This window comes from Caulobacter sp. (assembly GCF_039596335.1).
Taxonomy (GTDB): domain Bacteria; phylum Pseudomonadota; class Alphaproteobacteria; order Caulobacterales; family Caulobacteraceae; genus Caulobacter.
Genome location: NZ_JBCNJZ010000012.1, coordinates 57672 through 111393 on the forward strand (window position 1 = coordinate 57672; position 53722 = coordinate 111393).

59 protein-coding genes, 1 tRNA gene and 1 pseudogene (1 of these 61 running past the window's edge) are annotated in these 53722 nt (G+C 67.6%); 23 read left to right on the forward strand and 38 right to left on the reverse strand.

Annotated elements, in window-relative coordinates; all coding sequences use genetic code 11:
• Positions 1 to 90 precede the first annotated feature (90 nt).
• The gene (locus tag ABDW31_RS22415) at positions 91 to 687 is read right to left on the reverse strand and encodes a TetR/AcrR family transcriptional regulator (protein ID WP_184717459.1); all 597 of its coding nucleotides are present in this window, start codon (positions 685 to 687) and stop codon (positions 91 to 93) included.
• A 373-nt stretch (positions 688 to 1060) separates the two neighbouring features.
• Complete coding sequence (locus ABDW31_RS22420) at positions 1061 to 1594, reverse strand: gamma carbonic anhydrase family protein (protein ID WP_184717457.1); 534 nt, start codon at positions 1592 to 1594, stop codon at positions 1061 to 1063.
• A 291-nt stretch (positions 1595 to 1885) separates the two neighbouring features.
• Between ABDW31_RS22420 and ABDW31_RS22425 the strand changes: the two genes are divergently transcribed.
• From ABDW31_RS22425 to ABDW31_RS22435, 3 genes are all read left to right on the forward strand, one after another.
• Positions 1886 to 2689, forward strand: coding sequence for a PhoH family protein (locus ABDW31_RS22425; RefSeq protein WP_184717455.1), 804 nt, complete (start codon positions 1886 to 1888; stop codon positions 2687 to 2689).
• Between the two features lie 269 nt (positions 2690 to 2958).
• The gene (locus ABDW31_RS22430) at positions 2959 to 3174 is read left to right on the forward strand and encodes a hypothetical protein (protein ID WP_184717453.1); all 216 of its coding nucleotides are present in this window, start codon (positions 2959 to 2961) and stop codon (positions 3172 to 3174) included.
• Between the two features lie 104 nt (positions 3175 to 3278).
• The gene (locus ABDW31_RS22435) at positions 3279 to 5261 is read left to right on the forward strand and encodes an oligopeptide transporter, OPT family (RefSeq protein WP_184717451.1); all 1983 of its coding nucleotides are present in this window, start codon (positions 3279 to 3281) and stop codon (positions 5259 to 5261) included.
• A 169-nt stretch (positions 5262 to 5430) separates the two neighbouring features.
• Here the strand turns inward: ABDW31_RS22435 and ABDW31_RS22440 are convergent, their stop codons facing one another.
• A complete protein-coding gene (locus ABDW31_RS22440; protein ID WP_184717449.1) occupies positions 5431 to 6114 on the reverse strand; it encodes a GNAT family N-acetyltransferase in 684 nt (227 codons plus the stop codon).
• Complete coding sequence (locus tag ABDW31_RS22445) at positions 6111 to 6725, reverse strand: TetR/AcrR family transcriptional regulator (RefSeq protein WP_184717447.1); 615 nt, start codon at positions 6723 to 6725, stop codon at positions 6111 to 6113. Before ABDW31_RS22445 ends, ABDW31_RS22440 begins: the two co-directional genes overlap by 4 nt.
• 76 nt (positions 6726 to 6801) lie before the next feature.
• Here ABDW31_RS22445 and ABDW31_RS22450 point away from each other — a divergent pair, with 76 nt between their 5' ends.
• The gene (locus ABDW31_RS22450) at positions 6802 to 8076 is read left to right on the forward strand and encodes an MFS transporter (RefSeq protein WP_184717445.1); all 1275 of its coding nucleotides are present in this window, start codon (positions 6802 to 6804) and stop codon (positions 8074 to 8076) included.
• Between the two features lie 22 nt (positions 8077 to 8098).
• Here ABDW31_RS22450 and ABDW31_RS22455 read toward each other — a convergent pair whose 3' ends face one another.
• Complete coding sequence (locus ABDW31_RS22455; protein WP_184717443.1) at positions 8099 to 8305, reverse strand: DUF3126 family protein; 207 nt, start codon at positions 8303 to 8305, stop codon at positions 8099 to 8101.
• Between the two features lie 50 nt (positions 8306 to 8355).
• A complete protein-coding gene (locus tag ABDW31_RS22460; protein ID WP_184717441.1) occupies positions 8356 to 9288 on the reverse strand; it encodes a LysR substrate-binding domain-containing protein in 933 nt (310 codons plus the stop codon).
• A gap of 73 nt (positions 9289 to 9361) precedes the next feature.
• Here ABDW31_RS22460 and ABDW31_RS22465 point away from each other — a divergent pair, with 73 nt between their 5' ends.
• A complete protein-coding gene (locus ABDW31_RS22465) occupies positions 9362 to 9517 on the forward strand; it encodes a hypothetical protein (RefSeq protein WP_184717439.1) in 156 nt (51 codons plus the stop codon).
• 124 nt (positions 9518 to 9641) lie between these two features.
• Here the strand turns inward: ABDW31_RS22465 and ABDW31_RS22470 are convergent, their stop codons facing one another.
• The 4 genes from ABDW31_RS22470 to ABDW31_RS22485 form a co-directional block, all read right to left on the reverse strand.
• Entirely contained in the window at positions 9642 to 10397 is a 756-nt protein-coding gene (locus tag ABDW31_RS22470; RefSeq protein WP_343699571.1) for a glutaminyl-peptide cyclotransferase, read from the reverse strand.
• A gap of 30 nt (positions 10398 to 10427) precedes the next feature.
• On the reverse strand, positions 10428 to 11261 hold the full coding sequence (gene cysE / locus ABDW31_RS22475) for a serine O-acetyltransferase (RefSeq protein WP_184717437.1): 834 nt from the start codon (positions 11259 to 11261) through the stop codon (positions 10428 to 10430).
• Positions 11262 to 11351: 90 nt separating this feature from the next.
• The gene (locus ABDW31_RS22480; RefSeq protein WP_184717435.1) at positions 11352 to 12149 is read right to left on the reverse strand and encodes a hypothetical protein; all 798 of its coding nucleotides are present in this window, start codon (positions 12147 to 12149) and stop codon (positions 11352 to 11354) included.
• A gap of 75 nt (positions 12150 to 12224) precedes the next feature.
• Positions 12225 to 12899, reverse strand: a complete 675-nt coding sequence (locus tag ABDW31_RS22485; RefSeq protein ID WP_343699572.1) for an NUDIX hydrolase — start codon at positions 12897 to 12899, stop codon at positions 12225 to 12227.
• A gap of 4 nt (positions 12900 to 12903) precedes the next feature.
• Between ABDW31_RS22485 and ABDW31_RS22490 the strand changes: the two genes are divergently transcribed.
• Both ABDW31_RS22490 and ABDW31_RS22495 read left to right on the forward strand, forming a co-directional pair.
• Complete coding sequence (locus ABDW31_RS22490; RefSeq protein WP_184717433.1) at positions 12904 to 13521, forward strand: nitroreductase; 618 nt, start codon at positions 12904 to 12906, stop codon at positions 13519 to 13521.
• Between the two features lie 35 nt (positions 13522 to 13556).
• A complete protein-coding gene (locus tag ABDW31_RS22495; protein ID WP_184717431.1) occupies positions 13557 to 13847 on the forward strand; it encodes a hypothetical protein in 291 nt (96 codons plus the stop codon).
• Positions 13848 to 13849: 2 nt separating this feature from the next.
• Here ABDW31_RS22495 and queF read toward each other — a convergent pair whose 3' ends face one another.
• Positions 13850 to 14305, reverse strand: a complete 456-nt coding sequence (gene queF / locus ABDW31_RS22500) for a preQ(1) synthase (protein ID WP_172272006.1) — start codon at positions 14303 to 14305, stop codon at positions 13850 to 13852.
• A gap of 87 nt (positions 14306 to 14392) precedes the next feature.
• On the opposite strand from queF, the gene ABDW31_RS22505 reads away from it, so the two are divergent.
• A complete protein-coding gene (locus tag ABDW31_RS22505; RefSeq protein ID WP_184717429.1) occupies positions 14393 to 15187 on the forward strand; it encodes an SDR family NAD(P)-dependent oxidoreductase in 795 nt (264 codons plus the stop codon).
• A gap of 273 nt (positions 15188 to 15460) precedes the next feature.
• On the forward strand, positions 15461 to 16174 hold the full coding sequence (locus ABDW31_RS22510) for a TorF family putative porin (protein WP_184717427.1): 714 nt from the start codon (positions 15461 to 15463) through the stop codon (positions 16172 to 16174).
• 55 nt (positions 16175 to 16229) lie between these two features.
• On the opposite strand, the gene ABDW31_RS22515 is transcribed toward ABDW31_RS22510, so the two are convergent.
• From ABDW31_RS22515 to ABDW31_RS22535, 5 genes are all read right to left on the reverse strand, one after another.
• Positions 16230 to 17543 carry an MFS transporter gene (locus ABDW31_RS22515; RefSeq protein WP_184717425.1) on the reverse strand — a complete coding sequence of 438 codons (1314 nt, stop codon included), beginning with the start codon at positions 17541 to 17543 and terminating at the stop codon, positions 16230 to 16232.
• Complete coding sequence (locus tag ABDW31_RS22520) at positions 17513 to 19894, reverse strand: TonB-dependent receptor (protein WP_184717423.1); 2382 nt, start codon at positions 19892 to 19894, stop codon at positions 17513 to 17515. Before ABDW31_RS22520 ends, ABDW31_RS22515 begins: the two co-directional genes overlap by 31 nt.
• A gap of 153 nt (positions 19895 to 20047) precedes the next feature.
• Entirely contained in the window at positions 20048 to 20746 is a 699-nt protein-coding gene (locus ABDW31_RS22525) for a GntR family transcriptional regulator (protein ID WP_184717421.1), read from the reverse strand.
• 59 nt (positions 20747 to 20805) lie between these two features.
• On the reverse strand, positions 20806 to 21621 hold the full coding sequence (locus ABDW31_RS22530; protein ID WP_184717419.1) for a MetQ/NlpA family ABC transporter substrate-binding protein: 816 nt from the start codon (positions 21619 to 21621) through the stop codon (positions 20806 to 20808).
• 79 nt (positions 21622 to 21700) lie between these two features.
• Positions 21701 to 22585 carry an NAD(P)H-binding protein gene (locus ABDW31_RS22535; RefSeq protein ID WP_184717417.1) on the reverse strand — a complete coding sequence of 295 codons (885 nt, stop codon included), beginning with the start codon at positions 22583 to 22585 and terminating at the stop codon, positions 21701 to 21703.
• A 107-nt stretch (positions 22586 to 22692) separates the two neighbouring features.
• On the opposite strand from ABDW31_RS22535, the gene ABDW31_RS22540 reads away from it, so the two are divergent.
• Positions 22693 to 23094 carry a helix-turn-helix domain-containing protein gene (locus ABDW31_RS22540; RefSeq protein WP_184717415.1) on the forward strand — a complete coding sequence of 134 codons (402 nt, stop codon included), beginning with the start codon at positions 22693 to 22695 and terminating at the stop codon, positions 23092 to 23094.
• On the opposite strand, the gene ABDW31_RS22545 is transcribed toward ABDW31_RS22540, so the two are convergent.
• From ABDW31_RS22545 to ABDW31_RS22560, 4 genes are all read right to left on the reverse strand, one after another.
• Positions 23091 to 23438, reverse strand: coding sequence for a hypothetical protein (locus ABDW31_RS22545; RefSeq protein WP_184717413.1), 348 nt, complete (start codon positions 23436 to 23438; stop codon positions 23091 to 23093). The genes ABDW31_RS22540 and ABDW31_RS22545 overlap by 4 nt on opposite strands.
• Complete coding sequence (locus ABDW31_RS22550; RefSeq protein ID WP_184717411.1) at positions 23435 to 24088, reverse strand: methionine ABC transporter permease; 654 nt, start codon at positions 24086 to 24088, stop codon at positions 23435 to 23437. Before ABDW31_RS22550 ends, ABDW31_RS22545 begins: the two co-directional genes overlap by 4 nt.
• On the reverse strand, positions 24088 to 25083 hold the full coding sequence (locus ABDW31_RS22555) for a methionine ABC transporter ATP-binding protein (RefSeq protein ID WP_184717409.1): 996 nt from the start codon (positions 25081 to 25083) through the stop codon (positions 24088 to 24090). The genes ABDW31_RS22550 and ABDW31_RS22555 overlap by 1 nt, the downstream gene beginning before the upstream one ends.
• 103 nt (positions 25084 to 25186) lie before the next feature.
• The gene (locus ABDW31_RS22560) at positions 25187 to 25462 is read right to left on the reverse strand and encodes a hypothetical protein (RefSeq protein ID WP_184717407.1); all 276 of its coding nucleotides are present in this window, start codon (positions 25460 to 25462) and stop codon (positions 25187 to 25189) included.
• 258 nt (positions 25463 to 25720) lie between these two features.
• On the opposite strand from ABDW31_RS22560, the gene ABDW31_RS22565 reads away from it, so the two are divergent.
• The 6 genes from ABDW31_RS22565 (at position 25721) to ABDW31_RS22590 (ending at position 28574) form a co-directional block, all read left to right on the forward strand.
• The gene (locus tag ABDW31_RS22565) at positions 25721 to 26254 is read left to right on the forward strand and encodes a hypothetical protein (RefSeq protein WP_184717405.1); all 534 of its coding nucleotides are present in this window, start codon (positions 25721 to 25723) and stop codon (positions 26252 to 26254) included.
• A gap of 59 nt (positions 26255 to 26313) precedes the next feature.
• Positions 26314 to 26398 (forward strand) — tRNA-Leu (locus tag ABDW31_RS22570).
• A gap of 327 nt (positions 26399 to 26725) precedes the next feature.
• Complete coding sequence (locus ABDW31_RS22575; protein WP_343699565.1) at positions 26726 to 27226, forward strand: hypothetical protein; 501 nt, start codon at positions 26726 to 26728, stop codon at positions 27224 to 27226.
• A 66-nt stretch (positions 27227 to 27292) separates the two neighbouring features.
• Positions 27293 to 27628: a hypothetical protein gene (locus tag ABDW31_RS22580; protein WP_184717401.1), complete on the forward strand. Its 336-nt coding sequence runs from the start codon at positions 27293 to 27295 to the stop codon at positions 27626 to 27628.
• An 81-nt stretch (positions 27629 to 27709) separates the two neighbouring features.
• A complete protein-coding gene (locus tag ABDW31_RS22585) occupies positions 27710 to 28132 on the forward strand; it encodes a hypothetical protein (protein WP_343699566.1) in 423 nt (140 codons plus the stop codon).
• A gap of 43 nt (positions 28133 to 28175) precedes the next feature.
• The gene (locus ABDW31_RS22590) at positions 28176 to 28574 is read left to right on the forward strand and encodes a helix-turn-helix domain-containing protein (RefSeq protein ID WP_184717398.1); all 399 of its coding nucleotides are present in this window, start codon (positions 28176 to 28178) and stop codon (positions 28572 to 28574) included.
• A gap of 13 nt (positions 28575 to 28587) precedes the next feature.
• Here the strand turns inward: ABDW31_RS22590 and ABDW31_RS22595 are convergent, their stop codons facing one another.
• Positions 28588 to 29352 (reverse strand): competence/damage-inducible protein A, encoded by a 765-nt coding sequence (locus ABDW31_RS22595; RefSeq protein WP_184717396.1) that lies wholly within the window; start codon positions 29350 to 29352, stop codon positions 28588 to 28590.
• Between the two features lie 50 nt (positions 29353 to 29402).
• On the opposite strand from ABDW31_RS22595, the gene sfsA reads away from it, so the two are divergent.
• The 5 genes from sfsA to ABDW31_RS22620 all read left to right on the forward strand — a co-directional run bounded on the left by sfsA (position 29403) and on the right by ABDW31_RS22620 (position 33668).
• Complete coding sequence (gene sfsA, locus ABDW31_RS22600; protein ID WP_184717394.1) at positions 29403 to 30122, forward strand: DNA/RNA nuclease SfsA; 720 nt, start codon at positions 29403 to 29405, stop codon at positions 30120 to 30122.
• 66 nt (positions 30123 to 30188) lie between these two features.
• Positions 30189 to 30575, forward strand: coding sequence for a hypothetical protein (locus ABDW31_RS22605; RefSeq protein ID WP_184717392.1), 387 nt, complete (start codon positions 30189 to 30191; stop codon positions 30573 to 30575).
• 115 nt (positions 30576 to 30690) lie between these two features.
• The gene (gene map, locus ABDW31_RS22610) at positions 30691 to 31521 is read left to right on the forward strand and encodes a type I methionyl aminopeptidase (RefSeq protein WP_184717390.1); all 831 of its coding nucleotides are present in this window, start codon (positions 30691 to 30693) and stop codon (positions 31519 to 31521) included.
• Positions 31522 to 31626: 105 nt separating this feature from the next.
• Positions 31627 to 32280, forward strand: a complete 654-nt coding sequence (gene radC / locus ABDW31_RS22615; protein ID WP_184717388.1) for a DNA repair protein RadC — start codon at positions 31627 to 31629, stop codon at positions 32278 to 32280.
• 146 nt (positions 32281 to 32426) lie between these two features.
• On the forward strand, positions 32427 to 33668 hold the full coding sequence (locus ABDW31_RS22620; RefSeq protein WP_184717386.1) for a site-specific integrase: 1242 nt from the start codon (positions 32427 to 32429) through the stop codon (positions 33666 to 33668).
• On the opposite strand, the gene ABDW31_RS22625 is transcribed toward ABDW31_RS22620, so the two are convergent.
• The 13 genes from ABDW31_RS22625 to ABDW31_RS22685 form a co-directional block, all read right to left on the reverse strand.
• Positions 33651 to 34031 carry a DUF736 family protein gene (locus ABDW31_RS22625; protein ID WP_184717384.1) on the reverse strand — a complete coding sequence of 127 codons (381 nt, stop codon included), beginning with the start codon at positions 34029 to 34031 and terminating at the stop codon, positions 33651 to 33653. The genes ABDW31_RS22620 and ABDW31_RS22625 overlap by 18 nt on opposite strands.
• Positions 34028 to 34306, reverse strand: a complete 279-nt coding sequence (locus tag ABDW31_RS22630) for a DUF2274 domain-containing protein (RefSeq protein WP_184717382.1) — start codon at positions 34304 to 34306, stop codon at positions 34028 to 34030. Before ABDW31_RS22630 ends, ABDW31_RS22625 begins: the two co-directional genes overlap by 4 nt.
• A gap of 11 nt (positions 34307 to 34317) precedes the next feature.
• On the reverse strand, positions 34318 to 35082 hold the full coding sequence (locus tag ABDW31_RS22635; protein ID WP_343699567.1) for a TrbI/VirB10 family protein: 765 nt from the start codon (positions 35080 to 35082) through the stop codon (positions 34318 to 34320).
• Positions 35083 to 35570: 488 nt separating this feature from the next.
• Positions 35571 to 36554, reverse strand: coding sequence for a P-type conjugative transfer protein TrbG (gene trbG / locus ABDW31_RS22640; protein ID WP_184717378.1), 984 nt, complete (start codon positions 36552 to 36554; stop codon positions 35571 to 35573).
• The gene (trbF, locus tag ABDW31_RS22645; RefSeq protein ID WP_184717376.1) at positions 36551 to 37324 is read right to left on the reverse strand and encodes a conjugal transfer protein TrbF; all 774 of its coding nucleotides are present in this window, start codon (positions 37322 to 37324) and stop codon (positions 36551 to 36553) included. The genes trbG and trbF overlap by 4 nt, the downstream gene beginning before the upstream one ends.
• A gap of 3 nt (positions 37325 to 37327) precedes the next feature.
• Positions 37328 to 38665 carry a P-type conjugative transfer protein TrbL gene (gene trbL, locus ABDW31_RS22650; RefSeq protein WP_343699573.1) on the reverse strand — a complete coding sequence of 446 codons (1338 nt, stop codon included), beginning with the start codon at positions 38663 to 38665 and terminating at the stop codon, positions 37328 to 37330.
• 58 nt (positions 38666 to 38723) lie between these two features.
• A complete protein-coding gene (gene trbJ / locus ABDW31_RS22655; RefSeq protein WP_184717371.1) occupies positions 38724 to 39494 on the reverse strand; it encodes a P-type conjugative transfer protein TrbJ in 771 nt (256 codons plus the stop codon).
• Positions 39491 to 41932 (reverse strand): conjugal transfer protein TrbE, encoded by a 2442-nt coding sequence (gene trbE, locus ABDW31_RS22660; RefSeq protein ID WP_343699568.1) that lies wholly within the window; start codon positions 41930 to 41932, stop codon positions 39491 to 39493. The genes trbJ and trbE overlap by 4 nt, the downstream gene beginning before the upstream one ends.
• Complete coding sequence (locus ABDW31_RS22665) at positions 41926 to 42210, reverse strand: VirB3 family type IV secretion system protein (RefSeq protein ID WP_184717367.1); 285 nt, start codon at positions 42208 to 42210, stop codon at positions 41926 to 41928. Before ABDW31_RS22665 ends, trbE begins: the two co-directional genes overlap by 7 nt.
• Positions 42207 to 42554 carry a TrbC/VirB2 family protein gene (locus tag ABDW31_RS22670; RefSeq protein WP_062093391.1) on the reverse strand — a complete coding sequence of 116 codons (348 nt, stop codon included), beginning with the start codon at positions 42552 to 42554 and terminating at the stop codon, positions 42207 to 42209. Before ABDW31_RS22670 ends, ABDW31_RS22665 begins: the two co-directional genes overlap by 4 nt.
• Positions 42554 to 43558: a P-type conjugative transfer ATPase TrbB gene (trbB, locus tag ABDW31_RS22675; protein WP_184717366.1), complete on the reverse strand. Its 1005-nt coding sequence runs from the start codon at positions 43556 to 43558 to the stop codon at positions 42554 to 42556. The genes ABDW31_RS22670 and trbB overlap by 1 nt, the downstream gene beginning before the upstream one ends.
• The gene (locus tag ABDW31_RS22680) at positions 43555 to 43953 is read right to left on the reverse strand and encodes a ribbon-helix-helix protein, CopG family (RefSeq protein WP_184717364.1); all 399 of its coding nucleotides are present in this window, start codon (positions 43951 to 43953) and stop codon (positions 43555 to 43557) included. The genes trbB and ABDW31_RS22680 overlap by 4 nt, the downstream gene beginning before the upstream one ends.
• A 10-nt stretch (positions 43954 to 43963) precedes the next feature.
• On the reverse strand, positions 43964 to 46003 hold the full coding sequence (locus ABDW31_RS22685) for a conjugal transfer protein TraG (protein WP_184717361.1): 2040 nt from the start codon (positions 46001 to 46003) through the stop codon (positions 43964 to 43966).
• A gap of 189 nt (positions 46004 to 46192) precedes the next feature.
• Here ABDW31_RS22685 and ABDW31_RS22690 point away from each other — a divergent pair, with 189 nt between their 5' ends.
• Together ABDW31_RS22690 and ABDW31_RS22695 are read left to right on the forward strand one after the other, a co-directional pair.
• On the forward strand, positions 46193 to 46789 hold the full coding sequence (locus tag ABDW31_RS22690) for a DUF6088 family protein (RefSeq protein ID WP_184717359.1): 597 nt from the start codon (positions 46193 to 46195) through the stop codon (positions 46787 to 46789).
• Positions 46782 to 47816, forward strand: coding sequence for a nucleotidyl transferase AbiEii/AbiGii toxin family protein (locus ABDW31_RS22695; RefSeq protein WP_184717357.1), 1035 nt, complete (start codon positions 46782 to 46784; stop codon positions 47814 to 47816). The genes ABDW31_RS22690 and ABDW31_RS22695 overlap by 8 nt, the downstream gene beginning before the upstream one ends.
• Here ABDW31_RS22695 and ABDW31_RS22700 read toward each other — a convergent pair.
• The 4 genes and pseudogenes from ABDW31_RS22700 to rlxS form a co-directional block, all read right to left on the reverse strand.
• Positions 47813 to 50107 (reverse strand): hypothetical protein, encoded by a 2295-nt coding sequence (locus ABDW31_RS22700; protein ID WP_184717355.1) that lies wholly within the window; start codon positions 50105 to 50107, stop codon positions 47813 to 47815. The two genes, ABDW31_RS22695 and ABDW31_RS22700, sit on opposite strands and share 4 nt — an antisense overlap.
• A 122-nt stretch (positions 50108 to 50229) precedes the next feature.
• Positions 50230 to 50367 (reverse strand): annotated as a pseudogene (locus tag ABDW31_RS22705) (DUF3363 domain-containing protein); the annotation flags it as partial.
• Positions 50368 to 50417: 50 nt separating this feature from the next.
• Positions 50418 to 52100 (reverse strand): recombinase family protein, encoded by a 1683-nt coding sequence (locus ABDW31_RS22710; RefSeq protein ID WP_343699569.1) that lies wholly within the window; start codon positions 52098 to 52100, stop codon positions 50418 to 50420.
• A gap of 121 nt (positions 52101 to 52221) precedes the next feature.
• Positions 52222 to 53722, reverse strand: partial view of a relaxase/mobilization nuclease RlxS gene (gene rlxS / locus ABDW31_RS22715; protein ID WP_343699570.1) — the 3' portion only. Its footprint extends 491 nt past the window's final position; the window shows 1501 of its 1992 coding nt (coding positions 492-1992); its start codon lies off the right edge, out of view; its stop codon occupies positions 52222 to 52224.

Sequence of the window (53722 nt, forward strand, 5' to 3'; positions counted from 1 at the left end):
CGCCTCCCCAAGCGGGGTCTCGACGCCCCGTCAATTAAGTAACGCTATCGTCACTTAAAGCGCAGCGCAACCACCCTCTTGGGAGGCGCGTCAGGCCGTCTTGGCGGGGCGGGGCTCGCCGTACTTTTTGGCCAGGGCCTTGGCGCCGGCGACCACGGCCAGGGTGATCGCATCAATCATCGCCTCGTCGTCGCCATCGCGCGCGTCCAAAGCGCCGGCCGTGCCCGCCACCATGAACCACGCATACTGCCTGGCCTGGCGCGGCGGCAGGCCGAACGCCTTCTGCAGACCCAGCGCCCAGCCGTCCGCGTCAGCCTTGCGATTGGCCCGCGCCCGCTCAGCCAGGGGGCCGCAGTCGCGCACCAGGCGCATGAAGAGCTCGCCGCGCTCGTCGGCCCGGCGGCACCAGTACTTCAGGGCCCCCCGCACCCAGTCCTCGAAGCTAGAGGCCGGTCCGACCTCGGTGGCCAGCCGCTCGACATAGATCTGGGTTTCGCGGTCGAACAAGGCGGTCAGCAGGTCGTCGCGGTCGGTGAAGTAGCGATAGCCCAGCGCCTTGGTGACGCCGGTCAGGTGCGCCACGCCATCCATGGTGACGGCCGCGACGCCCTGCTCGATGACGATCTGCGCGGCCGCGTCGAGAAACCGCTCGCGTCGCTCGGCGCCCTTCAGTCGTGTCTGAGTCATCCCTGGCCCCGCAACTGCGAACCTCTCTTTTGGCGCGACGGCGCTCGAAGTGGCAAGGTTTGTGACAGCCGCATGCAGAGAAGCGGGCTCTCGCCTCAAGAGGACAGCGCAAGCCTGCGCCGAAAGCAGCAGTCACCGAACATCAGTCGCCCACGCGAAAGAATGGGCATTCACACCTAACCAAAACCGGTTCATACTACCTATGGTCGAAACGACGTGCTCAAATCGTCGCGCCAGGCGAGGTCTCCCCCGCGCCACGGTTCACGTCTGCTCGCCCCTTCCGGCCCCTCTCGATCGGGACGTCGGAAGCGGGAGCGTCGTCGCCATCCCCCCAAAAAGGCCGGCGGCGCTCCCAACATCCACCCGCCGGGGATCAGCCTTCCACAGCCTTCAGGTCGCGGGCGTAGCGCTTCCAGTTCTCGACATAATGCAGGGCCGAGGCCTGCAGGATCATCGCCTGATGCTCATTGACCTCGCGGATGATCTTGCCCGGCGCGCCGACGACCATCGAGTTGTCCGGGATCTCCTTGCCCTCGGTGATCAGGGCGCCGGCGCCGATCAGGCAGTTCTTCCCGATCTTGGCGCCGTTCAGCACGATGGAGCCGATGCCGATCAGGCTGCCGTCGCCGATCGTGCATCCGTGTAGCATCACCATGTGCCCGATGGTGACGTTCGCGCCGATGTTCAGGGGAACGCCAGCATCCGTATGAAGCACCGAACCGTCCTGGACATTGCTGTTCTCGCCGATGGTGATGGGATCGTTGTCGCCCCGCGCCACCGCGCCCCACCAGATACTGGCGTTCTTCTTGAGAATCACGTTGCCCATCACGCTGGCCGTCGGCGCGATCCAGTATTCACCGTGGGGCGGAAGCGTCGGCGTGGTGGCGCCCAGCGAATAGACAGTCATCCGTATGCCTCGTTTCTTGTGAGCGATTTTCGAGTTAACGCCCCATAAACCATGATTTGCCATTGTAGGCGGGCGGATCGAGAGGGAACATTCCTTAAGCGGGAATCACTTTCTTCCTCCCCGCTGACGAAGACGAGGGTGGCTCTTGGCGTTTCGGCGTATAGCACCGCGTATTGCGAGCTCTCCGGAGCCGCCCGGTCGCGCCCGCGACTTCGTTTCTGTCCAGCTCATCGACAACCAGCTCACAAGTAAGGACGACGCCTTTTGGCCTCGTCCTTTTTTCATGCCCGAATGGAGGCTTTGATGACCAAGCGAGCCCTGAAGCGGATGGCGCGCGAAGGCGCGTATGAGACCGGCCAGTATGGTGATGACGCCAAGGTGCGCCGCCTGCCGATCGATGTTCGCGACCGTGGCAACAGCTGGAACCCACTTGGGCATGACGGCGCGCCCAACAATCCGGAGCGCGATCAGAGTTACCTCAAAACGATAAAACCAAAATCGCCCGGCCAGGCGGAGTTGATGGAAGCCATCGACAACAAGAACCTGGTCATGGCCCTGGGTCCGGCCGGCACCGGCAAGACCTACATCGCCATCTCCAAGGCGGTGGAGGCCCTGGAGGCGGGCCGCGTCAACCGCATCGTCCTGTCGCGCCCCGCGGTCGAGGCCGGCGAGTCGATCGGCTATCTGCCCGGCGACATGGAAGACAAGCTGGCCCCCTATCTGCGCCCGCTCTACGACGCCCTGACCGATCGCCTGTCGGTCAAGCGGATGCGGGCCCTGATGGCCGAGGGCGCCATCGAGATCGCCCCGGTCGGCTTCATGCGTGGCCGCACCCTGAACAACGCCTTCGTGGTCATCGACGAGGCCCAGAACTGCACCTACATGCAGCTGAAGATGCTGCTGACGCGCCTGGGCTGGCACTCGACCATGGTCGTGACCGGCGACCCGAACCAGTCGGACCTGCTGCCCGGCATTTCGGGCTTGGCCGACGTGGCCGCCCGCTTCGACGAGGTCGCCAACATCGCCGTCGTCCGCCTGGCCGACCGCGACATCGTCCGCCACCCGCTGGTCGCGGAGATGCTGGGGGTTCTCTAACCGAAATGCGGACCGCTCCACTTTCCGGGCGAAGCGGTCCGCACCCTGACGACGCCGCTTTACACCGCCGTAAGGTTGAGCAATGCTGAGAGCTCTCCTGGCTTGAAAGGTTTGTCATGTTGAAGCATGCTCTCGTTGCGGCCTTCGCTGCTATCAGCTTCGCGGGCGCCGCCGCACAAACATCGCCGGCTCCGCCGGCCCCGGCGCCCTCCCCCTCGCCCAGCATGTCCAGCACGTGGCCGCCCCCCATTTCGCGCGGTTCGCCGTTCATGCAGCTCGACATGGCGACGCGGTTCTCCAATCAGAACTACACCGATCAGTCGCGTCTGAAGGCCACGCCCGCGGAATGGCGTCGCGCCAATCAGGCTGCGATGCTGATCAACGAACAACGCTGCGCCAACGCCTACACCCTGGCCGTCGTCGAGTTGGACGACCGGCTAGCCAAGAACGTCAAGCGCGTCTGTCAGGAACTCGCGCAGCAATAGGCTTTGATGGCGCGGACGCCGATCGGCGTTCGTTAAAATCGAGACTTGAGTTTGGGGCGGTCGGGCGTGCAAGGTCCGGCCGCCTTAACTTTTTGGACTCTTAAATGGCCGACCTCACAGCGCCACGTTCGGAACTGACCCTTCGCGGGATCGGTCTGGGCGTCCTGATCACGCTCGTTTTCACCGCCGCCCAGGTCTATCTGGGCCTCAAGGTCGGCCTGACCTTCGCGACCTCGATCCCCGCCGCCGTCATCTCGATGGCCCTTCTGCGGGCGTTCAAGACCTCGACCATCCAGGAAAACAACATCGTCCAGACGATCGCCTCGGCCGCGGGCACGCTGTCGTCGGTGATCTTTGTCCTGCCGGGCCTCTTGATGATCGGCTGGTGGTCAAACGTGCCGTTCCTGCCCACCTTCGGCGCCTGCGCCGTCGGCGGCATCCTGGGCGTCATGTACACCATCCCGCTGCGCCGGGCCCTGGTGACCAACTCGCCCCTGCCCTATCCGGAAGGCGTCGCCGCCGCCGAGGTGCTGAAGGTCGGCACCGGTTCGCGTGAAGGCGCGGCCGAGGGCAAGGCGGGCCTGGCCGCTGTCAGCATGGGCGCGATCGCGTCCGCCCTGTTCGGCGCCCTGGCCGCCATGAAGGTGTTCGCCGCGGAAGTGGCCGGCTACTTCAAGGCCGGCGCCGGCGCGACCGGCCTGGGCGCCTCCAGCTCGCTGGCCCTGATGGGCGCGGGCCATCTGATGGGCATCACCGTCGGCATCGCCATGTTCACCGGCCTGTTCATCGCCTGGGCGATCCTGGTGCCGATCCTGACCGTCGCCACCCCGATGCCCGGCGCGGACGCCGCCACCCACGCCCTGAAGGTGTGGAGCACCCAGGTCCGCTTCCTGGGCGCCGGCGTCATCGGCGCCGCCGCCATCTGGACCCTGGCCAAGCTGATCGGCCCGATCCTGGCCGGCCTGAAGTCGGCCCTGGAAGCCGCCAAGCAGCGCAAGAGCGGCGGCGAGGCCCTGCCCCGCGTCGAACAGGACCTGCCCATCGGCATCGTCGGCCTGGTCACCCTGGTGCTGATGGCTCCGGCCGGCTGGTTCCTGGCCCACTTCCTGGCCGGCGGCCCGATCGCCAGCCTGATCGTGCCGCTGGTCGCCATCGGCATCGGCTATCTGATCGTCGCCGGCCTGCTGGCCGCCGCCGTCTGCGGCTACATGGCCGGCCTGATCGGCTCGTCCAACAGCCCGGTCTCGGGCATCGCCATCCTGACCGTGCTGGGCGCCTCGCTGATGGTCGGCGTCGCCAGCCGCGGCATGATCGGCCCGGACATCACCAAGGCCCTGATCGCCTACGCCCTGTACGTCACCACCTGCGTCCTGGCCGTGGCCGTGGTCGCCAACGACAACCTGCAGGACCTCAAGACCGGCCAACTGGTTGACGCCACCCCGTGGAAGCAGCAGGTCGGCCTGATCATCGGCGTCATCTCGGGCGCCATCGTGATCCCGTTCGTGCTGGAGCTGCTGAACCGTTCGAACGGTTTCGCCGGCGCCCCGAACCTGCACGCGATCTCGGACCAGCCCCTGGCCGCGCCGCAGGCCACCCTGATCTCGACCCTGGCCAAGGGCGTGCTGGGTGGTGATCTGAACTGGACCCTGCTGGGCGTCGGCGCCCTGATCGGCCTGGCGCTGGTGGCGGTCGACGCCATCCTGCGCAAGACCAGCAAGGGTCGCTTCAGCCTGCCGGCGCTGGGCGTCGGCCTGGCTATCTACCTGCCCAGCACCGTGACCGCCCCGGTGGTCATCGGCGCTGTGGCTGGCTGGCTCTACGAGAAGATCGTCAACAAAGACCGCGCGGCCGAACCGGCCAAGCGCCTGGGCATCCTGATCGCCTCGGGCTTCATCGTCGGCGAGAGCCTGTTCAATGTCTCGCTGGCGCTGCTGATCGTCACGACCGGCAAAGGCGAGCCGCTGGCCCTGCCCTTCGCCCCGTCGGAGCACATCGGCATGCTGCTGTCGCTGGTCGCCGCGGCGATCACCGTGGTCGGCCTCTATCGCTGGGCCCGCAAGGCGGCGGCGAAGACGGTCGAGGCGTAAGGCTCTTCAGCCATCGCATCGTCGAGACAAGACACCCCGGAAGGTCCGCCTTCCGGGGTTTTTCTGTGGCAGGTGCGTTGCTCGCCGTAAGCCCCCCTGCCGTCATCCCGCGCTTTATGCGCGGGATGACGGAATAGTGTGAGTTTCCCACAGGCGCCCTCCGGCTTACTCAGCCCGCCGTCAAGATCGTGAACGCCACCTCGCGACGGCCGCGATAGCCCAGCGACTCGTAGAGGCCGATGGCCGTGGCGTTGTCGGCGTAGCTGTGCAGGAAGGCCTTCTCTCCGCGCGCCAGGATGCGGGCGGTGACCTCGCGCAGCAGGCGGGCGGCATAACCCTTGCCGCGATGGTCGGGGTGGACGCAGACGCCGCTGGCCTCAGTGTAGCCGTCGGGGCGCATCCGCTCGCCGGCCATCGCCGCCAATTGGCCGTCGACGCGCACGCCGATGAAGTCGCCCAGCTGGTGGGTGCGGGTGAAGAACGGACCGGGCTTGGTCAGGGTGGCCAAGGCCAGCATCTCGGGCGCGTCGGCGTCGCCCAGCGGCAGCATATCGAACGTCACGTCCCAGGCCGGGGCGACGGCCTCAGCGACCATCTGCAGGCAGACGGCGCTGGAGACGACCTGCATCCCCGAAACCGGCGGCGGCGCGACGGGCTCGACCAGGCCGACATTGCCGCGCGCCCGGACCAGCTCGCCAAGAGCGGCCAGGCTCTCGGGGCTCTGGTCGACCGTAGCGGCGAACAGGCCGTAGTCCGGATCCATCCGCATCGCCCCGCCGTGCGGAATGGCCAAGTGGCCCTGCCGGCCGGTCAGGGTGGCGAGGACGGGACGGTCGAGGATGTGAGCGGTCATGCGGGACAATAGGCTGCGATCAGCGCCGCGACAGCCCCGACCACGGCCTTGGCCGGCTTGTCGTCGCCCTCGAACATCTGGCTGGAGGTGAAGACGCCTTCGATCAGCAGCATCAGGGCGTCACCCAGGGCCTTGGGGTCGGACGCGCCCATCTCGGCGGCCTTGGCGTGCAGGCGCTCGCGCAGCTGCTGCTTGTGGACCTGGGCCACCTGGCGGCCAGCGTGTTGGCGGTCGGGATATTCGACCACCGCGTTGGACAGGTTGCAGCCGCGATAGTCGTCGCCGACCGAGCGCTCAGCCAGGCCTCCGAAATAGGCCAGCATCTGGGCCTTGGGATCGCCGGGGTGCAGGATCTCGGCCGCCTCGAAGCGGTCCCAAAAGCCGGTCTCGACCTCGCGCAGCACGGCGGCGACCAGGTCGTCCTTGGACTTGTAGCTGCGGTACAGGCTGGGCTTGGTGACGCCGGCGCGGGTGACGATCTCGTCCACGCCCACGGCGCGGATGCCCTCGCGATAGAACAGCTCGCGCGCCGTCTCGAAGATGCGCTCGGCGGCGCGAGGGGCGGGTCCGTAGGGTCCGGAGAGGACCTCTTCTGGCGTTCGTTTCGACATGGCGCTTGACGATGTTACTTACCGGTACGTATGTAGCCGAGCAACCCCGTACCGATCGGTTACATCGAGAGCCCGAATGACCGCCGCAGCCCCTCGCCGCCCCTTCGGACAGAACTACGCCTTCGTGGTGGCCGGCGCGATCTTCTTGTCGCTGCTGGCGGCCGCCGGCCTGCGCGCTGCGCCAGGGGTGCTGATCCTGCCGCTGGAGAAGGCGTTCGGCTGGGACCGCGCCTCGATCTCGCTGGCGGCGGGGATCGGCATCTTCCTGTACGGCCTGACGGGCCCGTTCGCAGCGGCGCTGATGCAGTCGTTCGGCCTGCGCAAGACCGTAACCCTGGCCCTGCTGCTGATGGCGGTGTCGACGGGTCTGTCGGCGTTCATGACCACCACCTGGCAGTACGTCGCGACCTGGGGCGTTCTGGCGGGCGTCGGCAGCGGCGCGGTGGCGATGGTGCTGGGCGCGACAGTGGTGAACCGCTGGTTCGTCGCCCGGCGCGGGGTGATGATGGGCCTGCTGGCCGCCTCGACCGCCACCGGCTCGCTGATCTTCCTGCCCGGCATGGCGCTGATCGCCGACCACGGCGGCTGGAAGCCGGTGGTGATCACCGTCTCGCTGGTCTGCCTGTTCCTGGCCCCGCTGGTCTGGCTGCTGATCCCCGAGCGTCCCGCCGACATCGGCCTCAAGCCCTATGGCGCGCCCGACGACTACGAGGCCCCTGCCCCGGTCAACGGCGCGAACGCCTTGGCTTATGCCTTCCAGGCTCTGGGCCGGGCGGCCAAGACCCGGACCTTCTGGCTGCTGTTCGGGGGCTTCTTCATCTGCGGCCTGACCACCAACGGCCTGGTCGGCGTGCACATGATCGCCTTCTGCGGCGACCGCGGCATGCCCGAGGTCAAGGCCGCGGGCCTGCTGGCGCTGATGGGCCTGTTCGATCTCGTGGGCACCACCGCATCGGGCTGGCTGACCGACCGCTATGATCCGCGCAAGCTGCTGTTCGTCTATTACGTGCTGCGCGGGCTCTCGCTGATCTACCTGCCGTTCTCGGACTTCTCGGTGGTCAGCCTGTCGGCGTTCGCGGTGTTCTATGGGCTGGACTGGCTGGCGACCGTGCCGCCGACCGTGCGCCTGGCCACTGAGGCCTTCGGCGAGCGCGATGCGCCCATCGTGTTCGGCTGGATCGCGGCGGGCCACCAGTTGGGTGCGGCCACGGCGGCCATCGGGGCCGGCGTCATCCGCGCCAGCCAGGGCCAGTATGTCGAGGCCTTCGTCATCGCCGGCGCGGCGGGCCTGATAGCCGGCGCAGCGTCGCTGATAATCCGCCGCGCGGCCCCCAAGCCCATCCTGGCCTGAGGCGCGCGGCGGTCAGCAGATCTTAGTCCAGGTCTTCGGCCAGGATGGCCATTTCGAACATGAACGAGCCGTCCTCGTCCTCGTCCTGGAAGACCACGCCGATGAATTCGCCGGCGACTTCGACCTCGGCCGAGTCCTTCTGCTTCGGGCGCGGCTTCACGGCGATGTGCGGGTTGCCGAAGGTGCGCTTCAGGTGCTTTTCGAGCTTGGCGATGGCGTTGGCGTCCACGGGGGGCCTCTTTTGCTGCTGAGCGCCCGGGGCGCGGTGTTGGGGCGAAACTAGCGCCCGGCGCGAGAGTCGCAAGACAGTACTGGTGGAAGAGGTGTGGACGCTCCTTGTTCCAGCAGCCAATCGCGGAACAGATAGGCCTCCGGCGTCGCCCCATCGGGTGGGGTGACGGCCACGATCCGGGCCCGGCCGTGCGTGAAGCCCAGCGGCGCGACCAGCCGGCCGCTGGCTAGATCCCGCTGTACGAAGGCCCAGGGGCCGATCGCCACGCCCAAGCCCGCGGCGGCGGCCTCGATCATGTAGAAATAGTGGTCGAACACCTGCTCGCTGGCCGGTGGCGGCAGGTCATCCACCTCGAAGTTGCGCGCCCAGTCCGACCAGCTTTCCAGGAAGGTGCGGGTCAGGAGGCGCGGCATCGTGCAGATCCGCTCCAGGCTCATCGGCTGGGCGGCGGCGACCTGCGGCGACATGATCGGCCCGTGATAGTGCTCCATGAACGGCCAGACCTCAGAGTCGTAGGTCACCACCGTGTCGGGCGAGCGCATGCGGATGGCCAGGTCGATGCCGTCGGCCTTGAAGTCGAACGGGCCGTTGGACTCGGCCACCCGAACCGGAATGTCGGGATGGGCGGCCTGGAAGCTGGGCAGGCGCGGGATCAGCCACTTCATGGCGAAGGTCGGCAGGCACGAGACGACCAGCGGGCGCGGGCCCACCGGGGCCGGCTGGGGCACGGCCGCCTCGATCTGATCGAAGGCCGGCGACAGCGCCTGAGCCAGCTTCAACCCTGCTTCCGTCATGCGCAGGCGAGAGCGCGGCCCCTCGGTCAGGGCGACGCCCAGTTGCTCTTCCAGCTGGCGGATCTGGCGGCTGACCGCGCCGTGGGTCACGCACAGCTCGTCGGCGGCCAGGGTCATGCGGCCGTGGCGACCGAACGCCTCGAAGGCGCGCAGGGCGTTCAGCGACGGCAGCTGGCGGCGGGCCATGTGAAGAAACCTCACAGAAGGCCGACCGATAAGTCGTTATCCGTGAGCGTGCAACCGGCGGATAAGCGTGGGCATGTCCTCCGCACGCATCACCCTTCCCCAGGTCTTGGCCCTGATGGCGATCTGGACCGCCGTGATCTACGGAGTCGTCGCCAAGCCGACCGCCAGCCAGACGGCGCTCACGGCGAAACAGACCACCGCCTGCGCTCAGAATTTCAAGGAAATCTAGGCCCCAGATAGGGGTTGGGCCCCGGCGCGTCTCGCGGCCGGGGCCCAGGTCCGCCCACTAGGTCGGGGGGGCGTAGAGGGGCGGACGCAGATATAACGCCATGCCCTGAACGGGGTTCCGCGATCTAACGTTGTGGCGCGAGTTTTATTTCGAACAGTTTGGGCCACAGCTTGCCAGTGACGAACAGCCGGTCTCCGGCCGCGTCATAAGCGATGCCATTGAGCACATCGTCCTGTTTTCCGGTGACGCCAGCTTCCTTCAGAAGCCCGCCCAGTTCGATCCAGCCGATGACCTTGCCGGTCGTGACATCGATGCGGACGATGCGGGTGGTCTGCCAGACATTGGCCAGCAGTTCGCCCTTCACCCACTCCAGTTCATTGAGGTTGCGCACCGGCACGCCGTGGTCGGTGACCTCGATCCGGCCGGTCTCCTTCAGGGTCTCGGGGTCGAGAAAGCGGATGAACGAGGTGCCGTCGCTCATCATCAGGCGCTTGTTGTCGCGGGTCAGGGCCCAGCCCTCGCCCGGATAGGTGAACTCGCCGACCTTCTCGAAGGTGTCGATGTCGTAGATCAGCCCGACTTGGTCGGTCCAGGTCAGCTCATAGAGCCGGTTCTTCCAGTCGACGATGCCCTCGCCGAAGTAGCGACTGTCGACGATGCGCTCCTGCTCGGAGACACCGGTCTCCAGGTTCCACTTGCGGATGAACGACCGGCCCGTAAGGCCGGTGCTCTCGAAGATGAAACCGTCGCGATAGAACAGGCCCTCGGTGAAGGCCCGGGTGTCATGCGGATAGGTCTTCACCACTGTGTAGCCGCTGACCGGCGCGGTCTGCTGCGAACAGGCCGGCAGGCCAACAGCGAGGGTCAGCGCTAGCGCCAACCCGGCGAAGCTGAACTTCAAAGCCTGCACTCAGATCTCGTAGTCGCCGTAGACCACCTCGGCCAGGGTATGGTCCATGGTCTTGGCCGGCTCCTCGCAGGTCGGGCAGTTGACCAGCTTGGCCGGCACACCGGCGGCCGTGCAGTGGGCCGGCACCGGGCGCAGCACCACCGAGCCCGAGGCGATCTTGGCGTAGTCGCCGACGGTAATGTTGCCCAGCACCTTGGCCCCAGCGCCCAGCAGCACGCCCTTGCCGATCTTGGGGTGGCGGTCGCCGCGATCCGAGCCCGTGCCGCCCAGGGTCACGCCGTGTAGCATCGAGACGTCGTCGCCGACCACCGCGGTCTCGCCGATGACGATGCCGGTGCCGTGGTCGATGAACACGCCCTTGCCGATGCGGGCGCCGGGATTGATGTCGACCTGGAAGATCTCGCTGGCCCGGCTCTGCAGATAGAAGGCCAGCGTCTCGCGACCCTCGGTCCACAGCCAGTGCGACACGCGGTGGGTCTGCAGGGCCAGGAAGCCCTTGAAGAACAGGAACGGCTGGACATAGCCCTTGCAGGCCGGATCACGCTCGAACACCGCCCGCAGGTCGGCCTCGGCCGCCTCGACGATCGCCGGATCGGCCCGGAAGGCGCCGGCGGCGAACTCGCGCGCCGTCATCGCCCGCAGCTCCTGGTCGCCCAGCTTGCGCGCCAGCTGGAAGCTCAGCGCATCGGCCAGATTGTCATGGCTCAGGATCACCGCGTTCAGCAGCGAAGCCAGGGCCGGCTCGGCCTTGGCGGCGTGTTCGGCCTGGTTGCGCAACGCGATCCAGACGGGGGTGTCCGTCTCCGACGTCACGACTTCCAGATGCTTGGCCATCGGGCTCTCCCTTCCCAGAAGGCAATGCGACTAACAGCATCTATAGACCAGATGCTCGACAAATCCTTCACGGAACCGTCGTCGCTCAGATCAGGGCAAAAGCGCCGGGGTCAAGGTCTCGACGAAGAAAGAGACGAGATCGCCGGTCCGTTCCAGTGGGTTCAGGTCGTCACTGTTGCCCGCCAGCATCGTCGCCAGGGTGCTGGTCGACACCGCGTCCGGGCCCGCTGGGACGACGTCGGAGATCACCCCGCACTGCAGGGTCCGCATCGGCCGGCCGCTCGAATTGATCCGCGCGGCGGCATAGAGGTGGGCGCAGTCTAGATTGACGACGTCGCAGCCCTCCAGCCGGTAGTGGTCCAGCAGGGCGTCGTACTCGCGATAGATCGCATCGCCAGTCGCCACCCGGACCGGATGCAGGGACGGCCCTTGCCACAAGGCGTGGGTGGCGTTGATCACGTCCTGGTCGGCCCGCAGAATCCGCGCGCCGGTGTAGTGCGAGGTCGTGCCATCGGCCGCCAGGGTGTCCTCGGCCAGATAATAGTCGCCCATGCCCAGGTCGCGTGTCCCGAGCCCGCCGGCCAGGCCATAGGCCAGGACGAACTCGATACCGTAATAGGCCAGCTCTTCGACGGTCGAGCTGGACACCGGCCCGCCATAGATGTGGGCCAGCGACAGGAACCGCCGTCCCGCGTGGTTCAGGATCCGCACGCTGTCGGGCGAGACGTGGATGAAGTGCTGGTCGGCGACGCGCTCGGGATTGTAGCGTTCCAGCACCGACGGCGGCGGGCAGTAGCCGACCAGGGCCACCTTCACCTCGCCGAACACGTCGGGCGCGAAGCGACGGCCGACAAGGCTCTGCGGCGTCAGGTGGGGCGCTTTGGTCATGACCGTCTTTCCAGACTCAGAAGGGACGGCGCCCTTCTGGCCTGGATCGCGCAGATCTCATCTGACGAGGATCAATTAGAGAATGGCGGCCGCGAGGTCGGCGGGCAGCTCGCCCCGCACCGCCATCAGATGGACGCGCAGCAGCAGGGCCACGGTGATGGCGTCGGGCATGTGGCCGGCCACGGCGGCGTCCAGCGCTTCGCGTAACGGCACGCGGGCGACGGCTAGGTCCTCGGTTTCGTCCGGCGCCGTATCGGTGGGCGTCAGACCCATGGCGAGGAAGCCGTGGCAGATCTCGTCGGTGACCGAGTTGGACAGCTCCAGGCGCAGCACATGACGCCAGTCGCTGGCCTGCAGACCCACCTCCTCGGCCAGTTCGCGCTTGGCGCCGTCCAGCGGGTCCTCGCCGTGCGGCGCGCCGCCTTCGGGCACTTCCCAGCTGTAGTTAGCCAGGGAGAAGCGGTTCTGGCCGACCAGGGTCACCGTGCCGTCGTCATGCAGCGGCACGACACCGATCGCCTGGTTCTTGAAGCCGACCTTGCCGTACAGGGCCGGCCGCCCCGTGGGCGCGATGGCCTGGTACTCGGTCACGGTGATCCAGGGATTGTCGTAAACGACCTGGCTGGACGAGACGCCCCAGGGCTTTCCGTGCGGCTTCAGCCAGGCGGGTTTCTGAGACATCGCGCGCTGATCCCTTGTGGCGGCCGGACCGCGGCCATAGGTCTGCGGCTTACAACGCTTCGGAGTGATCGTCTTGACCGGTTCCGTCCCCCCCGCCCCCGAATTTGGCGAAACGCTGCCGATCGAGGCCTCGCCGCAAGTCATCGCCTTCCTGGCCAAGCGCCGCTCGGCCAGCGCCATGACCCTGACGGCGCCTGGCCCGGACGACGCCCTGCTGGCCGACATCCTGCGCCTGGCCGCCCGCGTGCCCGACCACGGCAAGCTGGCCCCCTGGCGGTTCGTGATCCTGAAGGGCGAGGCCAAGGACGTCTTCGCACAACGGATCAGCACCCTGGCCGACAGCCAGGCCAATCCGACCAAGGCCAACGCCGCCCTGCGCAAGCTGACCCGGCCGCCGGTGTGCGTGGCCGTGATCTCGCGTCACCTGGACGGCGAGATTCCCGAATGGGAACAGCGCCAGAGCGCCGCCGCAGTCTGTCACCAGATGCTGCTGGCGGCGTCGGCTCTGGGCTGGGGCGCCAACTGGATCACCGACTGGTACAGCTACGACCCGCGCGCCCTGGAAATCCTGGGCGTCATCCCGGGCGAGAAGGTCGCTGGCTATCTCTATCTGGGTACGGCGAGCGAGGCCCCGCAGGAGCGTCCGCGTCCCGACGTGGCGGCGATCACCAGCGTGTGGACCCCGGCGTAAGGCTGGAGCGTTCGATCTTCGCAGAGGAGGCCAAGATGGCGCGACGCAAGGATCCCTGGACTTCGCTGGCGCTCGACAGCTGGGCGTTGGGCTTTGAAGCCTCGTCGGTCATCGGCCTGCGCATGATGAAGCTGGCGGCCGGCGGCGCAGCCGCGCAAGCCGAGGCCCAGCTGATGGTCGGCGAGAAGGTCACGGCGGCCATGACCCTGCCGATGCTGGCCATGACCGGCCAGCTGGGCGCCAGCGGCCCGGCCATCGCCTCGGGCTCGCTGGCTCATCTTCGCAAGAAAGTGCGGGCCAACCGTCGCCGGCTAGCCAAGTCCTAGGGTCAGCCGCGGCCGCGGTACGGGGCCACGCCCTGGTCGGGGACCCACAGGCCTTCCGGGGCCGGGCCGGTCTGCCAGAATACGTCGATCGGAATGCCGCCGCGCGGATACCAATAGCCGCCGATGCGCAGCCAGCGGGGCTGGGCGATCTCGACGATCTTGCGCGCGACCTTGACCGTGCAGTCTTCGTGGAACGAGCCGTGGTTGCGGAAGCTGGTCAGATAGAGCTTCAGCGACTTGCTCTCGATCAGCCACTCGCCCGGGGCGTAGTCGATGACGAGGTGGGCAAAGTCCGGCTGGCCGGTGACCGGGCACAGCGAGGTGAATTCCGGCGCGACGAAGCGGGCCAGGTACAGCACGTCGTGCTGCGGGTTGGGCACGCGCTCGAGAACGGCGGCCTCGGGGTTTTCGGGGGCGTCGACGACGCGGCCCAGCTGGGTGACGTTGAGATCGGTCATCGCCGCGATTTAGGCCTCCCCGCCCCCGGAGACAAGCCGCCCGCGCGCCGCTACAACGTCGCAAACAACTGTTTGGGAGAGACGGTGATGCGGGACTTCGACGGTTTCACGGTGGTGATCACGGGCGCTTCCACGGGTCTTGGCCGCGCGATCGCGGTGGAGGTCGCCAAGCGCGGCGCGGGCCTGGTCGTCGTCAACTACGCCCGCAGCGCCGACGAGGCCGCCGAGACCGCCCGCCTGGTCGAGGCCGAAGGGTCCAAGGCCGTACTGGTGCAGGGCGATGTCGCGAGCGACGAGGACTGCAGGAAGATCGCCGCCGCCGCCGCGCCGACGGGCCGCATCGACGCCCTGTTCAACAATGCCGGCATGACCAAGTTCGCCCCCAACCACGCCGATCTCGACGCGGTGAACGCCGAGGACTTTCTGAAGCTCTATTCGGTCAATGTGGTCGGGGCCTTCCAGATGGTCCGCGCCGCACGCGCCCTGCTGGAGGCCGCACCGTCGCCGGGGGCCGTGGTCAACACCGCCTCGATCGCGGGCGTGGTCGGCAACGGCTCGTCGGTGCCGTATGCCGCCTCCAAGGGCGCGATGACGACCATGACCCTGTCGCTGGCCCGGGCTCTCGGTCCGCGCATCCGCGTCAACGCCGTCTGCCCGGGTTTCATCGACACGCCGTGGTTCAAGGACATGCCCGATGAGTCGCTGGAGCGCCTGCGCGCCGGCGCGGCGGCGGCCACGCCGCTGAAGGTCGCCTCGACCGCCGAGGACATCGCCGGCTCGGCCGTTTTCCTGGCCTCGCCGGCTTCGCGCCACATCACTGGCGAGACGCTGTTGGTCGATGCGGGCCTTCACCTGGGCGGCGCCAGCCTCTCGATGCGCTGATCCCGCCGGCGCGAGCGAAGCGGCTGCGCCACACGACAAGCGAGATTCAGTTTTCCGTGGCCTGTTCCCCGTGCGCGGCCATTCTGTAGCAAATGCTTCACACCGCGCTCGTTTTTTAGGCGCCGGGCGCCCTTCTTGCTGGCGCTTCGAGCGCTCCGATTGCTTACGCATACCAGCGCTCAGCTAATCGACCTCGGGACGCAAATGCGCTTGCAGGCGCAAGTCGAAACCCGGGGTCAACCTGGGAGACGACGCAGAAAAGGGGATAAACCAATGAAAGCCATGAAGATCGCGCTGGCCGCCGCCACCGCCGCTATCGCCGCCATCGCCTCGGTTGGGGTCGGGGCCGGGGCCGCTTCGGCCCAGGAAGTGAGCGTTTCGTACAATGTCGGCATCTTCAGTGACTACGTCTTCCGCGGCGTGAGCCAGACCCAGAACGATCCGGCCCTGCAGGGCGGCATCGACGTGTCGTACGGCCAGTTCTACGTCGGCACCTGGGCCTCGAACGTCGATTTCGGCGGGACCAATCCAGACGCGGAAATCGACCTCTATGGCGGCTTCAAGCCGACCGTGGGCGACACCTCGTTCGACTTCGGCGTGCTGTACTACGGCTACGTCAAGGACAAGAACGGCGCGCCGGGCGCCAACAGCTACATGGAACTGAAGGCCGCCGCGGCCCATCCGGTCGGCAAGGCCACCATCGGCGCGGCCTTCTACTACTCGCCGGAATATTCGGGCAATTCGGGCTACGCGACCTATTACGAGCTGAACGCCGCGATCCCGCTGGCCGACAAGCTGACCCTGAGCGGCGCGGTCGGCTCGCAGAAGTACGAGAAGATCGGCACCTATGCGACCTGGAACGTCGGCGCGACCTACGCCCTGACCGACAAGCTGGCCGTCGATCTGCGCTACGCCGACACCGACGCCCACAGCTGGGGCAAGATCTATGACAGCCGCGTGTTCGCCAGCCTGAAGGCCACCTTCTAGGGCGTCACACCCGACGAATGACGAAGCCGCCCTGGCTCCCCCGGGGCGGCTTTTTCTATGCTTGAGGTTCTTTCGGCGGACGCATGGCCAGCACAGCCACGAACACCACCGCCGTCACCGCCGCGAACAGCTGGAAGGTCGGCGAGAAGCTGCCCAGCCGGTCGCGCATGGCGCCGGCCACGAACGGCCCCGCCGCCGACACTGCGCCGACCAGGCAGGTCAGCGAGAAGAGCTCCAGATTGCTCTGGCGGCCGTAGTAGTTCAGCAGCAGCACGGTCACGGCCAGCACGGTCAGGCCAAAGCCGATCCCGGTGCCGATGGCGTAGACCAGCATCAGGGCCGGGGTCGCCGCATGGGCCAGGGCCAAGAGGCCGGCCACCAGCATCCCCTGCGCGAAGACCAGCAGCCAGCGCGGGTCGATGCGGTCGCCCAGCGCGCCGCCGGCCAGGCGGGCCAGGGTCTGCATTAGCGATTCCAGGCTCAGCATCTTGGCGGCCAGGGCCGCGGCGGCGACCGAGGCCACGCCGGCCGCGACGCCCAGCTCGGTCAGATGGCTGACCGAGACGCTGGCCACGGTGACGCCCACCAGTAGGTGGCTGAAATAGGCCGCGACCAGGATGTAGAACTGCGGCGTGCGCAGGGCCTGCTTGACCGTCCACTCGTGGGCGGTGCGATAGACGCTGGCGTTGGCCGGCGCCTGGCGGGCCTCTTCCTCGACCTCCAGATCAACCTCGTGAGCGGCCTGGGCCAGCCACTTGGAGCCGCCGACCATCAGGGCGCAGATCAGGCCGACCACCGCGGCCAGGGCGGCCTGGACGATCCAGTACTGGCGCCAGTCGTCGCCGCTGGCCCCCATCAGGGTCAGGGCCATCCACGGGCCGGCCGCGCCGCCCAGCGAGCCGAAGGTGAAATAGACGCCGAATGGCAGGGCGCGCTTGCGAAACAGCGACGACAGCACGTGGGTGCCGGGGATCAGCGCCGCCATCTGGAAGCCGACGCCGCATGCGGCCGCGCCGACGTAATAGCTGAGCAGGCTCTCGGAATTGGCCAGCCCCAGGAAGCCGCCGGCCAGCACCGCCGCGCCCAGCATCAGGGTCCCGCGCACGCCGATCTTGCGGATCAGGATGGCCGGCAGCCATGACGAGGCGCCGGTGAACACGCCCAGCACCGAGAAGCCCAGGAACGCCTTCTCGAAGCTCCAGTTCAGCTCGCCGATCATGGCCGGCAAGACGACGCCCAGCGAGCCGTAGGTCGAGGCGGTGATCAGGAACAGCAGCAGGCTGAACGCGGCCAGCAGGATCCAGGGCCGGAAGCGGTCTTCGTTAGAGGTGGTCACGATCAGAAGGTCCGCTTCAGGGTGGCCCGCCATTCGCGGCCCTTGCCCGGCAGGGCGCCGAGATTGGCGTAGGTATCCGCATCGGGGGTGAAATAGAACTGGTTGAACAGGTTATCGATGTTGACCGACACGGTGTACGGCCCGCGCTGCACATAGGCCGAGGCGTTGACCAGCCAATAGGCAGGATACTCGACGGCGTTCTGCACCGTGCCCGCCGTGCGGCTGACATGGCTGGCGCCCAGGGTCGCGCCGGCCTGGCCCCAGTCGTGGGCCTTGCTGGTGTAGGTGCCGTACAGGCTGATCACCGACTTCGGCGTCAGGGTGTAGGCGTAGTCGCCCGAGCGGCCTGGCAGGGTAGCGAAGCTCCAGACCACGTACGACCCGCCATAGCCTTGAGCGCCTGGCACGCCGGCGGCATAGGCCGGGATGTACTGGAACGACGTGTCCGGCCCCTTCACCGTCGTGCGCTGGCTGTTGCCGGCGAAAGTGAAGGACAGGCGTTCGGACGCCAGCCAGCGGACTTCCAGCTCGACGCCCTTGGCCCGCGTACCCTGGACGGTCGGGGTCGCGATGGCGCCGGCGATCTGGGTGCGGTTCTGGCGATAGGCGGCCAGCGAGCCGATCAGGGTCCCGCGCAGCAGCTGGAACTTCACCCCGGCTTCGGTCAGGTCTGAACTCGACAGCCACGAACCATCGGCGACTAGGTTGGGGGCCAGATCCCCGGCCTGGCTCATCTCCAGGGCCGCGGCCTTGGCGTAGCTGACATAGGGCATCAGGCCGATCGGCAGCTTGTAGGTCAGGCTGGCGTTCCAGGTGGCCTTGTCGCGGCTGTCAGATTGGCGGCCGGCGATGACGTAGCTGAGGATGCCGGCGTCCTCGCTCTCGACGCTGTAGTGGTCCCAGCGGCCGCCCAGCACCAGGTTCAGGCGGCCGACCTCGACGTCAGTGGTGACGAAGACGCCGGTCTGCTTCCACTTGGAGCGGTTGTCGTTCTCCCACTGCATGCCGTCGGGATCGTCGTCGAACGGGCTGTCGATGGTGTCGGTGGCGGTGACGCCGTGGCTGATGTCGCGGCGATCCAGGGCGATCAGGCCGCTGTTGTAGCTCTCGCGCCGACGGCCCTCGAACCAGCGATGGGCGCCGCCGGCCAGGGTGCGGGCGCTGACCAGCCCCACGTTGGTCGGGAAGGCGTAGGTGACGCGGATCTCGCTGACCTCGGCGTCAATCGCTGAGGGGTAGCCGTAGGACACGAAGCGCTTGTTGTCCTGGCGGTCGTGGAACAGCTGCAGCTTCAGCGAGCGGTCCTCGCCCAGATCCTTGGTCAGATCGAAATAGAGGGTCTGGGTGTTGGTCTTCGAGAAGTCGGCCGGGCTGATATAGACCGTGCGGCGGTCCAGCTTGGTCGTGCCGACGCCGACGTCCAGGGTGTGGACCGCGTCGCTCGTGGGGAAGCCGTAGTACGGCAGGTAGAGGGCGCTGGCATAGGGATAGGCCCCGACTTCGTTGGGGGTGATCTTGCCGTTGCCGTCGACGTCCCGAAGCGTCGTGTCGCGACCGGTGATGTAGGTGCGGTTGTCGATCAGGTCCTGGGTCAGGCGGTTCCAGCCGGGCGTCTGCACGTCGCCGTCCGAGTGGAAGACCATGCCGCCGAAGGCGGTGCTCCAGCCGTTGCCCAGATCGAAGTCGGCCGAGGCCTCCAGCGTCTGGTGACGCGGATAGATGCCCTTGTAGTAGCTGTGGCTGTCCTCGGCCTCGCCATAGACATAGACCCCGCCCTCCGCGCGGCCCAGCGTGACCGGCGCGCCGAACTGGCCGGTGACCAGCTTCTTGTTGTAGCTGCCGACGGTGGCGGTCACCTCCCCTTCCGGCCCGGCTAGGAAGCGGCCTTCGTCACGGGCCGACTTGGGGATGAAGTTGACCAGCCCCCCGACCTTGCCCGCGCCATAGACCGGGGTCGGCGGCCCGCGCAGGATCTCGATCCGCGCCGCCCCGCCGATCGGGGTCGAATAGGTGCCGCGGTTCTCCACCCGCTTGAAGCCGCGGAAATAGTTCTCGGCCAGGGTGCCGCGGATGTTGAGCGCGCCGGGCACGCCATAGAAGCTGGCGGTGTGGGCGCCGGGTGAGACCTTGGTCGCCCCGTCCAGGGTCAGGACGCCGTAGCGCTCCAGGGTCAGGTCACTGACCAGGCTGGCTGAACGCGGCGTCTCGATCAGCGGCTTGGCGATGCCGAACACCGTTTGGCTGGGTTGCTTCTCCAGCAGGCCCGCCTTGTCGCGCGCCACGATCACCACCGCATCGACCTGGTCGGTCAGCTGGGTCTCGGCATGGACGGCGCCGGCGGACAGCGCCAGCAGGCTGGCGGACAGCAACAGGGTCTTGGACATCAGTTCGGCCTCGCTCGCCGCCGACGGGGAGGTCCGACGGTCAAGTCAGGCGATATCTGGTGATCCCTTGACGTTCGTCAAAATGTCTTCTGACATTTCAGAAGAGATTGCAATGAAGCTGTGGCGCAGATGTCGCAGGTGACGCAGCGCTTGCTAGCCTTGAACGTCTAGGATCTTCAGCATCGCCTGGCGCGAGCCTTCGACGTCGCCGCTGGCGATGACGCGGGCCACCTGACGGTGCTCCTCGATCTCGTCCAGCAGCTCCTGCTCGGTGGCGCCGTTGAACGAGAAAACCCAGAAGCGGGCGGCCTTGTGCTGCAAGGGGATCAAGATGCGGGCCAGGGTCAGATTGCCGGAAGCCCGCGCGACCAGGGCGTGGAAGCGCAGGTCCATAGCCACCAGGGCCGGCAGGTCGGCGGTGCGGGCCGCCTCCTCGCCCTCGACGAAGACGTCGTACATCTCCTGGGCCTCAGCCTTGGAGGCGACCTTGGCGGCCAGGGCGGCGCAGTGCGGCTCGATCAGCACCCGGGCGTCATAGCCCTGGCGCAGCTCCACCAGGTCCAGCGGTGCGACCATGGTGCCCGAGCGGGCGCGGCGGATAACGAGGCCCTCCAGCGCGAGGCGCCCCAGGGCGTCGCGCACCCCCGCCAGGCCGGCTTCGTAGCGAGCCGCCAGGGACTGCTCGTCCAGGCGCGAGCCGGCCGCCAGCTCGCCCAGGATCAGGTCCAGCAGGATCTGCTCATAGACCTTGGTCTTCTGCAGCTCTGGCGCCCAGTCCTCGAGGCCCGAGGAATTGGCCACGTCCAGCACCAGCCGGCGACTGGCGGGCGACTTCAGCAGGGGCGAGGCCATGGCGAACTCCGAGAACTGACGGCCGCCGTTAGGTAGTGTGAAATTTCAGACGAGGCCAGTTAGAACGCCGGCACCACCGCGCCGGCGTACTTCTGGGCCAGGAAGTCCTTCACCTCGGGCGAGGTCAGGGCCGCGGCCAGCTTCTTCACGCGCGGGTCGTCCTTGTTGTCGGGACGCCCGACCAGATAGTTCACATAGGGGCTGGTCTTGTCCTCCGCGATCAGCGCGTCCTTCGAAGGGTTCAGCTTGGCGTCCAGGGCGTAGTTGGTGTTGATCACCGCCAGGTCGACTTGGGCGAGCACGCGCGGCAGGGCCGGGGCTTCCAGCTCCTTGAACTTCAGGTTCTTCGGATTGCTGGTGATGTCCTTCAGCGTCGACAGATCGCTGGGGTTCTTCAGGCCGATCACGCCGTTCTTGGCCAGCAGGATCAGGGCGCGGGCCTCGGTGCTGGCGTCGTTGGGAATGGCCACTGTCGCGCCGTTCGGCACTTCGGCGATCGACTTCCACTTGGTCGAATAGGCGCCGATCGGCTCGACGTGGACGCCGGTGATCGTCACCAGGTCCGTGCCCTTCTCGCGGTTGAAGTCCTGCAGGTAGGGCAGGGTCTGGAAGTAGTTCACGTCGATGCGCTTTTCAGCGACCTGGGTGTTGGGCTGGACGTAGTCGTTGAAGACCTTGATCTTCAGCTTCAGGCCTTCGGCGGCCAGCTTCGGCTTGACGAACTCCAGCACCTCGGCGTGCGGAATGGCGGTCGCGGCCACGGTCAGGGTGTCGGCGGCGCTGGGCGCGGGGGCCTTGGGACCGCAGGCCGTGAGGGCCAGCGCGGCAAGGCCGGAAACGAGAATAGCGCGGCGGGCGACCATGAATGGCTCCATTAGGCGATCAAACGAGTAGGCTTTTGCCCCGTTTAACGTCCCGGATGAAACCAGTTTTCCTGATCGCCCGCCCAGACGCCTAGCCGAGAGCCGCCTTGTTGGCCGCCAGGAAGGCCTCGACCGTGGTCGGCTCACGGCCGCTCAGCGCCTTCACCGTCGGGGCGAAGGTGGCGTGGTGGCCCTGCGCGGCGGCGACGTCGAAGTCGACCAGCAGGCCGGCCAGGAACGGCGGCACGCCCGCCCCTTCCAGACCGCCGCGCAGCTGGTCGGGCGTCACGGCGATGTGGGCCACCGGACGGCCCGAGACGCGTGCCAGCAGGGCGGCCAGCTGGTCCTGGGTGACGGCCTCGGCGCCGTTGACGTCCAGGATCTCCTTGCCCGTCGCGGTCAGCAGGGCGGCGGCGTCGACCTGGGCGCAGTCCTCGCGGGTGACGTACGAGCGCCCCTGCCCCTGCGTGGCGCTGAACAGCTGGCCGCTTTCGATGGCGTGGCCCGCGCCCATCAGGATGGTCTCGGCATAGAGGTTGTGGCGCAGCAGGGTGAAGTCGAGACCCGAGGCGATGATCGCCTGCTCGCTCCAGAAGTGGTCGTCCAGCACGCCGCCGGCGGCCTGCGGCACGGGCGTCGGGGCCGAGGTGTAGATGATGTGCTTGACGCCCGCGGCCACAGCGGCGTCCACGGCGGCGCGGTGCTGGGCGATGCGCTGACCGGGCTGAGCCAGGGCGTCGGTACTGACCAGCAGCAGGCGCTCGACGCCGGCGAAAGCCGACGCCAGCGAGGCCGGGTCGTCGAAGTCGGCGCGGCGGGTGTCGACGCCGCGCGCGGCCAGGTCGGCCAGCTTGGACGGATCGCGCGAGGCAGCCACGACGTCGGTCGCGCCGGCTTCCAGCAGCAGCTCGACCACGCGGCGGCCCAGCTGGCCGCCGGCGCCGGTCACGAGGATCTTGGAAGACGAAAAGCTCATGGGAAAATTCCTGGTCTCGAAATGAGACCAGGACTATTTATGGAACCGCCAGGCAGTCGTGAAGGCGGCAGTTTGGCGGAACCAGGTATGCTTTTGGGAACCACCTCATGGCCGTTCAGGCGCTGATCGACAGCTTCAACCAGTGGAAGGGCCAGCCGGTCGACGGCGGCCAATGCCCGGTGCGCGACGTCATCGACCATCTGGGCGACAAGTGGAGCACCCTGCTGATCATGGTCCTGGCCTCGCGCCCGCACCGCTTCAGCGAGATCCGCCGGGCCGTGCCCGACATCAGCCAGCGCATGCTGACTCAGACCCTGCGCGACCTTCAGCGCGACGGCCTGATCGAGCGCGAGGTCTTCCCGACCAATCCGCCCAGCGTCGAGTACCGCCTCTCGCCGCTCGGCCAGGGCCTGCTTGAGCCCCTGGCGGCGATGGTGGTCTGGGCCGAGAAGAACCACGGCGCGATCAAGGCCGCGCGTGTGGCTTATGACGGCGCGGTGGCGGCTTAGTCGTCGTCGTTGGCCGCTTCGGGCACGTCGGGCAGGCCGTGGATGATCCAGTTGGCGACGAAGTCGGGCTTGTCGCCGCCCAGGCTGGTCACGCCCGGCTCGGCGGCCTGGATGGCCGAGGTTTGGGGCGGCAGGGTGTAGGTGTCGCCGTCGTGCTCGCCCAGCAGGTCCAGCACGATGCCCTCATCTTCGGTGGCGTCGATGACCACGCCGAAAAACTGCTGGCGCTCGCTGATCTCGCCGTCGTCGTCGAGGAAGGTCAGGTTCATCAGCAGGGTCTTGCCCAGCAGGGTCTTGGCGAAGGCGGCGTCCCAGTGGGCGTCCTGGTCGATATCGTCGGTCATTTGTGGGACACCTTTCGCACCACCGCGTCGCCGATCATCTGCAGCACCTGAACCAGCACCAGCAGCAGCACCACGGTCACGATCATCACGTCGGTCTGGAAACGCTGATAGCCGAAGCGGATGGCCAAGTCGCCCAGGCCGCCCGCGCCGACCACGCCGGCCATGGCGGTGTAGGACACCAGGGCCACGGCGGTGACGGTGGCGGCGGCGACCAGGCCCGGCAGCGCCTCGGGCAGCAGCGCGCCCAACACCACCTGCCGGCGCTTGGCGCCCATGGCGAAGCTGGCCTCGATAACGCCCTTGTCGACCTCGCGCAGGGCGGTCTCGACCAGACGGGCGAAGAACGGCGCAGCGCCCACCACCAACGGCGGGATGGCCCCGGCCACGCCCAGCGAGGTGCCCACGAGCGCAACGGTCAGCGGGATCATCACGATCAGCAGGATCACGAACGGCACCGAGCGTAGCACGTTGACCAACAGAGACAGCGCGCCATTGGCCAGCCGGTTCTGCAGCATCTGCCCCTTGCCGGTCAGGAACAGGATCACGCCCAGCGGCAGGCCCAGGATCACGGTCAGCACCATCGAGCCGCCCAGCATGGCCAGGGTGTCGAGCGTCGCCTGGCCGATCTCGGCCCAATCGATATTGCCCATCACGCAGCCTCCCCGCTCAGATCATCCACCCGGACGCCAGCGGCCTGGAACTGGGCGATCGCCGCGGCGACGTCGCCGCCGGTGAGGGCCAAGGTCAGCTGACCGTAGGGCGTCTCGCGCAGGCGATGGATACGCCCGCCCAGGATCGAATAGTCGACGCCGGTGGTCCGGGCGACCTCGCCCAGCACCGGCTTGTAGGTCGCCTCGCCCTTGAAGGTCAGGCGCACCAGGCGGCCGCCGACACCGGGCGCCGCGCTGATCTCGCCCTCGGCCTCCTGCACGAACCGACGCGCCGTATCGCTGACCGGGTGCAGGAAGACGTCCTCGACGGAGCCCTCCTCGACCAGCCGCCCGCCTTCCAGCACGGCGACGCGGTCGCAGACGCGGCGGACCACGTCCATCTCGTGGGTGATCAGCACGATGGTCAGGCCCAACTCCCGGTTCAGGCCCGAAACCAGCTCCAGGATCTGCTCGGTGGTTTCAGGATCCAGCGCGCTGGTGGCCTCGTCGCACAGCAGGATCTTGGGATTGGTGGCGAGCGCCCGAGCGATGCCGACCCGCTGCTTCTGGCCGCCCGACAGCTGGGCGGGGAACTTGCCGACATGGGCGGAAAGACCGACGCGCTCCAAGAGCTCGGCCGTGCGCGCCTTGACCTCGGCGGCCGGACGGCCAGCCAGCTTCAGCGGGAAGGCGACGTTCTGGGCGACGGTCTTGCCCGACAGCAGGTTGAAGTGCTGGAAGATCATCCCCACCCGGCGGCGCAGGGCGCGCAGGCCCTCCACCCCGAGCGCGGCGACGTCGTCGCCGTCGACCACGACCCGGCCGCCGGTCGGCGTCTCCAGGCCGTTGATCAGCCGGATCAGGGTCGATTTGCCCGCGCCCGAAGCGCCGATCACGCCGAACACCTCGCCGGCCTTCACCGACAGCGAGACCTCGCTCAGGGCGGCATGGCCGCCAGTCGCGTAGGTCTTGGAAACAGCCTCGAAGGCGATCACGTCGCGATGGTCCTTGCGCGTCCGGAAAAGAAGTCGCCGGAATTGTCGCCTGACTACGCGGGAATCAAGAGCCCAGGCGCATTTTTCGCGCGAACGACGGTCCTTAGTTCGGGATCACCGGGGTCGCGGCCTGCATCGATTCCTGGGCCTTGTTGGCGGCGGCGTTCTGGGCGCGACGCTCTTCGCGGGTGGTGCAGACCTTGACCGGGAAGTGGCTGCCGGTCGGCGTTTCCCGGCGGCAGACCACGCCGTCCTTGACCTTGGCCGCCTTGACGCCTTCCGGCGCGGGCGTGGTCTGGGTGGCGGCCGGCTGGGCCCCCGCGGCCAGGGCGCTCATGGACAGACCCAGCGACAGCACGACGATCGACGCGAGACGCATGGCGTCCTCCCTTGAAAGTGGAGGCCGAAGTAGAGCGAACGCCGGTCTTCAAGGTCAAGTTACGAGATGTCCATCTCCGCGCAACATACGCCACACGCACCGCCAAGCCCAAACTCAAGCTTCCAGCCAAGCTTTATCTAAATAACGGCAACACGGCGCCAAGGAACAAACACAACCTATATTCGCTACATCTCCAGTTTCGCCCGCGTACCCCGCCAAGAATCCTCGCACATCGCGAAATTTACAGGAGATTTTGCCATGGGGAATAGCAAAGCTATTCTTATCACGGCCGCCATCGGCATGTTCGCTATTAGCGGCGCGCCTACCGCCTCTGCTCAAGTTACCGAAGGCCAATTGGCCGCCGATCAGGCCCGGGACGAAATGGCCCGCGGCAACAACTGGGTCGGCACCAACCTGCAGAAGCGCGCTACGACATTGGAGCCGACGGTCGAGAACTATTTCGCCCTGGCCACCGGCTATCAGCGTACCGACCGGCTGAACACGGCCAAGACCTACTACCAGCGCCTGTCCGCGACGCCAGAGGGCGTGCAACTGACCGCGCCACGCTACGACGGCGGCACACGGACGTTCGACTCCGCCTTCGAGGCCGCCGACCGCCTGCTCTATATCGACTGGCTGCAGAACAAGGCCGTGCGCAGCAATGACGGCGGCGCGATCTCGGCCGAGGCCGCCGCGACCAACGTCTCGGCCACAGTCGGCGGCGCCGGCGAATACGAGGTCACCGACGAACAGGCCCGCGCCCTGGACCGCCAGGCCCGCCGCGCGCGCTAAACACGACCGCCCTCCCCTCCTCGACCCCGAGCGATCGATGGCTTATGGGTCGGGGAGACGGGGACGTGGCGGAATCGGTAGACGCGCCGGACTTAAAATCCGTTGGAGCAATCCGTGTGGGTTCGAGTCCCACCGTCCCTACCAAGGCCGCGCGACTCGCGTAGCCTGCGGCCATGGCCGACGTTGCATCATCGCCGACCGAACGCATCTCCCGGCTGACGCCGCGCGAGCGCGAATGCCTGGCGCTGGTCGCCCGCGGTTTTTCGTCCAAGGAGATCGCCCAGCAGCTGGGCATATCGCCGGCCAGCGTCGACGTGCGCATCGGCAAGGCCTGCGAACGGCTGGGCGTGACCACCCGACGCGAGGCCGCACGGCTGCTGGCGCGGCATAGTGATTTTCACGCCTACGAAACATCCCCACTGACGCCCTCGCCCCGGTCGCCCTCCTCTGAAGGCGGCACGGGGGAGATGCATGGACCAGCCGCAGACGCACAGCGATCGGACGAGGACGGCGAGCCGCGAGGCCTCGCTGAAGATCTTCGAGCACCGCCGCTTTCGGACACGGTTTCCAGCGTTGCCAGACCAGCGAACGGACCTGCCGCGAACAGACCTGCCGAGGACGACGTGGGACCATCTGCAGCGACAGCTGACCGCCCTTTCATCCTGCGCCCCGGACGAGGTGGAGGCGATGCTGCGCCCCATCCGGGACGCCCAGGCCGGCAAGCCGCCGGAAATGGTGTTGCGCGAACTTCTGATCGCGGCGTCGATCCTGCTGGACGAAGCCCCCCCGCCCCGAGGCCCTCAGGCCAACTGGCGAGGGAGGCTGGACCATGACCTAGGCCCCTTCGCCAGCCTGGCGGTGATGGCCGTGTTCGCCATCGTCGCCGCGATCCTGTTCAGCGGGCTGCTGATGGCCGCGCACAGCTTCCTGGTCGCGATCCAGGACTGGCTCTGGCGCATCTTCGCCTCCTGATCCTCCCCGACATTTCGAGATCAACGCCGCGCGGACCGGTACGGCCGCGCGACGGGAGAGCCTTGCATGCAACGCAAGATCATCGGCGTACGCGTCGCCCAGGAACTGTTCGCCGTCGAGACCGCGGTCGAGACCACCTATGGCGCCATGGCCCAGTTCGCCGGCCTGCTGGCCAACGCTCGGACCGAGGCCAATCTGTCGGCCGTCTACGGCCAGGAAGTCATGGAGGACGTCAACGCCGCCATGGCCCATCTGCTTCAGGCCCGTCGCGCCCTGGTCAAGGCGCACGGCGGCCTGGCCGAGGTCCGCGACCAGGTCGGCCTGCGTCAGGTCGCCTTCGGCGTTCAGGACAAACCCGAGGTGGAGCCGCCTCGCGGACGCCTACGCGCGGTTGGTGAATAAGCAAAAATAGGCGATTAAGCGTTTCACCGGAGGTCGACTCCGGTCAGGATCACGGCGGCGCTACGCAAGATGGAGGCCGCCGTGTTCCATCAGCTGATCGGCCAGGTTTCGCTGGCCTTGATGCTCCTTGTCTGCGGCTGGGCTCTGTGGCGCGGCGGCAAGCCCGAGCGCGTGGCCGCGGCGGCCATGGTCGCCGCCTGGATCGGCACCTCCTTCGTCCTCGACCGCCGCTTCATCGACATCCAATGGGCGACCCTGGCCGTCGACCTGATGCTGCTGGCCGTGCTGGTGGCGCTGTCACTGGTCTACCGCCGGCGCTGGCTGCTGGCCGCCAGCGGCTTCCACCTCCTGGGTGTGGCCACCCACGGGGCGATGGTCATCGACGACAAGATCCAGGCCGCCCCCTATATCGTCGCCCTAGGGATCTGGAGCTGCGCGGTCGTCGCCAGCCTGGCCTATGGCATGGTCGTCCTGACCCGTTCCTCTGCGGCCGCTACGCGATGAGCCGCACCTCCTCCCCCTCCCCATCGCGTTCGAGTGAGTAAGCATGGCTGAAGACAAGACCCCCGATCCCGTCGACATCCACGTCGGCCGCCGCCTGCGTATGCGCCGCAAGGACCTGGGCTATTCGCAGCAGGCGCTGGCCGACGCCTTGGGCCTGACCTTCCAGCAGGTGCAGAAGTACGAGGGCGGCGCCAACCGCATCAGCGCCAGCAAGCTGCACGCCACAGCCATGTTCCTGAAGACGCCGATCGGCTTCTTCTTCGAAGGCCTGGACGATCCGGAGGGCGCCGACACCAGCGCCGCGGACCTGGCCAACGAGATGGCCGGCTTCTGGTCGCTGTCGGGCGGCCCCGAACTGGCGCGCGCCTTCGTGTCGATCCCCTCGACCGGCATGCGCAAGCATCTGGTGGACCTCGCCAAGGCCATCGCCGGCGAGGAATAGAGACCCTTGAAGCCTAGGCCGGATCGGCCAGCAACTCGATGTTGTTGGCCCCGGCCTCAGCCAGGGCGCTGATCAGTTCGCCGACGGCGGCGTCCAGCTCCTCGGCGTCGCGACCGCGCAGCACCAGGTTGGCCCCGTAGACGTCCGGCAGGGCGAAGAACGGATAGCTGCCCAGCGACATGTCCGGATGGGCCTTGGCCACGGCTTCCAGCGGCGCGGCGATCGAGCCCTCGCCGGTGCCGGTGACGCGCACGGTCTTGGACAGCACCACCGCCCCGCTGCGCAGGCGCGGGCCCACGTCCTCCAACATGCCGCGCATGATCGCCGGGACGCCGGCCAGCACGAACACATTCTCCTTCTGGAAGCCGGGCGGGCCCTGCACAGGATTCTTCACCAGCGTGCCGCCTTCGGGCACGTGCGCCATGCGGCGGCGGGCGGCGTTGGGCTCGCCCCACCGCTCGCGCAGCATGGCCATGATCTCGGGATGCTCGGGGGCCGTCACGCCGAAGGCCTTGGCGATCGAGTCGGCGGTGATGTCGTCGTGGGTCGGGCCGATGCCGCCGGTGGTGATGACGTAGTCGTAGCGCGCGCGCAGGGCGTTGACCGCGTCGACGATGTCCTGCTCGACGTCCGACACCACCCGCGCTTCGCACAGATCGACGCCATACGTGGCCAGGTACTTGGCGATGGCCGACAGGTTCACGTCCTGGGTCCGGCCCGACAGGATCTCGTCGCCGATGATCATCACGGCGGCGGTGACGCGTTCGCTGGTGGTCATCGCTTCGATCCCTTATGTCGCCTTGTTCCGACTACCGACTTAGGCCCCGCATGCTGCTCCCGCAACCGCTCGTTCATGGCCGCCTCGTCAGCCGCTACAAGCGCTTCTTCGCCGACCTCGTGTTGGACGACGGGCGGGAGATCACCGCCCACTGCCCCAATCCCGGCGCCATGCTGGGCGTGCGCGAGCCCGGCCAGGGCGCCTGGGTGTCGTGGTCGGACGATCCCAAGCGCAAGCTGGCCTACACCCTTCAGCTCGTCGAACAGGACGGCGCGCTCGTCGGTATCAACACCCTGCTGCCCAACAAGCTGGTCGCCGAAGCCCTGGCCAACGATTGGATCCCCGAACTCACCGGCTACGCCACCGTCAAGCCGGAGGTGAAGTACGCCGAAGCCAGCCGCGTCGACTTCCTGCTGACCCACCCAGACCGCCCGCCGTGCTGGCTGGAGGTCAAGAACTGCCACTTCAGCCGCACGCCGGGCCTGGCCGAGTTTCCGGACTGCAAGGCCGAGCGCTCGACCCGGCACCTGACCGACCTGGCCGCGCAGGTCGCCGAGGGCCACCGCGCCGTGGCGCTGTTCATCGTCCAGCGCGAGGACTGCGAGACCTTCGAGGCCTGCGCCGACCTTGATCCCAAGTTCGCCGCGGGCTTGGACGCGGCCGCCCGGGCGGGCGTCGAGATCCTGGTCTATGCCTGCGGCATGAGCACCGAAACCATCCGTGTGTCCCGGCGGATCGTGTGGACCAACGCTCACCTAACAGCGATTTAAGCTGCAATCGCCAGCGTGTCGGTTACCCATGCGTCACGCGCGAGTGGGGCGCGAAGTGGGGATCGCATGAAGAGGACCGTCCTGGCCATCTGCGCGCTGGCGCTTGCCGTCTCCGCTTGCGGACGCAGCGATCCGTCCAAGCCCGAGAGCGGCATGATGACCGGTCTGCGGGCGATCTTCGCGTTCAAGGCCTGCACCGGCGAGCTGGAAGAGCGCTTCGGCCTGAGCAAGATCGAAGGCGTCAATTCCAACGACATGGACCCCGCCCCGACCGGCAAGCCCGGTGAATGGGACGTCAAGTTCACCGCCGACCTGACCGAGAAGGAAACTGGCCGGGTCACGCGCTACAAGGGCGTGTGCCACGTGCGCCGCGACCGCCCCACGACCCTGGACGCCGAGTTCGTCAAGGAGGTCCGCCCGGCCCGCGATACGGTGCGACGCATCAATCCCTAGTGCGTTGGATGGGGTCCAGGGTTGAAATCCGTGCTAGGATTGCGAGATACGCCCTAGACGTACTTATGACCCTTTCCGATCGCCGCGCCTCGCGGCGGCGACGCCCGAGTAGAGCATGACCTTGGACAACACCCTCGAAATCGAAGCCGAAACCCGCACGGGGCAGATCAAGCTGCACAAGCCGGAAGACTTCGAGGGCATGCGCAAGGCCGGCAAGCTGGCCGCCGAGTGCCTGGACATGCTGATCCCGCACGTTCAGCCGGGCGTCTCGTCCGACCACCTGGACACCCTGGCCCGCGAGTTCATCCTCGATCACGGCGCCCTGCCCGCCTGCCTCTATTATCGCGGCTATCCCAAGACGGTCTGCATCTCGCGCAACCACGTCGTCTGCCACGGCATCCCCGGCGAGTGGACGCTGAAGGAAGGCGACATCGTCAATATCGACGTCACCGTCATCGTCGACGGCTGGCACGGCGACACCTCGCGCATGTACGGCGTCGGCGAAGTGGGCCCGCGCGCCCGTCGCCTGGTCGAGATCACCTATGAGGGCATGAAGCGCGGCCTGGACGCGGTGAAGCCGGGCGCCACGCTGGGCGACATCGGCCACGCCATCCAGAGCTATGTCGAGGCCCAGCGCTGCAGCGTCGTGCGCGACTTCTGCGGCCACGGCCTGGGCAAGGTGTTCCACGACGCCCCGAACATCCTGCACTTCGGCCGCCCCGGCCAAGGCGCGGTGCTCAAGCCCGGCATGTTCTTCACCGTCGAGCCGATGGTGAACCTGGGCAAGCCGGCCGTGAAGGTGCTGAACGACGGCTGGACCGCCGTGACCCGCGACAAGTCTCTGTCGGCCCAGTGCGAGCACTCGATCGGCGTGACCGAAGACGGCTACGAGGTCTTCACCGCCTCGCCGGCCGGTCTGTTCCAGCCGGCAATCCTGGGCGGCTGAGTTTCAAGTTCTGCTCCCCCAGCGGGGGAGCAGAATTGAACCGAACCTCTAGACAACCCTGACGCGATCATCCCTACTACCCCTCGCCAGAGTTCGGGGGATGGCATGGTCAGCGTCAAAGCCTTGGGTGTGTCCGATGCGACGCCGGTCGAGCCGGTCGTCATCGCCAAGCCCAAGAAGATCTCCGTCCACGCTCATCACGCCGGCCACCGCGAGCGTTTGCGTCAGCGGGCCAAGGCGGGCGGGTTTGTGGCCCTGCCCGACTACGAGCTGCTGGAGCTCTATCTCTTCCGCACCTATCCGCGCGGCGACGTCAAACCACTGGCCAAGAGCCTGCTGACCCGCTTCGGCTCGCTGGGCGGGGTGCTGGGCGCGACCGTCGAGGAGCTGGCCACCGTGCCTGGCGTCGGCGAGACCGCCGCGATGGATATCAAGCTGCTGCACGAGGCCACGCTGCGGGCCGGCCGCGACAAGATCGTCAAGCGGCCGGTGATCAGCTCGTGGAGCGCCTTGCTGGGCTATGTCCGCGTGGCCCTGGCCAACGAGTCGCGCGAGCAGTTTCGCGTTCTCTTCCTGGACAAGAAGAACCAGCTGATCGCCGACGAGATCATGAACCGCGGCACCGTCGACCACGCCCCGGTCTATCCGCGTGAGATCATGCGCCGGGCGCTGGAGCTGTCGTCCAGCAACCTGATCATCCTGCACAACCATCCCACTCGCGATTTTTCGGTCACGCGCACCCCCATACAACCACGTTGATTTTACTACATATTTTACTTTTCAGAGCCATCAGAATTCGGCATGCTGAGGCCGTTAGGAAGGGTTGATCCAGTCGCTTACGCCACCAATTACCGACCCCAGTAAGTGGCGACGACACCCGACTTGCCAGCCATCGGGAGAGTCTCATGCCGAGCCTCACAGACGGCGCGCTCCGTCGCGCGCTCAAGGAAGTTGAACAGTCCCAGAAGGCGGTCGCGCTCGCTGATGGAGAGGGGCGTGGCACCGGCCGGTTGATCATCATGATTAGGCCGATGCCAACTCGCGTCATCGCCGATTGGATGGCGCAACAGTGGCGCGATGGCAGGCGTACTCGGCGAAAGATCGGCACTTATCCGTCGATGTCTCTGCGCGAAGCCAGGGAGGTCTACGAGCGTGACTTTGCCGACAGCATCCAAAAAGGACGCAGCATCAAAGTGGTGGGCGACACGCGCGCCGGCACCGTCGCTGACCTCTTCGAGGCCTATACGGGCCACCTTAAGTCATCGGGGAAGGCATCTTGGAAGGAGACGGAAAAGGGATTGAACAAGATTGCTGACACGCTTGGCCGCCATCGCCCCGCGCGCGACATCACGCCGGTCGAGATCGTCGATGTCATCCGTCCGATATATGATCGTGGGGCCCGTTCGATGGCCGACCACGTCAGAGGATATATCCGGTCGGCGTTCAGTTGGGGCCTCAAGTCAGAACACGATTACCGAAGCACAACGCCGCGTCGCTTCGGTCTAGTGCATAATCCTGCCGCCAGCATTCCAACTGAGCCTTATGTTCCCAGCAATCGATGGCTCGACGAAGAGGAGTTTCGTCGCCTCTATCGTTGGCTGGAATGCCCGGACACGCCGGTGCACCCGCCGTACACGCGCGCAGTTCGCCTGATCATGTTGACAGGTCAGCGCGTCGACGAGATCGCGCGCCTACACGTCGACCAATGGGACGCTAAGGAAAGGATCCTCGACTGGTCGAAGACCAAGAATGGCAAGCCACACGCTATTCCCGTACCAAATGTTGCGGCTGAACTTTTGGACGCGATTCAGCCGAACAGTTACGGCTGGCTCTTTCCCTCGGCGATGGACCCAAGCCGACCTGTCAGCCACCAGACGCTCTACAGCTTCATCTGGCGCCAGCGGGAGCGCGAGGTCATCCCCATAGTGACCAATCGGGACCTACGGCGGACCTGGAAGACGCTTGCCGGGAAAGCGGGTTTATCAAAGGAAATCCGCGATCGCATTCAGAACCACACACTCCAGGATGTGAGTTCGAAAGCGTACGATCGGTGGAGCTACATGCCTGAGAAACGTGCCGCGATGAAGCAATGGGACAACTTCGTCCGCGGTATTATCAACCCCAAGCGTTCAAAACTGGTCGTGTGACGGGGGCTCGGTCGTGCGCGGGGCCTGGTCCTTGTCCTCGCCCTTCGGCGGCCTCGTCCACACCAACTGCGCGTTGGCGCCCTCATCGTCCGGGAAGAGCGCAGCCGAAAGGGGAGCGGGCAAGAAGGGATCGTCGAGGCTAACCCGGAAGTAGCTGTGCGCATGGTCGCCGCCCCAGCGGGCTTCCCAGGCGTCGCCAACGCGGGAGCTTCCCACCATGACCCGAAACGCGGGCGCATTCGAACCCGCTCGATCGTCATTCGGGACGAACCGCACCTTGGCGTTGGCGACCAGCGTCCGGACTTCACCTTCCCAGCCACCGCCGCGCGATGGTTTGAAGTTGCCGATGACCAGCTTGATCATGACTTCGCCTCCCGCGTCTTTGCGCCGGTCGCTCTTGGGTCGAACTCTCGGCGCTCGACTAGCAAGATCTTTCGGGCGGCGACGAACTCCCGATCGTTCAGCAGAAAGTGCTCGATCATCGAAGCGCCGAGATCGGCCGGGCTGGCCTCGACGCTGTTGCGGGTGTTGTAGATGGTCGCGTAGTCCCCCAGAGCATCTTCGACGTCAGGCATGATGCTGAGCGTGAGCTTGACCGGGGTGCGATTGGGCAGCTTGCCCAGCTTCAGATCGGCCATGTCGAACTCCTCTACAAGGCCCGCCAGGGGCGCAGGACTAGGTCCTTGTGGACGATGACGCGTAGCGGCCAGCCGGGCCGCACGCGCAGGGTGGGTTGAACGTCGAGTTGCTTGCCGACGATCTGTTGGCCAGCTTGAGAGGCGCTTTGCTGGGTCGACTGCCGGACGGCGCGAACTAGGTCGCTCTCGCCGCCACCAAGGCTCAGTTCCGTGCCGACGCCGAGCAAGGTCGAGAGCGCGACCCCCTTGAGGAGCTGCCAGGTGTGGAAATCCACTTGGTCAGCGAGTCCGGCGTAGCCCGCGGCGTCCGTAGCCGGCAGGTTGTCCAGCTGGATCGAGACGCCGTCGGGCAGAATGATCCTTTGCCAGACGAGCAAGGCGCGCCTTTGGCCGAAGGCGACCACGCTGTCGTAGCTGCCGATCAGGCGCGAGCCCTGGGGGATCAGCAAGAAGCGGCCCGTGGCGCTGTCGAACACGTTCTCTGTGACCTGTGCGATTACCAGGCCCGGCAAGTCGGAATTGAGACCCGTGATCAGGCTGGCGGCAATGACGCCGCCGGCCATAACCTGATAGGGCGATCGCGGCGTCTCCAGCTGGTGCGGATTGTAGATGTCGCCGCCGCGCGGGGTGGCCTCCATGAACGCCGCCTTCCGGTCTTGGCCATTGGGATCTCGGATCGCGGCCGCCGGCGGAACCGGCGCCGTCGGCACGGCGGAGGGGCCGACGAGATCACGGGGCGCGATCGCCGCGTCGGTACGACTGGCGACCTGCACCATGACGCCCGCTTCGCGAGCTTGACGGGCTTGACCAGCCCGTCGCTGACGCTCGGCTTCGACGGCTTGCTGAGCGGCTGTTGGCCGAGCCGATGAAGCGTTCGCGCCATCGCCGCCAACCATCAAACCGTCACGGCGCTGTTGGTCGATTACGGCCCGCCCCAGATCGCCGGGCAACGGCGGCCCCAGGCGAGGCGCCGCGCCAGACTGGGCATAGTCGCTCGGAAGCTGGCGGACGGCCTCTGCCGGCGCCCCCCGATCCGCGGCCTGCGGCTCGTCGGCCGTTCTGGTCATCTGAAGGGTGCGAGGGCTAAGAGCGAACCACGCCAGACCCGACAGACCGATCGCGCCGACGGCCACGGCTCCGATCATCAGCCCGCGCCGAAAGCGAACCACGCGTGGCGGCCGCGCGCGCAAACTCAGAGTGTCGGTCGCCACCTTCGATGGCGACATCGCCTCCGGCGACCCGCCGGGCGAGTCAGGATCCTGGGTCATCGCGCGCCTCCCCGGGACTGACCGTCGGTCCGGGTAACCCGGACGACCTGCTGAGGCGCCTCGCCCATCCGCAGTTCGGCGGCGGCGAAAAGCCGATCGACGATGTAGCGGTTGCCTCGGACGCGATAGTTGACCAGCTGGCTGTCGCCGAGCGGGCCCACGACGAAAAGCGGCGGCGCCTCGCCCTGGTCGAGACGATCGGGGAACTCGATGTAGACTTTCGAGCCATCGTCCCAGGCGCGCACGGGTCGCCATGCTGGGCTGTCGCCGCTGATCGCATATCGGAAGTGCAGCGAGTCGATCGCGACGTTGTCCGCGACAGGTTCCGCTGCTGAGGCTTCCGCGTTCTGGCGTCGCAAGGCGAGGAGTCGGTCCTGGGGGTAGATCCAGGAAATCGCCGCCATGGCCGTGGCGTCGGTGCTTTCCAGCGCCAGGTGATAGGCGCGACGGTCGGTCGTGACGACCATGTTCGTGGAAAGCCCCGCGGCGAAGGGCTTGATCAGCACATGCACCCGCTTGGACTGCCCGTCCCCGCTGGTCGTGTCTCCGATCACCCAGCGCACCGTGTCGCCGGCCGATACGGCGGTCAGTTGCTCGCCAGGTTCCAGGACGACATCGCTGACGCGTTCGGGAGCGGTGTAGAGGCGATAGAGCGCGCCCTCGGTCCAGGGATAGACCTGAACGGCGTTGATATAGCCGGCTGCGCTGGGCTCGCGCGTCGCGGCGCGATTGGCGGCCTCGACCCGCGCGCGCGGCGGCTGGGCCTCCGGCCGCGTGCTGGGCGCCGGCAGCAGCTGGCCCGGAAGGGGCAGCGGCTTGGGGATCTCAACGATCTCCACCGGCTTTGGCGGTTCGGCCGCGACTTGGGCCGGCTTGAAGTCGGCGGCGTCGAAGGCGATGGCCGGCGGCGGGATCTTGCCATTGGCGCAGCCGGCGAGCGTGGCGGCGCAAGCCAGCAGGATGGGGGTCCGGACATTCATGGCTGAAGGTCTCCTTGCACGGGTCCAACGAAGGGCGGGGAAGGCATCGAAGGCGCAGCGGTCGATGCCGGCGCTGCGGCCGGACGGGTCTCGGCCTCCTGCGCCCAATCGACGGCGTCGACGAACAGGCCGAGCGGGTTGCGCTCGAGTTCGGCGCGGGTCTTGGGCTTTTGCCGAACCAGGGTCAGGATCGCCGTCCAGCGCTCGGTCTTGGCCAGGCTCCCGCGCTCGAACGTCCTCTCCTCCCATTTCACCTGGAACGACGTGGGCGAGGCGCGGACCACGCTGATCACCTGGACCGACACGCTGCGCGATCCGATCTGGGTGAAGGGGTCATTGGCGCGCGCGTGCGCGTCCAGGAAGGCGTCGCCGCGTCCAGACGCCAGGTCGTAGGCCTCAAGCCAGCGCTGGCGCACAATGACCGGATCCGTCGACAAGGACCGGACATCGGTGATGAACCGGCGCAGCTGGCCGGCCAAGACGGTGTCGTCCGGTCGATAGTCCTGCTCGGCTGGACCGACGGCCCGCGCTTGGCCGAGGCGATCGACTTCGACCACATAGGGTTCGATGCGGCTTTGAGCCGACTGCCAGATCGCGCCGCCGGCCAGGATCGACGCCAGGGCGAGACTGCCGAAGAACGCCAGGCGCCAGCTGTGCGCCTGGGCCCGGGCCGAGCCGATGCGATCGTCCCAGAGCTGGCCGGCCTTCTGGTAGGGCGTCACAGGATCCGGCGTCTGGCCGTAGCGCTGAGGCGTGCGAGTAAAGCGCATGGCTCAATCCTCCTTACTGCTGAGATCGGGGTTGGCCGAGCCGCCGGGCCGATCGCCGTCCTTGATGGTCTGCAACACGGCGTGGCGGCGGACATGAGCGGACTGGGCCGATTGCAGCTGGCGCGCCCACGCCGGCGGCGCGGCGCCCTGCCCGCCGGTGGCCTCGGCGCCCGAGGCGGCCGGTGACGGCGCACCCGCCACGGGACTCGTGCCGCCCGTGGCCCGCCAGGCGCCGGCGCGGCCGCGCTGCGCGCTGTCGGAAAGCGAGCTGGCGGCGCGGCCAGCCATGTCTCGGAACGGCTGGCTCGCGGCGCTGGCGGCCGCGCGCGCCACGCCGCTCAGGCCCGACGCGACGCCCGCCGCGCCGCTGGCGCCCGATGTGGCCTGACGCAGCTGGTAGGCGGCGCTGGCCGCCGAACCCATCGCGGTCCCGGCGCGAACCGCCGCGAGACCGCCGGCTCCCGCCGCGCCCAGAGCCCGAGCGCCCAACATCGCGCCGCCGCCCACGAGCATGGCCGCGCCAGCCGCCGTCCCGACCGCGGCGCCGGCGCCCAGCTGCGGGGCGCCGGACACCAGGCCCGAAGCGATGCCGGGACCGAAGATCGAAAGGCCGGCAAGCGTCAGGGCGCCCAACACCAGGGTCATCGCGTCGCCGAGATCCGGATCCGGACCGAGCGTGGCGACGAAGGCGTCGAAGAAGCCCGCGCCGATGCCGACGATCACCGCCAACACCATCACCTTCACGCCGCTAGAAATGACATTGCCCAGCACGCGCTCGGCCAGAAAACTGGTCTTGTTCCAGAAGGCGAACGGGACAAGCACGAAGCCCGCCAGGCTGGTCAGCTTGAACTCCAGCACCGTGACGAAAAGCTGGATGGCCATCACGAAGAAGGCCAGGACCACCAGCACCCAGGACAGGGCCAGCAGCGCGATGGTCACCGCGTTGGCGACGACTTCGGGCCAGCCGGTCAGTTCGCTGGCCTTGGCGATCAAGGGGTGGGCGGCGGTGAAGCCGATGCTGGCCAGCTTGCCCGGCCGCAGTAAATCCTCAGCGCTGACCCCGCCTCCTCCGGCGGTCAGGCCAAGGCCCGCGAACGACCGGAAGATGATCTCGCTGAGCGTCTTGAAGTTGCCCAGGATGAACGCGAAGGCGCCGACATAGAGCACCTTCTTGATCAGCCGGCCCAGGACGTTGTCGTCGCCTTCCAGCGCCCACCATAGCCCCGCCAGCGTGACGTCGATGGCGATCAGGGTCGTGGTCAGGAACCCAACATCGGGACCCAGCAGGCCAAAACCGCTGTCGATGTAGGCGCTGAAGGCCGCCATGAAGCGGTCGATGATGTTGAGGTCCGGTGCGGGGTCCACGGGCGTGACCTTTCGCTGCCTGGTCGCTGGGCGATCAGGGCCGAGGGGTGTAGGCGGAGGCCTCGCCGATGAACCGGCGGGCGGCGAGCTTGCCGGCCTCCAGGACCTGGGCCTGACGCGCGCTTTCCAGCGCCTGCGCCCGATACTGCGCGGCCATCAGGGTCTGGATCTGCTGGTCCTGCTTGATGGCCAGGGCCTGGAGCTGGTTGGCGGCCTGTTGGGCAGCCAGGGCGCCGGCCGCGCCCTGGCTGCGCTGGACGAGCTGGTCGATCAGGCTGGCGTCGGCCTGGACGTTCTCGACGACCTTGGCCTGCACCTTCAGGGTCTGGCGGTAGCCGTCCATCGCCGCCCTGGCCTGGGCCCGGGCGCGGTCGAGAAGCTGGCTGGTCGTGGCGTTGGGATCCAGGGTCGTCGGATAGGAGTCGGCAAGCACCGCCTCGGTCGAGGCCAGGGTGAAGGCCATGCCCTTGGCCTGCGCCATCAGGGCGTCCACTTGCTGCAGCGCGTCCCTGATCGGCGCCAGCGCCGTGTAGTCGAGCGACTTCAGGTTGCGGGCCATGTTCTGCAACATGGTCAGCTCGTTCTGCAGCGAGCTGATCTGGTTGTTGACCTGCTGCAGCGACCGGGCCGCCGTCAGCAGGTTCTGAGCGTAGTTCGTCGGGTCGAACACCGTGAACTGCGCGGCGGCGGGCGTGACGAGGCCCGGCAACGGCGCCAGCGCCAGGGAGGCGGCGGCGAGACTGGCGATAGCCAGACGCGCATGGTGGCAGGTCGGCAGGCGCAGGGATTTGAGACGCGGGGTCATGGCGTGACATCCTTCTCGATGGGGGTGGATGCGAAATTCGCGGCCAGCGGAGCGGCCCAATCGAGACCGCGGGCGGCAAGGAAGGCGGCCGCGAAACCGGCCTCGCCGTGCTGCGCCAAGACCTTGTCGATCAGGGCTTGGGTCACCGGATCGGAGGCCCCGCACAGCGCCAGGGCGACGGGCCCCAGACCAAGCTCGAACAGTCGGTTGCCCAGCCGAGATTGCAGGTAATAGTGGCGCTTGGGCGTGGCCCGGGCGATCAGCTCGATCTGGCGGTCGTTGAGGCCGAACCCTTGGTAGACCTTGCGCGATAGCGGCTCGGCGGCGCGGTCATTGGCCAGGAAGATGCGCTGGGCGCAGCCGTCGATGATGGCCGGGGCGATCGTGCTGTCGGCGATGTCGGCTAGCGACTGGGTGGCGAACACCACGCTGACGTTGCGCTTGCGCAGTTCCTTGAGCCATTCACGGATGCGCGCGGCAAAGAGCGGGTTGTCGAGAAACTTCCAGGCCTCGTCGAGCACGAGCAGGGTCGGACGGCCATCGAACCGCGCTTCCAGCCTGTGGAAGAGATAGGTCAGGACCGGCGCGACGACGGACGGGGTCGAGGCCAGCGCTTCGGTCTCGAAACACAGCACGTCGCCGACCGACAACCCGTCCTCGGCCGCGTCCAGCAGACGGCCGAACGGCCCATCCAGCGTGTAGGGCGCCAACGCCGCCTTCAGCGGGTTGGACTGGAGCAGCATCGAAAGCCCGGTCAGCGTCCGTTCGGCTGGCGGCGCGCCCGAAAGGCTGACCAGCGCCGACCACAGCGCGTCCTTGATTTCTGGGGTGACCGGGACGCGCTCGTTGGCCAACAGGTCCGCCAGCCATTCGCTGGCCCAGGCCCGCGCGCCGGGACGGTCGATGTCACGCAAGGGCTGGAACGCCAGGCCGCTGTCGCTAGCCAGACCGTAGTGCCTGCCGCCCATCGCCAGGGTGACAGCTCGCGCCGAGAACCGCTTGTCGAAGACATAGACCTGGGCGCCGGGATAGCGGCGAAACTGCAGGGCCAGGAAGGCCAAGGCCACCGACTTGCCCGCGCCGGTGGGGCCGACCAGGAGCATATGGCCGACATCGTCGACATGGGTCGAGAAGCGGAAAGGCGTCGCGCCGCTGGTCAAGGCGTGGAAGGTCGGCGGTCCGGCCAGATGCCGGTTGGCGTCCTGCCCGGCCCAGACCGAGGACAACGGCATCAGGTGCGCCAAGTTGAGGCTATGGACCAGCGGCTGGCGGACGTTGGCGTAGACCTGACCCGGCAATGAGCCGAGCCAGGCCTCGACGGCGTTGACCTGCTCACGGATGCAAGTGAAGCCCAGGCCATTGACGATGCGCTCGACCAGCCGGACCTTCTCGTCGGCCGCCAAGGGATCGCTGTCCGAGACGGTGATGGTGGTGGTCAGATAGCCGAAGCTGACGTGATCGCCGCCCAAGGTCTGGAGCGCCAGATCGGCGTCCGCCAGCTTGTTGTCGGCGTCGCTGTCGGTCAGCGGCACGGGCTCGTTGCTGATCACCTCGCGCAGGATCTGCACGACAGACTTGCGCTTGTTGAACCACTGCCGGCGGATGCGGGTCAGCGCCTTGGTGGCGTCGGCCTTGTCCAGGCAGATGAACCGCGTCGTCCAGCGATAGGCGAACGCCTGGTGATTGAGGGCGTCAAGGATGCCGGGCCGCGTCGCGTTCGGGAAACCCAGAACCGTCAGGGTGCGCAGATGCTGGTCGCCCAGGCGCGGCTCGATGCCGCCGACGAGCGGCGTGTCGACCAGCAGGCCATCGAGATACATCGGGATCTCGGGGACGGCGACGGGGTGGCGGCGCGTCGAGATCGTCGCGTGCAGATAGGTCAGGGTCTCGCCGTCATCGAGCGCGCGGACCTGCGGCATGAAGCCGGCGAGCAGGTCGAGGATGCGGTCGGTGGTGGCGACGAAGGCCGCCAGTTCCTGGCGCCAGTCGCGCCCGTGAACGGGACCGGCGCGCTCGATCAAGGCCCGCTCGGCGCGGCTCACCTGATCGACCGGCGGCAGGAAATAGAGCGTCAGATGGCAGAGGCTCTCGAAATGCTCGCCCTTCTGGCCATCGAAATCGGCCCTTCGTTCCTCGTCGACCAGCCAGGATGCGGCGTCGGGGAAGACCCCGTCCGGATAGCCCAGCGCCGGGATACGCTCGGCGTCGAAGAACAGCGCCCAGCCCGATCCAAGCCGGCGCAGGACGTTGTTGGCGCGGGCGCAGACCGAGACCAGGCCCGCGTCCGTAGTGCTTTCCAGATCCGGACCGCGGAAGCTCAAGGTGCGCTGGAAGCCACCGTCCTTGTTCAGCACCACGCCCGGCGCGACCAGCGCCGCCCAGGGCAGATGGTCGGCCAACCGGTCGGCGTTGCTGCGGTATTCGCGCAGGTTCAGCATGCCAGCCACCCCTTCTGACGCAGGTGGCGCGTGACGACGGCGGCGAAGTCGGGGTCGCGCTTGGCGGCGAACACCGCCAGGCTGTGGCCGACTAGCCAGATCACCAGACCCGCGATCCACTGCTGCAAGCCCAGACCCAGCGCCGCGGCGAGCGTGCCGTTGAGAATGGCGATAGACCTCGGCGCGCCGCCCAGGAGGATCGGCGCGGTCAGCGAGCGATGGAGCGGGACTTCGAAACCCTCGACATCGCCGCTGGAAGGAGTGGCTGGCGCGCTCATGCGATCAACGCGCCTCCGCCGAACGAGAAGAAGGTCAGGAAGAAGCTGGAGGCGGCGAAGGCGATCGACAGGCCGAAGACGATCTGGATCAGCTTGCGAAAGCCGCCGCTGGTCTCGCCGAAGGCCAGGGCCAGGCCGGTGGTGATGATCACCAGGACCGCGACGATCTTGGCGACGGGCCCCTCAACCGACTCCAGCACCTGCTGCAACGGCTCTTCCCAGGGCATGCCCGAGCCGGCGGCCTGGGCCTGAGCGGACCAGAGCAGGATCAGGATCGAAGTCAGGGCTGTGAGGTGGAGCGGGCGCGGGTCGGCGACCGCGCGCGCCTTCGCGACGTACGACATCAAGGTTCTCCCTGTCTGAGGGCTTTCAGCTGTGGAGGGTCGAGATCGACGACGACGTAGTCGCCGGAGGAATCGAGACCGGTGACCCGGGCTAGGGTCTCGACGCGGCGGCCGGTTCCCCGGCCCCGGATGAAGACGACCAGATCGACCGCCTCAGCGATCAGTCGTCGCGGCACGGTGACCACGCTCTCCTGGACCAGCTGCTCAAGCCGGTAGAGGGCCGAACGTGCGGAGTTGGCGTGGACGGTGGAGAGACCGCCGGGGTGGCCGGTGTTCCAGGCCTTCAGCAGGTCCAGCGCCTCGCCGCCGCGCACCTCCCCGACCACGATGCGGTCGGGCCGCAGGCGCAGGGTCGAGCGCACCAGATCGGTCAGGCTGACGACGCCGGGCCGGGTACGCAGGGCCACGCAATCGGGCGCGGCGCACTGCAGCTCCGGGGTGTCCTGCAGCAGGATGACCCGCTCGTCAGACTTGGCGACCTCGGCCAGGAGCGCGTTGGCCAGGGTGGTCTTGCCCGCCGACGTCGCGCCGGCGATCAGGATGTTGAGATGCTCGTCGATCGCTTGGCGGAGGACCTGCGACTGCAGCGGCGCCATGACGCCGGCCTCGACGTAGTCGTCCAGGGTATGAATGCGGGTGGCCGGCTTGCGGATCACGAAGAACGGCGCCGGTGAAACCGGTGGCAGCACACCTTCGAACCGCTCGCCGATCAGCGCTTCGCCGCGGGGCGGCAGATCGGCGCTGACGATCGGCGCACCGGCGTGAACCTCGGTGCGGACATGGCTGGCGACCAGCCGGATGATCCGCTCGACCTCGGCCGCCGCCAGGCTGACGCCCGTATCGACGCGCCCCTCGCCGAGGCGGTCCAACCTCAGCACGCCGTCGGGGTTGACCATTACCTCGACCACCGCCGGATCGGCGAGGGCGACGGCGATGTCGGGCCCCATCGCCGTGCGCAGCATCGCCGCGCGCCGATCCAGGGTTTCCACGCCAGCCATGCTCATGGGGCCGCCTCCCCAGTCTGATCCAGGGTCGCGCGGCCGCTGGCGACCTGACGGCCGACCTGGTCGACGAAGCGGGCGAAACGCTCTCGGCCCACGGCCTGGGCGGCCTTGTCGGATTCCGGCAGCGGCGCGGTGACGGTCAGCTGGTAGCGGACAAACAGCGCCAGGCTTTCGAGCAGGATCTTCTGGTCGCGTTCGATGCGGCCGAGTTGGCGGCTCATCCGGTCGAGCCGGACCTTGAAGAGGTCGTCGATCTCGCCGGCCGCGCGGCGGCCCAGATAAGCCCGCAGCGCGTCGGCGACGATGGCCGACTTGGAGGTCCCCGGCTTGTTTCCCAGCCGATCAAGTTCGGCGGTCAGGGCGTCGTCGAGATAGAGGTGATGGCGGGGCTTCACGATCGCCCCCTCAGAAAGACGGGAGCAGGTCGTCGTCGCCACGACCGGCCCCTTCGTTCATGGCGTGGGCGCGGGCGACAGGAGCATTGGCCTGGGCGCGGGCCATGGCCGCGCGGTCGGCGGCGACGTCGCCGTCGTCCTCGCCCAGACCCAGACCAAGCTCGACATCCTCGCCGCTCGGCCGGACCGTGGCGTCCTCGGAAAGCCCAGGATGGCGTTGCTGCTGGAGACCGCCCTCCTCGTCCAGCAGGGCCTCGGCGTCGACCGCGCCGGCCAGCTCGGCGTGAGGACCACGCACCTGTCCGCCCCAATCGTCACCGCGCGGCGGCGGACGATCGACATAGGCGCCATCGCGCAGGGTTGGAGGCGCGGCGACACGGCGCGCGAAGTTGTCGTCTTCGTAGTAGCGGAGCTTCTTGGCGCGGATCGGCGCCAGGCCTGACACCAGGACCAGCGCGTCGTCCGGCGGCAGCTGCATGACCTCGCCGGGCGTCAACAATGGCCGGGCGGTCTCCTGGCGGCTGACCATGACGTGGCTGAGCCAGGGCGAAAGCCGATGGCCGGCATAGTTGCGCTGGGCGCGCAGCTCCGTCGCCGTGCCCAGAGCGTCCGAGATGCGCTTGGCGGTGCGCTCGTCGTTCGATGAGAACGCGATCCGGACGTGGCAGTTGTCCAGGATGGCGTTGTTCTCGCCGTAAGCCTTGGAGATCTGGTTCAGGCTTTGGGCGATCAGGTACGCGCGGATGCCGTAGCCGGCCATGAACGCCAAGGCGGTCTCGAAGAAGTCCAGACGCCCCAGCGCGGGGAACTCGTCGAGCATCATCAGGAGCTGGTGCTTGCGGCTCTTGGCCGGGTCGCCTTCGAGGCGCTCGGTCAGGCGACGGCCGATCTGGTTGAGCACCAGGCGCACCAGCGGCTTGGTCCGGGAGATGTCGGACGGCGGAATGACCAGGTAGAGGGTCACCGGGACCGGCGCGTCGACGAGGTCGGCGATCCGCCAGTCGCAGGCGCTGGTGGTCAAGGCGACGGTCGGGTCGCGATAGAGGCCCAGGAACGACATCGCCGTGGAGAGGACCCCGCTGCGTTCGTTCTCGGATTTATTGAGGACCTCGCGCGCCGCGCTGGCGACGACCGGGTGAACCTTGGGCGCGTCCGGCGTGCCCAGATGGTTGGTGGCCATCATCCGCCGCAGGGTGTGGGCGAACGAGCGCTGGGGATCGGAGAGGAAGGTGGCGACCCGGGCGAGGGTCTTTTCCTCTTCGGCGTAGAGGACGTGAAGGATGGCCCCGACCAGCAGGCTGTGGCTGGTTTTTTCCCAGTGCGACCGGCGCTCCAAAGCGCCTTCCGGGTCGACGAGCACGTCGGCGATATTCTGAACGTCGCGGACTTCGTCGGGTCCCTTGCGGACCTCCAGCAGCGGATTGTAGCGGGCCGACCGCGCGTCGGTCGGGTTGAACAGCAGGCAGTGCGAGAACGTCGAACGCCAGCCGGCGGTCAGGGTCCAGTTCTCGCCCTTGATGTCGTGGACGACGGCGCTGCCGGTCCACGACAGCAGGGTCGGGACGACTAGGCCCACGCCCTTGCCCGAGCGGGTCGGGGCGAAGGCCATGACATGCTCGGGGCCGGCATGGCGCAGGTAGCGGCCAGCCAACTGGCCCAGGAACACACCTTTCGACCGGAACAATCCGGCGGCCGTTACTTCACGACGGCTGGCCCAGCGCGATGATCCGTAGGTGGTGACTTGGCCGGTCTGGCGCGCCCGCCACAGCGAACCGGCGATCGCGCAGGCGCAGCCGAGAAAACCGCTGGCCCCGGCCAGCAGGCCGGCCTTGTTGAAGACCGACGGCGCATAGGCCTCGTAGTGGAACCACCAGTCGAAGAGCTGCCAGGGGCGATAGAGCGGTTGTCCGAACGGCGTCGCCCAGGGCGCGCCCAATTGGACCTGGTAGTCGAGCATCGCCGCGGCCCACTGGGTCGCGGTCCAGACGCCCAGCATCATGATCGCGAAGACCGCGAGGATCTGGCCGATGAGGAGCTTGGTGGGCGTCATGCGCCGGGTCCCGAGCCCTGGGCCGCGGCATGCGGATCAGGGCCAGGAGAGGCTCAGGCGGCGCCCCGGAATCGCTTATGGCGGTTAGGCCCGCGCGAGCACGCGCCAGGGGCCGTTCCGCCCGGCGCGTTGGAGAGCGCCTTGAAACTGTCAGAAGTTTCGCTATATTTCTGACAGTTGGAGGCGACGATGCAGAAGTTGACCCAAGCGATCCTGGAGCATGTGGCGCGCCTGCCGGAAGGCGCGACCGTGTCCGCCAAGGCGCTGCTCCACCTGGGCTCGCGCGCCGCGGTCGACCAGTCCCTGTCGCGTCTGGTTCGCCGAGGCCAGCTGATCCGCGCCGGACGCGGGCTCTATGTCCATCCTGTCGAGAGCCGGTTCGGCAAACGCCCGCCCTCCGTCGCGCACGTGGTCCAAGCCTTGGCCGCGTCGACCGACGAGGTGATCGCCTCGCACGGCGCGGCTGCCGCCAACGCTCTGGGCCTGACGACGCAGGTGCCGGTCCGCGAGGTCTACCTGACCTCCGGCCCCAGTCGCCGGCTGAAGCTCGGGGCCAAGTCGGTCGAATTGCGCCATGCCCCTAAATGGCAGCTGACCCTGGCCGGACGCCCGTCGGGCGAAGCCATCCGGGCTCTCGCCTGGCTGGGTGAAGCCCATGCGCCGGCCGCCTTGAAGACGCTCAGCCACCGCCTGTCCACCGAGGCGCTCGCTGAGATCGTCCACGCTCGTCCGCGTCTTCCGACATGGTTGGCCCAGCAGGTCAGCGGGCTGGCCGTGAATGGCTGACGCTTTCCTTGCGCTTTCCGCGGACGATCGGCGCGAAGCCTTGGCGGTGGCCAGCGCCGCAGCCGGCCGGCCGGTTCATCTCCTGGAGAAGGACGTTTGGGTGGTGTGGGCTCTGGACGCGCTCTTCACCTCCCGGTTCGGAAGCGACCTTGTTTTCAAGGGCGGCACGTCACTGTCGAAAGCCTACGGGGTAATCCGACGGTTCTCGGAGGATGTCGACCTGACCTACGACATCCGCGCCATCGCCGGCGACCTGGTGGCTGAGGCGGGCGCCGCCCTGCCGCCCAATCGCAGCCAGGAGCAGAAATGGTCCAAAACCATCAAGGCGCGCCTGGCCGAGTGGACCGAGCGGGAGATCGCGCCTCTGATCGAGGCGGCGATTGCCGCCGAACAGCTCGCCGCGCGTGTGCGAATCGAAGGCGAGAAGATCTTCATCGACTACGAGGCCCTGGCCACCGGCACCGGCTATGTCTCGCCGTCGGTGATGCTGGAGTTCGGCGCTCGCGCGACCGGCGACCCCTGGCAGGTTGTGCCGGTGACCTGCGACGCCGCGCCCGCCCTGGAAGGCCTGACGTTCCCGGAGGCTCGGCCCCAGGTCATGTTGGCGGAGCGGACGTTCTGGGAGAAGGCGACCGCGATCCATGTCTTCTGTGCACAGGGTCGCTTCCGGGGCGCTGATCGTTTCGCGCGCCACTGGCACGACATCGTGCGCCTGGACGACGCGGGCTATGCGGCCAAGGCCATCGCCGACCGGAGCCTGGCTGGCGCCGTGGCCGCCCACAAGACGATATTCTTCGCCGAAAAGGACAGCGAGGGCGCGACGATCGACTATCAGCACGCGGTGTCGGGCCATCTGCAGCTCGTACCGGAGGGATTGGCGTTGGAGCGGCTGGGGACGGACTACGCCCGCATGCTCGAGGACGGGTTGTTGGAGGATGGGGCCGAAACGTTCGAGGCGCTGATCGCACGCTGCGGTGATATCCAGGCCCTGGCCAACACGTTGACGTCCGAAAACGGTCAGGCCTAGTCGTCCAGGTCCGAAAAGACGTCGGCCAGCGGATCGACCGTCGTCGAAAACGAAAACGGGCTCGCACGGTTTTCTGATGGCGCCTCGCGCCCGCCCCCCTGCTGGCTGGCGTAGTAGTATTCCTCCTCCTGCCGCCAGGCATCTTCCTGCTCGGCCTCTGCTTCAAGCTCCGCGACGCGATCGGCGACGCGCCGCTTGACGATCTCCAGAACCTCGTCGGCCTCATCCTCGTCGACCCATCCCGCCAGCTCCTCGACGAAGGCGATCAGTTCGGCGAAGGCCTCGGCGGGCGATCCTTCGAAGTCACGGCTCGGCTCATAATAGGCCATGTAGCTGGACCCGCTTTCGCGCAGCTCGGCGAGCACGTCCTGGAGAAGCTCGTCGAACCGTTCGGCTCCAAGCACCTCACGCGCCCAGGTGCTCAGGCAACTGCGCAAACCCCACTGGCCGAGACCCTTGGCGATGCGCCCGCGCAGGTGTTGAAGGTATTCCAACGAGACGAGCCCCTCCGGCAACAGCACCGCCGCCAGCGCGAGCGTCTGATGGTCCAGAAGGCGCCCGTCGTCGAGGACCGGGTGGTTGATGGCCAGCGGCGTGGTGAAGTAGCGGCGGCGGAACTCCGGTGTCGCCTTGACGATCAGAAACCACCGCGGAAGGCGCGTCAGCCGCCCCCAATAGTGAGCCTTCATGCGGGCGATCAACCGATCGAAGTGACCGACGCCAACCTCGATCTTGGCGCCTTTGACCTCGACCCCCGCGCAGACGACCTCTTCGAGAATGCGTTCGGGAGGCGCTCCGCGCAGATACACGTCGAGCAGGACGGACGACCGTGTCGTGAAGGAGGCGAAGGCCTCGCCGATCGTCGGATGGCGAAACCGCCAGACCGGCTCGCCGTCCTCGACTCGGCGGACGCAGAACGCACCTTCCATGGCGTCCAACTCGGCGCCGATCTGCGGCGCCGAAACCGGGAAGGCGTCCAAAACGACGGCGAGCGCCTCGTCGCGCGGCAGGGTCACCGGCAGTTCCCCTCCGTGCATGAACAACAATGCCAACGCCGCCTGGCCAGCCGCCGCCAGTCCGCCGATCACCTCCTCCAGGTACTCGTCCGGATTGTCGACATAGCGCTCCAAGGCGCGGGCGGTCAGCTCCAGCTGCCCCGTGATCGCTTCCAACCCCAGCCGCCGCGCCACCTCAGGATTGAACCTTGGATGACGCGAAACCGCCGGCGCCAGCGGCTTGAAACCCGACTTCCAGGTCCGGCTGTGGTCGCCGAGCCGGACATGATTGGCCAGGATCAAGGCGCGGTCGCGCGGGCTGAAGTCCTCCACCTTGACCTCGACGATGCCCTTGCTGAGGCTCGGCGCGGTCGAAAGCTTCAGGCGCGGCTGCACCGCGCGCCAAATGTAGGTTCGGGAGGTCAGGACGAAGCGACTGCCCTTGGCCAGGGCGGCGACCAGGGCCGGGAGCTTGCGATTGAAGGTGTCCGCCGCGAAGTAGTCCGCTTGGCTGGGCCCAAAGACGTCGTCGATCCAGAACAGTCTCGGCTCGCGCGGAAGCCAGTGACCGTCGAGCTGGTCAAGGCCGGACAGTTCATAGGGTTCGGCCTTGAAGGCGTCGACCGACGCCACCGAGAGGGCTCGGGCGATGGTCGACTTGCCCGCCGCCGGCTCGCCGAGCAGCACCACGACGCCGTCGGTGGTCAGGGCGCGGACCGCCGCGCGATAAGGATCGGTAGCGACGAACCGGTCCAAATCGGCCCGGGAAGCCTCCAGCAAAGCCTGGGTCTGTTCGGCGCGACGGCCGTCGAGGATGAGGGATAGATCGCCGATCCCGTAGACCCGCGGCGCCAAGACCCGAAGGTTGGCCGATCGCCGGATGCGCCGCACGAGCTGCTCGCGTCCATGCACGTGGCAGGACTTGAAGCCGGCGGCGAGCACGCGCTCGCGGACGGCCTTGAGCGCGACGCGAGACACGCCGTGATTGGTCACCAGCAGATAGGCGTCGAACCCTTCTGCCACGAGCGCCGGAAGCTTCGTGAAGTCCTCGGCGAGGCTGGATTCGGTCAGCGATTGCTGGCGGGTGGTGTGCTTGGCCTGGATGGCCCACTGCCAAGGCGACTTGGCGTCCTGAAACGTGAAGCTCGCAAGTTCGCCGTCGACGCCGCCGTCCCAGGTCTTGGCGTAGGAGATCACCGGCGCGCCGAAGAGATCCTCCGCGTAGGCGATCGCCAGGTCCTGGAACGAGGCCCAGCCCAGTTCCTCGAGCGCAAGATGGTTGGCGGCCGGAAGCATCTAACGATCCTCCATCCGACTGCGACCCTGGCCAAGCATCGACAACGCGGCGTCCTCCCTGTTCGTGAGCATGAGCGAACCGACGGTCTAGCGCGACTTTTTCCTGAGCGCCGATCCTGACGTCACGACACCCGGTCCTGTTCCTGCTGGGCCAAGCCTTGCTCGATCAGCCGCTGGCGACGCTGGACCAACGCCTGGCGCACGTCGCGCCCAAAGCCGGCGTCGCGCAACGGTTCGGGCGTCTCGGCGATCAGCTCGCGATCAAGCCAGCACCATCGCCATCACCGCGCGGGCCGACGTCGCCGCCAGCCTAGGCAAGACGACTGTCCGTTTCGACAGCCAGCGGCGATCGCCTGGCGGCGGCCAGACGCAGGACTTCGGTTTGTGTGCTCACGTAGCCGGCCGCGCCGTAGGCGGCCAAAAGCGTTCCAAACCGTTTGCGAAAGTAGGTGGCGGTCGGGATCGTATGGTCCAGCTGGATCATGCACTCATTCAGGTAGCCGTGTTTCTCCAAGAGCCGACGCAGGAATCCGACAAGCTCCTCGTTGCTGAACCGCGCGCCCGCCGCATTGCGCAGAACCGATGGCTTTCGCGGCGGCCGGACGTTTGGCGCGCGTCCATTGACGCCGCGCCCGGCGCGCTTGGCGCCGGCGCGAACGTATTCGGATCGATCAAGCGGCGTGTTCAGGCCAGCGCGCGCATAGGCGGTCAACAGGCTGCCGAAGTGGATGCGGTAGGCCTTGGCCGAAGGCACGCCCCGCGTGGAGTTGATCAGCAGCCCGCTGATGAAACCATGCTCGGCATGAAGGTCCTGAAGTTTTGCCAACGCCGCCGCCTCGTCCCACCGCGTGCCGCCGCGCCCCCGGTTCTTGGCATACTTGGAGGGTTCATAGCCGATGTAGGCATAGGCCGCGTTCAAGCCGCCGAAGCGGCGTTCGAGCGTGTGGATCGACGGCGTGTAGGGACACCGGATCAGGATCGCGGCCGTCAACCGACCTTGCTCGGCCAGACATCGGCGAAGGCGCTCGGCGATCTCATCATTGGACAGACGCGCGGTGGTGGCGTCGAAGATCGCCTTGGCCTCGTTGAACAGGCGCTTGGGCACGATAGGGGGAAGCTCCTGGACCTTGATCCAGGATGATCGCGCCGTGCGTTTGGGCGGGCTCTTCAGGTACTGCCAGGTCTTTCCGTAGAAGACGACGCCGGTGTAGATCTCATCGACCAGGACCCTGCGCACCTTAGCCCCGGTCCATGGACCGGCGGTGGGATGGGGCCGGCCCTCCTTGATCAGGCGGCGCGCAATCGCTTCGTGGTTCAGGCGCCGACGCACGAACAAGCGGAAGATCTCTCGGACGGTCGCGATCTCCTCGGCGGGGCCGAGAACAAGGCGGATGCGGTCGGTGGTGATGGCCTTGCGCTCGCCGGCCTGCAGGATCTGGCGCGTCCTGCCCTCGTGGGTGATCAGCTCGCGTCGGATGCCGAACACCACCGCCGAACCGGTATGATGACCCAGCTGCGCCTGAAGCTTCTTGGCGCGACGCAGGCGATCGGACAGCTCGCGGACATACTCGCCGGCCATGATCCGCTTGATGTGCTTGACGATCGACGAGCCGGGCGAGCCGTCGTTCTCGAACGGCTCGACGCAGAAGCGAACATCGATCCCCGCCTCCCAGCACATGAACTCGTAGGCGGCGGACTCGTCGTAGTTCTGGTAGCGCCCCCATCGGCTGACATCGAGGATCAGCAAGGCCTTGAACTGGAAGGTCTTGGCGCGGACGTCATCGAGCAGGGCGTTGAGCGCCCGGCGTCCCTTTCGGCGCAGGCCCGTGCGACCTTCGTCCGCGTAGGTCTGCACGATCTCGAAGCCGCGCTGTTCGGCGTAGCGCGCGATGGCGGCGGTCTGGTTGGCGATCGAATAGCGCTGATGCTCGTCCGACATCCGCAGATATTGCGCGGCCGGGATCAAGGAGCGGGGATGGGCCGAGCCGTTCATCGCCGCTCCAGTCCCCGGGGAGGAGGATGCGCGCAACACCGACCGGCGAACAGGATGCAGGAAGATACATTTGGGCCAAATGCGTCTTCTGACGTTGGATTCGACCGGCCTTTTTGGGGGTTCAGGAAACCGACGGCCCTGAGCGCCCACGTCCGATCGTCCAGCTGACGCCGGCCTCGCGCAGCACGCCCGACACGGCGCGGCCCTCCTGGCCGTCCAGCGCCGGACGCCACGGCACGAGCGTGAAGTCGCGGCTGCGCTCGATCATCGCAAAGCGTCCGCTGGCCAGCTCGACCGCGCGCCGATAGACGCCCTCGACCCGCTGCCCGGGCCGCGCCTCGGAGAAGGCCAGCCCCGTCTCTCGGGCCAGCCCTTCAGCCGCCGCGATCAGGTCGCGCCGCTGCAGGCGGGTCAGCAGCCCGGCCCGATAGATCACCCGGTCCTGCTCCTGCTGGGCCAGGCCTTGTTCGATCAGCCATTGGCGCCTCTGAACCAGCGCTTGGCGAACCTCTCGCCCGAAGCCGGCGTCGCGCAGCGGTTCGGGCGCCTGCGCGATCAGCTCGCGATCAAGCCAGGTGGCGCCGACCGCGCCGACCTGCTGGTCGAGCCGCTGGGCCGACAGGGTGCTGACCACGACCGGCGCGTCCAGGGCCTGCTTCTTCTCGTAGGCGCCGGCCCGCTCGACGTGGTCGGCGGCGATGATCCAGGTCCCGTCGTCCTGGCGCTCGACCCCGGCGCGTCCCCGACGCAGGGCCTCGAGCCTTCGGACATGGGTTTCGGCGAAGGCGGCCGTGGCGGTCGGATCGGAAGCGAGATGCAGGTCGAGACTGTAGCGGCCGTCGTTGACGGCGGCGATCCTGGCCACGGTATGATCGACGGCCCGGGGCTCGACCGGACGCGGCGCGATCGCCACCACCGCGCCCTCCGGGATCGGCTCGACCGCCAGGCCCCGACCGATCTCGACATAGTGGGCGCGGCCATCGACCCCGTCGACGACCAGATAGTGACGATCCTTCAGCTCGTCCGACAGGCCGCGCGCGACCAGGCGACCGACCAGCGGTCGGGCGTCCGGCGCCCCCGGCTGGTAGATGACCTGGTCGGCAGGGGCGCGCGCGACGCCGCCCGCCTCCAGCGCACGGTAGAGTGTCTTCTGGATGTCGCCCCGCTCACCCATGCGGCGCAGGGTGTCTTCCAGACCGTCGTCCAGACGCCAGCGGGTCGGCGCGCGCTCCCGCGCCAAGCCCAGGCGCGCGAGCGTTTGCAGTCGCCCGGCCCGAACCGAATAGAGCAGCGGATCGACATGGCGCGGCGAGACCAGGCCGTCCTGGTCGACGTCGCGCAGCAGACCGCGATCCAGGCTCGTCAGCCGTTCCTGATCGACCTCGCGCCGCAACCGCCCTTCGATCTCGTGGTCGGCGCGCGGTCCCAGGTCCAGCGACACCAGCTCGGCGGCGCGCTCGCGCAGGCCCTGGGTCAGATAGTCCTTGGCGATGACCAGCTCGCGGCCCTGGTCGTCGCGTCCGCGCACGATGATGTGGGTGTGGGGGTGGCCGGTGTTGTGGTGATCGACGGCCACCCAATCGAGCTTGGTGTCGAGGTCAGCTTCCATCCGCGCCATCAGG

Excerpts from the sequence above, each read along its gene's own strand:
- ABDW31_RS22635 (WP_343699567.1), bottom strand. The coding sequence starts at position 35,082 with ATGGTGCAGGTCGCCAGTCGTACCGACGCGGCGATCGCGCCCCGTGAT.
- ABDW31_RS22575 (WP_343699565.1), top strand. The coding sequence starts at position 26,726 with ATGGACCAGCCGCAGACGCACAGCGATCGGACGAGGACGGCGAGCCGC.
- trbF (WP_184717376.1), bottom strand. The coding sequence starts at position 37,324 with ATGCGCTTTACTCGCACGCCTCAGCGCTACGGCCAGACGCCGGATCCT.
- ABDW31_RS22480 (WP_184717435.1), bottom strand. The coding sequence starts at position 12,149 with ATGACCAAAGCGCCCCACCTGACGCCGCAGAGCCTTGTCGGCCGTCGC.
- ABDW31_RS22625 (WP_184717384.1), bottom strand. The coding sequence starts at position 34,031 with ATGATCAAGCTGGTCATCGGCAACTTCAAACCATCGCGCGGCGGTGGC.
- queF (WP_172272006.1), bottom strand. The coding sequence starts at position 14,305 with ATGACCGATCTCAACGTCACCCAGCTGGGCCGCGTCGTCGACGCCCCC.
- ABDW31_RS22510 (WP_184717427.1), top strand. The coding sequence starts at position 15,461 with ATGAAAGCCATGAAGATCGCGCTGGCCGCCGCCACCGCCGCTATCGCC.
- ABDW31_RS22440 (WP_184717449.1), bottom strand. The coding sequence starts at position 6,114 with ATGACCGCTCACATCCTCGACCGTCCCGTCCTCGCCACCCTGACCGGC.
- ABDW31_RS22670 (WP_062093391.1), bottom strand. The coding sequence starts at position 42,554 with ATGTCGTACGTCGCGAAGGCGCGCGCGGTCGCCGACCCGCGCCCGCTC.
- radC (WP_184717388.1), top strand. The coding sequence starts at position 31,627 with ATGGTCAGCGTCAAAGCCTTGGGTGTGTCCGATGCGACGCCGGTCGAG.
- map (WP_184717390.1), top strand. The coding sequence starts at position 30,691 with ATGACCTTGGACAACACCCTCGAAATCGAAGCCGAAACCCGCACGGGG.
- ABDW31_RS22700 (WP_184717355.1), bottom strand. The coding sequence starts at position 50,107 with ATGCTTCCGGCCGCCAACCATCTTGCGCTCGAGGAACTGGGCTGGGCC.
- ABDW31_RS22505 (WP_184717429.1), top strand. The coding sequence starts at position 14,393 with ATGCGGGACTTCGACGGTTTCACGGTGGTGATCACGGGCGCTTCCACG.
- ABDW31_RS22665 (WP_184717367.1), bottom strand. The coding sequence starts at position 42,210 with ATGAGCGCGCCAGCCACTCCTTCCAGCGGCGATGTCGAGGGTTTCGAA.
- ABDW31_RS22580 (WP_184717401.1), top strand. The coding sequence starts at position 27,293 with ATGCAACGCAAGATCATCGGCGTACGCGTCGCCCAGGAACTGTTCGCC.
- trbE (WP_343699568.1), bottom strand. The coding sequence starts at position 41,932 with ATGCTGAACCTGCGCGAATACCGCAGCAACGCCGACCGGTTGGCCGAC.
- ABDW31_RS22545 (WP_184717413.1), bottom strand. The coding sequence starts at position 23,438 with ATGACCGACGATATCGACCAGGACGCCCACTGGGACGCCGCCTTCGCC.
- ABDW31_RS22540 (WP_184717415.1), top strand. The coding sequence starts at position 22,693 with ATGGCCGTTCAGGCGCTGATCGACAGCTTCAACCAGTGGAAGGGCCAG.
- ABDW31_RS22685 (WP_184717361.1), bottom strand. The coding sequence starts at position 46,003 with ATGACGCCCACCAAGCTCCTCATCGGCCAGATCCTCGCGGTCTTCGCG.
- ABDW31_RS22425 (WP_184717455.1), top strand. The coding sequence starts at position 1,886 with ATGGAGGCTTTGATGACCAAGCGAGCCCTGAAGCGGATGGCGCGCGAA.
- ABDW31_RS22590 (WP_184717398.1), top strand. The coding sequence starts at position 28,176 with ATGGCTGAAGACAAGACCCCCGATCCCGTCGACATCCACGTCGGCCGC.
- ABDW31_RS22525 (WP_184717421.1), bottom strand. The coding sequence starts at position 20,746 with ATGGCCTCGCCCCTGCTGAAGTCGCCCGCCAGTCGCCGGCTGGTGCTG.
- ABDW31_RS22595 (WP_184717396.1), bottom strand. The coding sequence starts at position 29,352 with ATGACCACCAGCGAACGCGTCACCGCCGCCGTGATGATCATCGGCGAC.
- ABDW31_RS22620 (WP_184717386.1), top strand. The coding sequence starts at position 32,427 with ATGCCGAGCCTCACAGACGGCGCGCTCCGTCGCGCGCTCAAGGAAGTT.
- ABDW31_RS22550 (WP_184717411.1), bottom strand. The coding sequence starts at position 24,088 with ATGGGCAATATCGATTGGGCCGAGATCGGCCAGGCGACGCTCGACACC.
- ABDW31_RS22695 (WP_184717357.1), top strand. The coding sequence starts at position 46,782 with ATGGCTGACGCTTTCCTTGCGCTTTCCGCGGACGATCGGCGCGAAGCC.
- ABDW31_RS22690 (WP_184717359.1), top strand. The coding sequence starts at position 46,193 with ATGCAGAAGTTGACCCAAGCGATCCTGGAGCATGTGGCGCGCCTGCCG.
- trbB (WP_184717366.1), bottom strand. The coding sequence starts at position 43,558 with ATGAGCATGGCTGGCGTGGAAACCCTGGATCGGCGCGCGGCGATGCTG.
- ABDW31_RS22520 (WP_184717423.1), bottom strand. The coding sequence starts at position 19,894 with ATGTCCAAGACCCTGTTGCTGTCCGCCAGCCTGCTGGCGCTGTCCGCC.
- ABDW31_RS22435 (WP_184717451.1), top strand. The coding sequence starts at position 3,279 with ATGGCCGACCTCACAGCGCCACGTTCGGAACTGACCCTTCGCGGGATC.
- ABDW31_RS22530 (WP_184717419.1), bottom strand. The coding sequence starts at position 21,621 with ATGGAGCCATTCATGGTCGCCCGCCGCGCTATTCTCGTTTCCGGCCTT.
- ABDW31_RS22565 (WP_184717405.1), top strand. The coding sequence starts at position 25,721 with ATGGGGAATAGCAAAGCTATTCTTATCACGGCCGCCATCGGCATGTTC.
- trbG (WP_184717378.1), bottom strand. The coding sequence starts at position 36,554 with ATGAATGTCCGGACCCCCATCCTGCTGGCTTGCGCCGCCACGCTCGCC.
- ABDW31_RS22710 (WP_343699569.1), bottom strand. The coding sequence starts at position 52,100 with ATGAACGGCTCGGCCCATCCCCGCTCCTTGATCCCGGCCGCGCAATAT.
- ABDW31_RS22495 (WP_184717431.1), top strand. The coding sequence starts at position 13,557 with ATGGCGCGACGCAAGGATCCCTGGACTTCGCTGGCGCTCGACAGCTGG.
- ABDW31_RS22535 (WP_184717417.1), bottom strand. The coding sequence starts at position 22,585 with ATGAGCTTTTCGTCTTCCAAGATCCTCGTGACCGGCGCCGGCGGCCAG.
- sfsA (WP_184717394.1), top strand. The coding sequence starts at position 29,403 with ATGCTGCTCCCGCAACCGCTCGTTCATGGCCGCCTCGTCAGCCGCTAC.
- ABDW31_RS22605 (WP_184717392.1), top strand. The coding sequence starts at position 30,189 with ATGAAGAGGACCGTCCTGGCCATCTGCGCGCTGGCGCTTGCCGTCTCC.
- ABDW31_RS22445 (WP_184717447.1), bottom strand. The coding sequence starts at position 6,725 with ATGTCGAAACGAACGCCAGAAGAGGTCCTCTCCGGACCCTACGGACCC.
- ABDW31_RS22415 (WP_184717459.1), bottom strand. The coding sequence starts at position 687 with ATGACTCAGACACGACTGAAGGGCGCCGAGCGACGCGAGCGGTTTCTC.
- ABDW31_RS22450 (WP_184717445.1), top strand. The coding sequence starts at position 6,802 with ATGACCGCCGCAGCCCCTCGCCGCCCCTTCGGACAGAACTACGCCTTC.
- trbJ (WP_184717371.1), bottom strand. The coding sequence starts at position 39,494 with ATGACCCCGCGTCTCAAATCCCTGCGCCTGCCGACCTGCCACCATGCG.
- ABDW31_RS22460 (WP_184717441.1), bottom strand. The coding sequence starts at position 9,288 with ATGGCCCGCCGCCAGCTGCCGTCGCTGAACGCCCTGCGCGCCTTCGAG.
- ABDW31_RS22430 (WP_184717453.1), top strand. The coding sequence starts at position 2,959 with ATGCAGCTCGACATGGCGACGCGGTTCTCCAATCAGAACTACACCGAT.
- ABDW31_RS22515 (WP_184717425.1), bottom strand. The coding sequence starts at position 17,543 with ATGGCGGGCCACCCTGAAGCGGACCTTCTGATCGTGACCACCTCTAAC.
- cysE (WP_184717437.1), bottom strand. The coding sequence starts at position 11,261 with ATGGCCAAGCATCTGGAAGTCGTGACGTCGGAGACGGACACCCCCGTC.
- ABDW31_RS22630 (WP_184717382.1), bottom strand. The coding sequence starts at position 34,306 with ATGGCCGATCTGAAGCTGGGCAAGCTGCCCAATCGCACCCCGGTCAAG.
- ABDW31_RS22465 (WP_184717439.1), top strand. The coding sequence starts at position 9,362 with ATGTCCTCCGCACGCATCACCCTTCCCCAGGTCTTGGCCCTGATGGCG.
- ABDW31_RS22560 (WP_184717407.1), bottom strand. The coding sequence starts at position 25,462 with ATGCGTCTCGCGTCGATCGTCGTGCTGTCGCTGGGTCTGTCCATGAGC.
- ABDW31_RS22420 (WP_184717457.1), bottom strand. The coding sequence starts at position 1,594 with ATGACTGTCTATTCGCTGGGCGCCACCACGCCGACGCTTCCGCCCCAC.